General features: G+C 68.7%; 51 protein-coding genes and 1 pseudogene (2 of these 52 only partly in view). 21 read left to right on the top strand and 31 right to left on the bottom strand.

Annotated elements, in window-relative coordinates; all coding sequences use genetic code 11:
* Window positions 1-13, bottom strand: the beginning of a protein-coding gene (rpmB, locus tag G5V65_RS13265; RefSeq protein ID WP_165050889.1) for a 50S ribosomal protein L28. Its footprint begins 275 nt before the window's first position; 13 of the gene's 288 nt are visible here — the first part of the coding sequence; it begins with the start codon at window positions 11-13; its stop codon lies off the left edge, out of view.
* Between the two features lie 308 nt (window positions 14-321).
* Window positions 322-1,323: a methylmalonyl Co-A mutase-associated GTPase MeaB gene (meaB, locus tag G5V65_RS13260; RefSeq protein WP_165050887.1), complete on the bottom strand. Its 1,002-nt coding sequence runs from the start codon at window positions 1,321-1,323 to the stop codon at window positions 322-324.
* 129 nt (window positions 1,324-1,452) lie between these two features.
* On the opposite strand from meaB, the gene hrpB reads away from it, so the two are divergent.
* Window positions 1,453-3,909, top strand: a complete 2,457-nt coding sequence (hrpB, locus tag G5V65_RS13255; protein ID WP_165050885.1) for an ATP-dependent helicase HrpB — start codon at window positions 1,453-1,455, stop codon at window positions 3,907-3,909.
* A 178-nt stretch (window positions 3,910-4,087) separates the two neighbouring features.
* Entirely contained in the window at window positions 4,088-5,296 is a 1,209-nt protein-coding gene (locus G5V65_RS13250) for an MFS transporter (RefSeq protein ID WP_165050883.1), read from the top strand.
* Between the two features lie 45 nt (window positions 5,297-5,341).
* Here the strand turns inward: G5V65_RS13250 and G5V65_RS13245 are convergent, their stop codons facing one another.
* From G5V65_RS13245 to G5V65_RS13225, 5 genes are all read right to left on the bottom strand, one after another.
* Window positions 5,342-5,833 (bottom strand): DUF1993 domain-containing protein, encoded by a 492-nt coding sequence (locus G5V65_RS13245; RefSeq protein WP_165050881.1) that lies wholly within the window; start codon window positions 5,831-5,833, stop codon window positions 5,342-5,344.
* An 86-nt stretch (window positions 5,834-5,919) separates the two neighbouring features.
* Window positions 5,920-6,687, bottom strand: a complete 768-nt coding sequence (locus G5V65_RS13240) for a helix-turn-helix transcriptional regulator (protein ID WP_165050879.1) — start codon at window positions 6,685-6,687, stop codon at window positions 5,920-5,922.
* Window positions 6,688-6,751: 64 nt separating this feature from the next.
* Window positions 6,752-7,678 carry an ornithine carbamoyltransferase gene (argF, locus tag G5V65_RS13235; RefSeq protein WP_165050876.1) on the bottom strand — a complete coding sequence of 309 codons (927 nt, stop codon included), beginning with the start codon at window positions 7,676-7,678 and terminating at the stop codon, window positions 6,752-6,754.
* A 66-nt stretch (window positions 7,679-7,744) separates the two neighbouring features.
* On the bottom strand, window positions 7,745-8,266 hold the full coding sequence (locus tag G5V65_RS13230; protein WP_165050874.1) for a GNAT family N-acetyltransferase: 522 nt from the start codon (window positions 8,264-8,266) through the stop codon (window positions 7,745-7,747).
* Window positions 8,256-9,437, bottom strand: coding sequence for an aspartate aminotransferase family protein (locus tag G5V65_RS13225; protein ID WP_165050871.1), 1,182 nt, complete (start codon window positions 9,435-9,437; stop codon window positions 8,256-8,258). The genes G5V65_RS13230 and G5V65_RS13225 overlap by 11 nt, the downstream gene beginning before the upstream one ends.
* 295 nt (window positions 9,438-9,732) lie before the next feature.
* Here G5V65_RS13225 and G5V65_RS13220 point away from each other — a divergent pair, with 295 nt between their 5' ends.
* On the top strand, window positions 9,733-10,344 hold the full coding sequence (locus G5V65_RS13220; protein ID WP_165050869.1) for a GcrA family cell cycle regulator: 612 nt from the start codon (window positions 9,733-9,735) through the stop codon (window positions 10,342-10,344).
* Between the two features lie 109 nt (window positions 10,345-10,453).
* Here the strand turns inward: G5V65_RS13220 and speB are convergent, their stop codons facing one another.
* From speB to G5V65_RS13205, 3 genes are all read right to left on the bottom strand, one after another.
* Window positions 10,454-11,422 carry an agmatinase gene (gene speB, locus G5V65_RS13215; protein ID WP_165050867.1) on the bottom strand — a complete coding sequence of 323 codons (969 nt, stop codon included), beginning with the start codon at window positions 11,420-11,422 and terminating at the stop codon, window positions 10,454-10,456.
* Between the two features lie 131 nt (window positions 11,423-11,553).
* Complete coding sequence (locus tag G5V65_RS13210) at window positions 11,554-13,530, bottom strand: AsmA family protein (protein WP_165050865.1); 1,977 nt, start codon at window positions 13,528-13,530, stop codon at window positions 11,554-11,556.
* A gap of 76 nt (window positions 13,531-13,606) precedes the next feature.
* Window positions 13,607-14,635, bottom strand: a complete 1,029-nt coding sequence (locus G5V65_RS13205) for a hydroxyacid dehydrogenase (protein ID WP_165050863.1) — start codon at window positions 14,633-14,635, stop codon at window positions 13,607-13,609.
* Window positions 14,636-15,010: 375 nt separating this feature from the next.
* Here G5V65_RS13205 and rimO point away from each other — a divergent pair, with 375 nt between their 5' ends.
* From rimO to G5V65_RS13190, 3 genes are all read left to right on the top strand, one after another.
* Window positions 15,011-16,390, top strand: coding sequence for a 30S ribosomal protein S12 methylthiotransferase RimO (rimO, locus tag G5V65_RS13200; RefSeq protein ID WP_165050861.1), 1,380 nt, complete (start codon window positions 15,011-15,013; stop codon window positions 16,388-16,390).
* Between the two features lie 62 nt (window positions 16,391-16,452).
* Window positions 16,453-16,695 carry a CDGSH iron-sulfur domain-containing protein gene (locus tag G5V65_RS13195; RefSeq protein ID WP_165050859.1) on the top strand — a complete coding sequence of 81 codons (243 nt, stop codon included), beginning with the start codon at window positions 16,453-16,455 and terminating at the stop codon, window positions 16,693-16,695.
* 46 nt (window positions 16,696-16,741) lie between these two features.
* On the top strand, window positions 16,742-17,125 hold the full coding sequence (locus G5V65_RS13190) for a thiol-disulfide oxidoreductase DCC family protein (protein ID WP_165050857.1): 384 nt from the start codon (window positions 16,742-16,744) through the stop codon (window positions 17,123-17,125).
* 341 nt (window positions 17,126-17,466) lie between these two features.
* On the opposite strand, the gene G5V65_RS13185 is transcribed toward G5V65_RS13190, so the two are convergent.
* The 4 genes and pseudogenes from G5V65_RS13185 to G5V65_RS13170 all read right to left on the bottom strand — a co-directional run bounded on the left by G5V65_RS13185 (window position 17,467) and on the right by G5V65_RS13170 (window position 19,336).
* A complete protein-coding gene (locus G5V65_RS13185; protein ID WP_165050855.1) occupies window positions 17,467-17,829 on the bottom strand; it encodes a diacylglycerol kinase in 363 nt (120 codons plus the stop codon).
* 30 nt (window positions 17,830-17,859) lie between these two features.
* Window positions 17,860-18,222 (bottom strand): annotated as a pseudogene (locus tag G5V65_RS13180) (YigZ family protein).
* Between the two features lie 40 nt (window positions 18,223-18,262).
* Window positions 18,263-18,517, bottom strand: coding sequence for a DUF6455 family protein (locus tag G5V65_RS13175; protein WP_165050853.1), 255 nt, complete (start codon window positions 18,515-18,517; stop codon window positions 18,263-18,265).
* A 90-nt stretch (window positions 18,518-18,607) separates the two neighbouring features.
* Window positions 18,608-19,336, bottom strand: a complete 729-nt coding sequence (locus tag G5V65_RS13170) for a M48 family metallopeptidase (protein WP_165050851.1) — start codon at window positions 19,334-19,336, stop codon at window positions 18,608-18,610.
* 207 nt (window positions 19,337-19,543) lie between these two features.
* Between G5V65_RS13170 and G5V65_RS13165 the strand changes: the two genes are divergently transcribed.
* On the top strand, window positions 19,544-19,789 hold the full coding sequence (locus G5V65_RS13165) for a hypothetical protein (RefSeq protein WP_165050850.1): 246 nt from the start codon (window positions 19,544-19,546) through the stop codon (window positions 19,787-19,789).
* Between the two features lie 180 nt (window positions 19,790-19,969).
* Here the strand turns inward: G5V65_RS13165 and G5V65_RS13160 are convergent, their stop codons facing one another.
* Window positions 19,970-20,224: a DUF167 domain-containing protein gene (locus G5V65_RS13160; protein ID WP_165050848.1), complete on the bottom strand. Its 255-nt coding sequence runs from the start codon at window positions 20,222-20,224 to the stop codon at window positions 19,970-19,972.
* A 142-nt stretch (window positions 20,225-20,366) separates the two neighbouring features.
* On the opposite strand from G5V65_RS13160, the gene G5V65_RS13155 reads away from it, so the two are divergent.
* The 3 genes from G5V65_RS13155 to G5V65_RS13145 all read left to right on the top strand — a co-directional run bounded on the left by G5V65_RS13155 (window position 20,367) and on the right by G5V65_RS13145 (window position 22,926).
* Window positions 20,367-21,482, top strand: coding sequence for a class II histone deacetylase (locus tag G5V65_RS13155; protein WP_165050846.1), 1,116 nt, complete (start codon window positions 20,367-20,369; stop codon window positions 21,480-21,482).
* A gap of 167 nt (window positions 21,483-21,649) precedes the next feature.
* Window positions 21,650-22,213, top strand: coding sequence for a nitroreductase family protein (locus G5V65_RS13150; protein ID WP_165050844.1), 564 nt, complete (start codon window positions 21,650-21,652; stop codon window positions 22,211-22,213).
* 26 nt (window positions 22,214-22,239) lie between these two features.
* Window positions 22,240-22,926: an EI24 domain-containing protein gene (locus G5V65_RS13145; protein ID WP_343162848.1), complete on the top strand. Its 687-nt coding sequence runs from the start codon at window positions 22,240-22,242 to the stop codon at window positions 22,924-22,926.
* 292 nt (window positions 22,927-23,218) lie between these two features.
* Here G5V65_RS13145 and G5V65_RS13140 read toward each other — a convergent pair whose 3' ends face one another.
* The 5 genes from G5V65_RS13140 to aspS all read right to left on the bottom strand — a co-directional run bounded on the left by G5V65_RS13140 (window position 23,219) and on the right by aspS (window position 27,413).
* A complete protein-coding gene (locus tag G5V65_RS13140; RefSeq protein WP_165050839.1) occupies window positions 23,219-23,488 on the bottom strand; it encodes a DUF1467 family protein in 270 nt (89 codons plus the stop codon).
* Between the two features lie 4 nt (window positions 23,489-23,492).
* Window positions 23,493-23,897: a methylmalonyl-CoA epimerase gene (gene mce, locus G5V65_RS13135; protein ID WP_165050837.1), complete on the bottom strand. Its 405-nt coding sequence runs from the start codon at window positions 23,895-23,897 to the stop codon at window positions 23,493-23,495.
* 279 nt (window positions 23,898-24,176) lie between these two features.
* On the bottom strand, window positions 24,177-24,875 hold the full coding sequence (locus G5V65_RS13130; protein WP_165050835.1) for a GNAT family N-acetyltransferase: 699 nt from the start codon (window positions 24,873-24,875) through the stop codon (window positions 24,177-24,179).
* Window positions 24,876-24,931: 56 nt separating this feature from the next.
* Window positions 24,932-25,417 carry a DUF1993 family protein gene (locus G5V65_RS13125; protein ID WP_165050833.1) on the bottom strand — a complete coding sequence of 162 codons (486 nt, stop codon included), beginning with the start codon at window positions 25,415-25,417 and terminating at the stop codon, window positions 24,932-24,934.
* 214 nt (window positions 25,418-25,631) lie between these two features.
* Window positions 25,632-27,413, bottom strand: a complete 1,782-nt coding sequence (gene aspS / locus G5V65_RS13120; protein WP_165050985.1) for an aspartate--tRNA ligase — start codon at window positions 27,411-27,413, stop codon at window positions 25,632-25,634.
* Between the two features lie 208 nt (window positions 27,414-27,621).
* On the opposite strand from aspS, the gene G5V65_RS13115 reads away from it, so the two are divergent.
* Together G5V65_RS13115 and G5V65_RS13110 are read left to right on the top strand one after the other, a co-directional pair.
* On the top strand, window positions 27,622-28,533 hold the full coding sequence (locus tag G5V65_RS13115) for a ring-cleaving dioxygenase (RefSeq protein WP_165050831.1): 912 nt from the start codon (window positions 27,622-27,624) through the stop codon (window positions 28,531-28,533).
* A complete protein-coding gene (locus G5V65_RS13110) occupies window positions 28,530-29,168 on the top strand; it encodes an alpha/beta hydrolase (RefSeq protein ID WP_165050829.1) in 639 nt (212 codons plus the stop codon). Before G5V65_RS13115 ends, G5V65_RS13110 begins: the two co-directional genes overlap by 4 nt.
* A gap of 238 nt (window positions 29,169-29,406) precedes the next feature.
* Here G5V65_RS13110 and G5V65_RS13105 read toward each other — a convergent pair whose 3' ends face one another.
* Both G5V65_RS13105 and G5V65_RS13100 read right to left on the bottom strand, forming a co-directional pair.
* Complete coding sequence (locus G5V65_RS13105; RefSeq protein WP_394352243.1) at window positions 29,407-30,030, bottom strand: aminotransferase class IV; 624 nt, start codon at window positions 30,028-30,030, stop codon at window positions 29,407-29,409.
* On the bottom strand, window positions 29,988-31,127 hold the full coding sequence (locus tag G5V65_RS13100; RefSeq protein WP_165050825.1) for an aminodeoxychorismate synthase component I: 1,140 nt from the start codon (window positions 31,125-31,127) through the stop codon (window positions 29,988-29,990). The genes G5V65_RS13105 and G5V65_RS13100 overlap by 43 nt, the downstream gene beginning before the upstream one ends.
* Before the next feature lie 341 nt (window positions 31,128-31,468).
* On the opposite strand from G5V65_RS13100, the gene carB reads away from it, so the two are divergent.
* The gene (gene carB, locus G5V65_RS13095; protein ID WP_165050823.1) at window positions 31,469-34,798 is read left to right on the top strand and encodes a carbamoyl-phosphate synthase large subunit; all 3,330 of its coding nucleotides are present in this window, start codon (window positions 31,469-31,471) and stop codon (window positions 34,796-34,798) included.
* Between the two features lie 279 nt (window positions 34,799-35,077).
* Here carB and G5V65_RS13090 read toward each other — a convergent pair whose 3' ends face one another.
* Window positions 35,078-35,524 carry a BrnA antitoxin family protein gene (locus tag G5V65_RS13090; protein ID WP_241250564.1) on the bottom strand — a complete coding sequence of 149 codons (447 nt, stop codon included), beginning with the start codon at window positions 35,522-35,524 and terminating at the stop codon, window positions 35,078-35,080.
* Window positions 35,525-35,870: 346 nt separating this feature from the next.
* Here G5V65_RS13090 and G5V65_RS13085 point away from each other — a divergent pair, with 346 nt between their 5' ends.
* Both G5V65_RS13085 and G5V65_RS13080 read left to right on the top strand, forming a co-directional pair.
* On the top strand, window positions 35,871-37,277 hold the full coding sequence (locus G5V65_RS13085; protein ID WP_165050816.1) for a DEAD/DEAH box helicase: 1,407 nt from the start codon (window positions 35,871-35,873) through the stop codon (window positions 37,275-37,277).
* A gap of 110 nt (window positions 37,278-37,387) precedes the next feature.
* Complete coding sequence (locus G5V65_RS13080; protein WP_165050813.1) at window positions 37,388-37,969, top strand: thymidine kinase; 582 nt, start codon at window positions 37,388-37,390, stop codon at window positions 37,967-37,969.
* Window positions 37,970-38,092: 123 nt separating this feature from the next.
* On the opposite strand, the gene G5V65_RS13075 is transcribed toward G5V65_RS13080, so the two are convergent.
* Complete coding sequence (locus tag G5V65_RS13075) at window positions 38,093-39,010, bottom strand: DMT family transporter (protein WP_165050811.1); 918 nt, start codon at window positions 39,008-39,010, stop codon at window positions 38,093-38,095.
* 106 nt (window positions 39,011-39,116) lie between these two features.
* On the opposite strand from G5V65_RS13075, the gene G5V65_RS13070 reads away from it, so the two are divergent.
* Window positions 39,117-40,745, top strand: a complete 1,629-nt coding sequence (locus tag G5V65_RS13070; protein WP_165050809.1) for an AMP-binding protein — start codon at window positions 39,117-39,119, stop codon at window positions 40,743-40,745.
* 269 nt (window positions 40,746-41,014) lie between these two features.
* Window positions 41,015-42,031: a hypothetical protein gene (locus G5V65_RS13065; protein WP_165050807.1), complete on the top strand. Its 1,017-nt coding sequence runs from the start codon at window positions 41,015-41,017 to the stop codon at window positions 42,029-42,031.
* Window positions 42,032-42,056: 25 nt separating this feature from the next.
* Here the strand turns inward: G5V65_RS13065 and G5V65_RS22700 are convergent, their stop codons facing one another.
* The 7 genes from G5V65_RS22700 to G5V65_RS13030 all read right to left on the bottom strand — a co-directional run bounded on the left by G5V65_RS22700 (window position 42,057) and on the right by G5V65_RS13030 (window position 49,181).
* A complete protein-coding gene (locus G5V65_RS22700) occupies window positions 42,057-43,217 on the bottom strand; it encodes an SPOR domain-containing protein (RefSeq protein ID WP_165050805.1) in 1,161 nt (386 codons plus the stop codon).
* Between the two features lie 68 nt (window positions 43,218-43,285).
* Window positions 43,286-43,918, bottom strand: a complete 633-nt coding sequence (gene upp, locus G5V65_RS13055; RefSeq protein ID WP_165050803.1) for a uracil phosphoribosyltransferase — start codon at window positions 43,916-43,918, stop codon at window positions 43,286-43,288.
* Window positions 43,911-44,897, bottom strand: a complete 987-nt coding sequence (locus tag G5V65_RS13050) for an adenosine deaminase (RefSeq protein ID WP_165050981.1) — start codon at window positions 44,895-44,897, stop codon at window positions 43,911-43,913. Before G5V65_RS13050 ends, upp begins: the two co-directional genes overlap by 8 nt.
* Window positions 44,897-46,093 (bottom strand): phosphopentomutase, encoded by a 1,197-nt coding sequence (locus G5V65_RS13045; protein ID WP_165050802.1) that lies wholly within the window; start codon window positions 46,091-46,093, stop codon window positions 44,897-44,899. The genes G5V65_RS13050 and G5V65_RS13045 overlap by 1 nt, the downstream gene beginning before the upstream one ends.
* The gene (locus G5V65_RS13040) at window positions 46,093-47,400 is read right to left on the bottom strand and encodes a thymidine phosphorylase (protein WP_165050799.1); all 1,308 of its coding nucleotides are present in this window, start codon (window positions 47,398-47,400) and stop codon (window positions 46,093-46,095) included. The genes G5V65_RS13045 and G5V65_RS13040 overlap by 1 nt, the downstream gene beginning before the upstream one ends.
* Before the next feature lies 1 nt (window position 47,401).
* Window positions 47,402-47,794, bottom strand: a complete 393-nt coding sequence (locus G5V65_RS13035) for a cytidine deaminase (RefSeq protein ID WP_165050797.1) — start codon at window positions 47,792-47,794, stop codon at window positions 47,402-47,404.
* 292 nt (window positions 47,795-48,086) lie between these two features.
* Window positions 48,087-49,181, bottom strand: coding sequence for a cupin domain-containing protein (locus tag G5V65_RS13030; protein ID WP_165050795.1), 1,095 nt, complete (start codon window positions 49,179-49,181; stop codon window positions 48,087-48,089).
* Window positions 49,182-49,319: 138 nt separating this feature from the next.
* Between G5V65_RS13030 and G5V65_RS13025 the strand changes: the two genes are divergently transcribed.
* The 4 genes from G5V65_RS13025 to G5V65_RS13010 form a co-directional block, all read left to right on the top strand.
* Window positions 49,320-51,611: an NADP-dependent malic enzyme gene (locus tag G5V65_RS13025; protein WP_165050792.1), complete on the top strand. Its 2,292-nt coding sequence runs from the start codon at window positions 49,320-49,322 to the stop codon at window positions 51,609-51,611.
* Between the two features lie 403 nt (window positions 51,612-52,014).
* Window positions 52,015-53,907 (top strand): propionyl-CoA synthetase, encoded by a 1,893-nt coding sequence (locus tag G5V65_RS13020; RefSeq protein ID WP_165050790.1) that lies wholly within the window; start codon window positions 52,015-52,017, stop codon window positions 53,905-53,907.
* Between the two features lie 201 nt (window positions 53,908-54,108).
* Entirely contained in the window at window positions 54,109-54,489 is a 381-nt protein-coding gene (locus tag G5V65_RS13015; protein ID WP_165050787.1) for an Hpt domain-containing protein, read from the top strand.
* Window positions 54,486-55,858 carry the 5' portion of a sigma-54-dependent transcriptional regulator gene (locus G5V65_RS13010; RefSeq protein WP_165050785.1) on the top strand. The gene runs 109 nt beyond the window's last position, so the window shows 1,373 of its 1,482 coding nt (coding positions 1-1,373); its start codon is at window positions 54,486-54,488; the stop codon falls past the right edge of the window. Before G5V65_RS13015 ends, G5V65_RS13010 begins: the two co-directional genes overlap by 4 nt.

Below are 55,858 nucleotides of genomic sequence, written 5' to 3'. Positions count from 1 at the left end.
AGACGCGCGACATCGTCGTGTTCCTTCGTGTGTATACGGGGCTTGGCCCGAATAATTATGGCCCCCGAGTCACCCCGGGCGTCCGAATTCGATTGGGGGCGTATAGGCGGTCACCAGGCAGGCGTCAAGCGACCCTTGGGCGGAACAGCCCGGCCGGGACCCGATTTTTCGCAGAAAAATCGCCCACTCCCGATCCGATTTTTCTGCGAAAAATCGCGCTCCACCCGAAACGGATCGCCCCGCGCGGCCCGCGCCATCCCGCGCCTGGCACAGGCGCGCCACCGATTCCCCCCGCCCACCGGCCCGACCGGCAGGCGGGGATCAGGCCAGCCGGTCCAGCAGCCGCGCCGCCGCCGCTTCGGGGGTGAGGCTGCCTTCGGTGACCGCCTGCCCCAACCGCTCCAGCATCCCCCGCGCCGGTTCCTGCGCCAGCGCGGCCAGCAGGCCCTGGCGCACCTCTTCCTCGAACCAGTGCCGCGCCTGCGCCGCGCGCCGGGCCGCCCAATGCCCCCCGGCCTGCCGCCAGGCCGCCAGCGCCTGCATCTCGTCCCAGGCCGCGGCCAGCCCCTCCCGCTCTACCGCCGAGACGCAGATCGCCTTGGGAAACCCCTCCGGATCCTGCGGGCGGCGGCGCAGAAGGCGCAGCGCGCCCGCGTAATCCGCCATGGTGCGCAGCGCGGCGGGTTTCAGGTCGCCATCCGCCTTGTTCACCAGGATCAGGTCCGCCATCTCCATGATCCCGCGCTTGACGCCCTGCAACTCGTCGCCCCCGGCAGGGGCGAGCAGCAGCAGGAACAGGTCACAGAGTTCGGCCACCACCGTCTCGGACTGGCCCACGCCAACCGTCTCGATCAGCACCAGATCGAACCCCGCCGCCTCACACAGCGCCACCGCCTCGCGCGTGCGCCGCGCCACGCCGCCCATCTGCGCCTGGCTGGGCGAGGGCCGGATGAAGGCCAGCGGATCGCGCGAAAGCTGTTCCATCCGCGTCTTGTCACCCAGGATCGACCCGCCCGAACGGGCCGAGCTTGGGTCCACCGCCAGCACCGCCACCCGCTTGCCCTGCCCCGTCAGCATCAGGCCGAAGCTTTCGATGAAGGTGGATTTCCCCACCCCCGGCGTCCCCGACAGGCCAAGGCGCAGCGCCTGCCGCCCCCGCGCGGGGCTGCCCTCGGCGCGCAGCCGCGCCAGCAGGTCCAGCGCCTGCGCCCGATGGTCGGCCCGCCCGCTTTCCACCAGCGTGATCGCCCGCGCCAGCGCCCGCCGCTCGCCCGCCGCTACGCCCTCGGCCAGCGCCGCCACATCCGTTGCCCGTGCCGTCATGTCCGTCTCCGGTCGCTTTGTCCCTGTCTAGCGCGAGAGCGCTGCCGGATGCCAGTGCGGGCAGGCCGCGCGACGATCCCTGTCGCACCCGGCTTGCCCATCCCCCCACCTCCCCCCGATAAACACCGCATGACCGACTCGCTTCCCCCCGACGCCCTGCCCCCCGACGCCTTGCCCATCGACGAGGCCCTGCCCGACCTCCGCGCCGCCATCGCCGCGCGCGGCATGGCCGTGCTGCAGGCCCCCCCCGGCGCGGGCAAGACGACGCGCGTGCCGCTGGACCTGCTGGCCTCTGGCCTGATCACGGGCCGCATCGTGATGCTGGAACCCCGCCGCCTTGCCGCCCGCGCCGCCGCCGAACGCATGGCCGAAACGCTGGGCGAATCCGTGGGCGCCACCGTCGGCTACCGCATCCGGGGCGAGGCAAAGGTCAGCCGCTCCACCCGCATCGAAGTGGTGACCGAAGGCATCCTGACACGCATGATCCAGTCCGACCCCTCGCTCGACGGCGTGGGCGCGGTGATCTTCGACGAATTCCACGAACGCAGCCTCAACGGCGACCTCGGCCTTGCGCTCTGCCTCGAAATCCGCGCCGCGCTGCGCGAGGACCTGATCCTTCTGCCCATGTCCGCCACACTGGACGCTGCCCCCGTCGCCCGCCTTCTGGGCGACGCGCCCCTCATCACCTCGGAAGGCCGCGCCTTCCCGGTGGAAACCCGCTGGCTTCCCCGCCCGCCCGACGCGTCCCTGCGTTACGAGGCGGCGGTTGCCAACCTGATCCGTCAGGCGCTGGAGGAAACGACCGAAGGCGGCATCCTGGCCTTCCTGCCCGGCGAAGGCGAAATCCGGCGGGTGGAGGCGGCCCTGGGGACCCTGCCGCAGGGCGTGACCGTCAAGCCCCTCTTCGGCGCGATGGACTTCGCCGCCCAGCGCGCAGCACTTGCCCCCGTTCCCGGCAGGAAGATCGTCCTTGCCACCTCCATCGCCGAAACCTCGCTCACCATCCCCGACATCCGCGTGGTTGTGGATGGCGGCCGCGCCCGCCGCGCGCGCTTCGACGCGCCCTCCGGCATGTCGCGCCTGATCACCGAACGCGTCACCAGGGCCGAGGCCGAACAGCGCCGCGGCCGCGCGGGCCGCGTCGCCCCCGGCACCTGCTACCGCCTCTGGACGAGAGGAGAGGAAGGCGGCCTCTCCCCCTTCCCCCCGGCCGAGATCGAAGCGGCGGACCTCACCCCCCTCGCCCTCGAACTCGCCCTCTGGGGCAGCGCCAACCTGCCCTTCCTCACGCCCCCCCACGCGGGTGTGCTGGCCGAGGCGCGCGCGCTGCTCGCCGACCTCGGCGCGCTGGATGACGGGGGCCGCATCACCGATCACGGGCGCAGGCTGGCGGCCCTGCCCCTGCATCCCCGCCTCGGCCACATGCTGGCCGTTGCGGGGCCAGGGGCCGCCCCCCTCGCCGCCCTTCTGGCCGAACGCGACCCACTGCGCGGCGAACCGCCCGACCTGCTGCACCGCCTGAAGGCCATCGACCGCCCCCCGCCACAGGCCCACCGCCCCACCCTCGACCGCATCCGGGACGAGGCGAAGCGCCTTGCCCGTGCGATCCCTGAAGGCGCGCGTGACGACCTCTCCCCCGCGCAGATGGCCGCCCTCGCCTATCCCGACCGGATCGGCCTGCGCCGCAAGGGCGACGCGCCGCGCTGGGTGCTGTCGGGCGGCAAGGGCGCGGCGATGGCCGCAGGCCTGCCCCTCTCCGGCGCGCGCCTGATCGTCGCCACCGACCTCGACGGCGACCCGCGCGAGGCGACCATCCGGCAGGCCGTGGCGATCACGGAAGCCGAACTCCGCGCCCTCTTCGCCCCGCGCATCCGCTGGCACGATCTCTGCGAATGGTCCCGGCGCGAGGGGCGCGTGCTGGCCCGCCGTCAGGAACGGCTCGGCGCGCTGGTGCTGGACGACCGCACATGGCCCGACGCGCCGCAAGAGGCCGTCGCGCGTGCCGCGCTGGACGGCCTGCGCCAGATCGGCCTGCCCTGGACGCCCGCCGCCCGCCGCTTCCGCGCCCGCGTGGAACTGGCGCGCGGCACGGGTGACACCTTCCCCGACATGACCGATGCCGCGCTGATGAACAGCCTCGACGACTGGCTTCTCCCGCATATGGGCCGCGCACGCACCGAAGCCGACCTGCGCGCGCTGGACGTGACGGAGGCCCTGCGCGCCCTGCTGTCCTGGGATCAGACCCAGATGCTGGACCGCATCGCGCCGCCGCATTTCGAAACCCCGCTCGGCCGCCGCGTCCCGATCGATTACGAAGGCGAGGCCCCCTCGATCGAGATCCGCCTGCAGGAACTCTTCGGCGTGACGGTCCATCCCGTCGTGGGGGCAGACCGCAAGCCGCTCCGGATCACGCTCCTGTCGCCCGGCCAGCGCCCGGTGCAGGTGACGATGGACCTGCCGCGCTTCTGGGCCACCTCCTATGCCGATGTCCGCAAGGACATGCGCGGCCAGTATCCAAGGCATCCCTGGCCCGAAGACCCGACCGAGGCCGAACCCACCCTCCGCGCCAAGCCCCGCGGCACCTGAAAGAAACGATTTTTCTGCGAAAAATCTGAAGGGGCCCCGCGGGCGGGGCCTGAATTTTCGCAGAAAATTCGTTGGCCCCGGACCCCGCTGAAATGCGGCGAAACGAAACGTCAACGCCGCCCCCTTCCGCCGCGCGGGCGAAGGCTCTAATCCTGCGCCAAACCTCAAGGAGCGCCCGATGTCCGATCCCCGAACTGCATGGCGCGGCCGCTGGGCCGTGGCGGCGATGTTCCTTGCCAACGGCTTCACCATGGGGGCCTGGGCCCCGCAAATCCCGCTTTTGCTGCCGCGCCATGACATTTCCGAATTCACGCTCGGCCTCCTCATCCTCGCGCTGGGCCTCGGCGCAGTCAGCGCCATGCTGTTTGCCGGTCGCCTGATCGCGCGCTACGGCTCGCAAAAGGTGCTGCGCGCCTTCGCGCTCTCCATCGTGCCGGTCCTGCCTGCCGTGGTCTTCTCGCCCTCGCTCTGGCTGCTGACGCCCGCGATGATGCTTCTGGGCGCGCTGATCGGCTGCATGGATGTGGCGATGAACGCCTCGGCGGTGGCGGTCGAACGCAAGCTCGGCCGCGCCATCATGTCCTCGTCGCATGGATTCTGGAGCCTTGGCGGTTTCTTCGGCGGCGCGCTCGGCGGCTGGCTCATCGCCCATTGGGGGGCCGAGGGGCAGGCCCTCTGGGCCGCCACCGTGGCGGCGGTGATGGTGATCGCGGCCATGCCCTTTGTCCTGCCCGACCCGCCCCATATCCATCCCGAAGGATCTGAGGCGCCCAGGACCGCGCTGATCCCGCGCGATCCGGCGATCTGGCTGCTGGGCATCCTCGCGCTGTTCTCGATGGTGCCGGAAGGGGCCGTGCTGGATTGGGCCGCGCTCTACCTGCAACAGGAACTGGGCTCCGACGTGGCGCGGTCGGGTCTGGCCTTCGCCTTCTTCTCGGGCGCGATGGCGATCATGCGCTTTGCGGGCGACGGGGTGCGCAACCGCTTTGGCGCGGTGCGGACGCTGCGCTGGTCGGGGCTGATCGCGGCGGCGGGGATGCTGGGGGGCGCGCTGGCGCCCACCGATCTGATCGCCGTGGCAAGCTTCGCCGTCTCGGGCCTTGGCGTGGCGAACATGGTGCCCATCATGTTCTCGGCCGCCGGCAACCACCCCGGCCTCGCCCCCGGCGCGGGCATCGCCGCCGTTACCATGTTCGGCTATTCCGGCATCCTTGTCGCGCCCTCGACCATCGGCTTCGTCGCCGAATATGTGGGCTTCCGCTTCACCTATGGCGCCCTCGCGCTGCTGCTGATCTTCGTGGCGCTGATGGCGGGGCGGACGGCGGCGGCGGACGGGCTGCATCCGGTGGAAGCGGGGGGGACACCGGCGGCCAAAGCCGCGAAGTGACGGGGGCCGCGCGGCCCCCGCCCCCGCCCGATCAACCGCCCCCCCTCAACCACCCATGTAATCGCCCTTGCCCAATTCCACCCCGTTATGGCGCAGGATGTTGTAGGCGGTCGCGATGTGGAAATAGAACTGCGGCAGGGAATAGAGGTTCAGGAAGGCCTCGCCCTTCATCGTGACCTCGTTCCCCCGGATCCTGATGCGGATCTCCCGCCCCTCTGCCCCGTCATAGCGGGCAGGATCGAAGCCCGCGATATAGCCCCGCGCCGCCGCGATGCGGGCCTGCAATTCGGCAAAGCTCGTCTCGGTATCGGGGAATGACTTCGGCTCCTCTCCCGCCAGCCGCGCACAGGCCCGCGCCGCGAAATCGCAGGCAAGCTGCACCTGCCGCAGGAAGGGGAACATGTCGGGAAACAGCCGGAAGGTCAGCATCGCCTCGGGCTTGATGCCCCTGGCCTCGCAATGCGCCTCGGCCTTGGTGAGGATCTTCGACAGATTGGCAAGAAAGCGGTCATAGACCGCGACGGAACGGTGATGCATGAAAGTCCCCCTGCTGAACGGCCCGACCCTCGGCCCGACCCTCGGCCCGACCCTCGGCCCGACCCTCGGCCCGGCGCCCTGCCCTGTCAATCATCTTCCTCCCCGGTCAGGTGGCCATCCTCCGGGTTCCAGCGCCCGGCGGCTGCCGGATCGTGATGCCGCCAATCCGCCAGCAGGGCAGCACGCGGCCTGGGCAAGGCGGCGCCGACCTCGGGCGCGGCGATGGCGTCGATCCGGAAGGTGCGGAAATCCTGCCGCAGGGTGCAGAAGGCCAGCAGACAGCTTCCATGATGGGTCAGGCCCGCGGGCCAGACCACGCGCTCCGTCCGCGCGCCATCGGCGGCGGTATAGACAAAGCGCAGGGCCCGCTCTTCGTGCAGGGCCGTCAGCACGGCCGCGCGAACCGGGCTTCCCGGGCGGCCATCCGGGCCCATGACGGGCGGCAGAAGCGTCAAGTCCCCGCCGGCAAGGGCAGCGCGGCGGCCCCTCTCTGCAGGCGAAAGCGACTCCATCACCTGATGCAGGATCTCTGCCGCATCACCCGGCATGGAACGGCTGTGGCCATGCTGGCGGATCGCGCGCAGCGCGAAGATGAGCGTCGTCAGTTCTTCTGCCGAAAGATCGAGGACGATGCGTTCCGCCTTGCCCGTCCAGACCAGATGGTTGCGCCCGATGAACCCCATCGGCGTTCCCGCCGCGATCCAGCCGCGCATCTCGGCCCGCAGGTCCCGCCGCCTTGTCCCGAAGGCCCGGCAAAGCCGCCGGGTCAGGCGCAGGGTCCCCGCATGGGACAGAAGCCCGGTCAGGAGGTGACGCCGAAGGGCAACATCGGCGGGAAAGAGCGGCGATGACATGGCAACACTCGCAACACAAATGGGGCGCGCGCGGCGGCCCGCATGGCCGCCGCGCGCGACAGGATCATAGCCCCAGACACCAGCGCATGACGGCCTTCTGCGCGTGCAGGCGGTTCTCGGCCTCGTCGAAGATCACCGAATGCGGGCCGTCCATCACCGCGCTCGTCGCCTCGTCATTGCGGTGCGCGGGCAGGCAATGCATGAACAGGCTGTCGGGCTTTGCCCGGCTCATCAGCTGTTCGTTCACCTGATAGGGGCGCAGCTGGTTGTGCCGCCGCTCCTTGGCCGATTCCGGGTCATGCATCGACACCCATGTATCGGTCACGACAAGATCCGCTCCTTCCACCGCCGTGAAGGGATCGCGCTGGATCGTCACCTTCGACCCCTTCTCGCGGGCGAACTGAACGAACTTCTCCTCCGGGTCCAGCGTCTCCGGCCCGGTGAAGGTGAAGTCGAACCCGAACTGCCCCGCCGCATGCAGGAAGGAGGCGCAGACATTGTTGCCATCCCCGCACCAGACCACCTTCCTGCCCGCGATGGGGCCGCGATGTTCCTCATAGGTCATCACATCGGCCATGATCTGGCAGGGATGGGTGCGGTTGGTCAGCCCGTTGATCACCGGCACCGTGGCATGTTCCGCCATCTCCAGCAGCGTCGCCTCCTCGAAGGTGCGGATCATGATCAGGTCCACATAGCGCGACAGCACCCGCGCCGTGTCGGCGATCGTCTCGCCATGGCCCAGCTGCATCTCCTTGCCGGAAAGCACCATCGTCTCGCCGCCCATCTGGCGCACGCCCACGTCGAAGGAGACGCGCGTGCGGGTCGAGGGCTTTTCGAAGATCAGCGCGACCATGCGGCCTTTCAGCGGCGTGTCATCATCGGGTGATCCCTTGGGGCGGCCGTTGCGCGCTGTCTTCATCGCATGGGCAGAGTCGATCATGGACCGCAACTCGGCGGCGTCGGTCTTGTGGATATCAAGGAAGTGCTTCATGTCATTTCGCTTTTCTGGGGTGGAGGCCCCGGGGGCAGTCTGCCCCCGGACCCCCTGAGGGTATTTTCACCAAGACGAAGGGGCGGGTTCGAATTCCATCACCAGCACGGGATCGCCATCCTCGCAAGGCAGGATCCCGCGCGGGGCAAAGCCCGCTCGTCGGTAGGCGCGGACGGCGCGTTCGTTGTCGGGGCTGGGGTCGATGACCACCGCCGTCGCGCCTTCGGCCACAAGTTCGGCGCAGCGCTGCCGCAGATAGCGGCCGGCATGCCCCCGGCCCAGAAAGGCCGGATCGCCAAGGAACGTGTCCACCGCCCGCGCGCCTGCGGGGAAGGCCGCATATTGCGGCGCGCCCCAGTGATGCGCGGGATAATCCTGCACATAGGCGAAGGGCTGGCCCTCCAGCGCCACCAGCCGCATGTCGGTGGGGCCCCCGTGGCCATTGGTGTCGATATCCTCCTCGATCAGGGCGATCTCCTCCTCCGGGTCGCCCCACCATGCGCGCACATGGGGCTGGGCCAGCCAGCCCCGCATCAGGGGATAATCCGCGCGGGTCAGGCGCGGGAAAGTATAGGTCTCATGCCGCATCGGCCTTCACCCGGCTTGCCGCCCGGTCCAGCCGGGCCAGCGCCTCGGCGATATCTTCATCCGCGATGTTCAGCGCAGGCAGCAGCCGGATCACGTTATCCGCCGCGGGCACCGTCAGCAGATGTTCCGCATAGGCGGCCTTGACCACATCGGTATTCGTGGCCTTGCATTTCAGCCCCAGCATCAGCCCCTGCCCCCGCACGCCCTCGAACACCTCGGGGTGCGAGGCGACAAGCCCCTCCAGCCCCTGCCGGAACCGCGCGCCCTTCGCCCCCACAGCATCGAGGAAGCCGTCCTCCGCCACGATCTCCACCACCTTCGCGCCCACCGCGCAGCCCAGAGGGTTGCCGCCATAGGTAGACCCATGGCTGCCCGCCGTCATGCCCACCGCCGCGCCCTCGGTCGCCAGCACCGCGCCCAAGGGGAAGCCCCCGCCGATGCCCTTGGCCACCATCATGATGTCGGGCGTCACGCCTGCCCATTCATGCGCGAACAGCTTGCCCGTCCGGCCCATGCCGCATTGCACCTCGTCGAAGACCAGCAGCGCCCCGGTCGCGTCGCAAAGGTCGCGCAGGCCCTTCAGGCAGGCATCGGGCAGGGTGCGGATGCCGCCCTCGCCCTGGATCGGCTCGATCATCACCGCCGCCGTCCGGTCGGTGACAGCCGCCCGCAGCGCGTCATGGTCGCCGAATTTCAGATGGGTGAAGCCCGGCATCAGCGGGCCGAAGCCCTTGACCATCTTCTCCGCCCCCGCCGCCGCGATGGCCCCCGTCGACCGCCCGTGGAACGACCCCTCGAAGGTGACGATCTCCACCCGCTCCGGCTGGCCCTTCTCGTACCAGTATTTGCGCACCATCTTGATCGCCAGTTCCGCAGCCTCCGTCCCCGAATTGGTGAAGAAGACGGTGTCGGCGAAGGTGTTCTCGACCAGCAGCTCCGCCAGCCGCTCCTGTTCCGGAATGCGGTAGAGGTTCGACACATGCCACAGCCTGCCCGCCTGTTCCGTCAGCGTGGCCACCAAGGCCGGATGGGCATGGCCCAGCGCGTTCACCGCGATCCCGGCCCCCAGATCGAGGTATCGCGTCCCGTCCTCTGCCGTAAGCCAGGAGCCTTCGCCCTTGGTAAAGGCAAGGGGCGCGCGATTGTAGGTCGGCAGGACGGCAGGGATCATGGGATATGTCCTTGAAAGCGAAGCCCTAGCCGTAATGGCCGGGCGGGGGGGGTGTCAACTTGGGAAGGCGGCCCGCTGCGGCGCGGGCAAGGCAGAGCGTCCGGCGCGGGTCAGCGTCGGCGTCGGGGCAGCGCGAAGGGGCGGGTCCGATGGCTCATGCGGCTTCCCTAGCGCAGGTTGGCGCGAAAGGAAAGCCCGGGCTTGCCCCCTGCAGCGCTTGATCTTGCCGCGCGCCGCTTGTATCCCGTGCCGTCCCGTCTAGAATGGCGGGGAATGTTCCACCAAAGGGGTTGCCATGTCCTGGACCGATGAGCGCGTCGAGACGCTCAAGCGCATGTGGGCCGAAGGCCAGTCGGCCTCGCAGATCGCCAAGGAACTGGGCGGCGTCACGCGCAATGCCGTGATCGGCAAGGTGCATCGCCTCGGTCTGTCGAACCGCGTCGCGGGCGGCAAGGACGAGGATGAGGACAGCCCCGCCACCGCCGCGCCCGCCGCCACCGCCACGGCCAGCCCCCGGGCCGAGCCGCGCCCCGAACCCGCCGCAAGGGCCGAACCCGCCCCGAGCCGGGGCGCAGACCGCCCGGCCCCGGCCGCCGCGCCCTCGAACGTGACGCCGCTGCCGATCCGCAAGGCCATCGTCCCCGCAGGCCAGCCGCTGCCGCCGCAACCCTCGGCCAACGAGATCAGCCCCGAAGCCCTGGCCTCGGTGCGCGAGGTGGAAAAGCGCGCGCGTCGCCTGACGCTGATGGAACTGACCGAACGCACCTGCAAATGGCCCATCGGCGATCCGGCAACGGATGACTTCTGGTTCTGCGGCCTGCCCTCGCTGCCGGGCAAGCCCTATTGCGAGGCGCATGTCGGCGTGGCCTTCCAGCCGATGAGCGCGCGCCGCGACCGCCGCCGCTGATCCGCAGCCCAGCCCGGGCAATCCGGCCCGAAACTCCCGCGCCTTGGCGATCCTTCCCCGAAGGATCGCCTGATTTTTCGCGAGACAAAATCGCCCCCCCCGCGCCCGTTCACCCCGCCCCGCGCGCCCAGGCCTTCAGGCACAGCATCTCCACCGCGATGATCGCCGCGGCGGTCGATGTCATCTCGGCATGATCAAAGGGCGGCGAGACTTCCACCACATCCATGCCGGTGAAATCCAGCCCCTTCATCGCCCGCAGGATCGACAAGGCCTGATGCGAGGTCAGCCCCCCGGGCACCGGCGTCCCCGTCCCCGGCGCGGTGGAGGGGTCAAGGCAATCAATGTCGAAGGTCAGGTAGGACGGCCCGTCGCCCAGCACATCGCGGATCACCGCCGCCACCTCTTCCGCCGGCATGTCATGCACCCGGTCGGCATGCAGGATCGTCATGCCATGCGTCTCTTCGCCGTGGAAACAGGTCCGGATCCCCACCTGCACCACGCGTTCGGGATCCAGGATCCCGTCGCGCACCGCATAGTAGAACATCGACCCATGGTCGATGCGCCCGCCCGCATCCTGTTCCACGTCGCGATGGGCATCGAACTGCACCATCCCCATCGGCCCGAATTTTGCGGCATGGGCTTTCAGCGTCGGATAGGTGGTGAAATGGTCCCCGCCCAGGTTCAGCGTCGCCGCCCCCGCCGCCAGAATCCCCGCCACATGCGCCTCGATGGCGGCGGGCACCTCCATCGGCTCGCCCCAGTCGAAGGCGCAATCGCCATAGTCGATGCAGGCCAGCGTGTCGAAAGGATCAAAGCGCCAGGGCCAGATCGGCCCCCAGGCATGGGGCGCACTCGCCCGCCGTATCGCCTCCGGCCCCAGCCGCGCGCCCGGGCGGTTGCTGACCGAGGTGTCGAAGGGGATGCCGCTGATGGCCACATCCACCCCGGTCAGATCCTTGCTGTATTTCCGGCGGAAGAAACTCTGCGCGCCGGACCATGAATTCTCGATCAGCGACCCTTTCAACCGCGTCCGCGTGAAGGCCGCATCCGTCAGCGCCTCGCCCACATCCTTGCCCATGTCACCCTCTCCCTGATCTCAAGCCGCCCGCCCCACGAAATTTCTGCGAAATTTCGCCAAGGGATCCTTCCCCGGAAGGATCCCCGGATTTTTCGCGAGAAAAATCGCCCCCCCGCGCCAAGGTCAGAGGCTCAGTTGCCGCCCCCCAGCAGGTCCAGCAGCAGCCCGCCCGTGCCCTCGCCCAGTTCCTCGCGCAATTGCTCCTCCAGCTTGCGCTTCGCCGCATCCTCCAGGGATTCGCCCTCCTGCTGGTCGAACTCCGCCGCCGCCCTTTCCTTCAGGCTGTCCTCCAGCGCCGCCGCCTCTTCCTTCAGGTTCTCCTGCGCCAGCGCCTCCAGATCCAGCGCGAAGCTGGGCGCAGCCCAGGACCCCGTGATCCAGAGCGGCACCGAAATCCCCCCCGTTCCATCCGCCCCGCGCAGGGCCGTGGGGCGGATGCGGTATTCGATATCCCGCGCGCCCAGCCCGATCCGGCCCGATCCTTCCGCGCTGATCACCGGCCCGGCCATCAGCAGGTCGCGGTTGAACAGATCGCCCGCCTCGATGGTGAAACTGGCCGAAAGGCTGTCGAAGATCGTCTTCTGCCCCTCGCCCACGAAACCCGCATCCAGGCTGCGGATCATCCCCGCGATATCCAGCCCCACGATCTCGCCCGGGCCAAGGTTCAGCACCCCCGATCCCGACAGGCTGTTCATGATCGCCGCCACCGAATCCCCCGAGCCGAGGAAATCCAGCGTCAGATCCCCCGTCCCGATCAGCCGCGCAAAGCCCGTCAGGTCGGAAAGCATCGGCTGCAGGCTGATGCCGCGAAAGACCATGTCCCCCCCGACCGACAGGCCCCACCGCGCATTCACCACGAATTGCCCGGTGACCGATCCGCCATAGGCCCCCACCTCGTCCAGCCGGAACACCGCGCGCGCATTGTCGACCGATATCCCCGCCGCCACCGGGCCCAGCCGCACCGGCCCCAGCGCGACCGAATCCGCGCGCAGCCCGATCTCGGCATCCAGCGCCGAAAGCCCCCCCGCCTCGATCGCCCGGTCCGACCAGCCCGCCGTGGCCACCGCCCCGCCGCCCTCGCCCGCGCCCGTTCCTTCGGCCACATTGCCCGCCACCACCAGATCGCCCATGGCCAGCCGCGCCACCAGCTTCGGCCGCGCCGCGCCCTGCGTCAGGTCCAGATCGCCGGTGATCGCCGTGCCGTCCAGCGTGATCCTGCCGCCGCGCAGATGGGCCGATCCTTCCGCCGTCAGCGTCACATCGCCCGCCACCGCCACCCGTTCCGCCCCGAAACCCTGCGGCAGCGCGGGCCGGTCGATCCCGGCCAGCGCCGAGACGGCCGACAGATCGCCCAGATCCGCCTCCAGCCGCCCCTCGGCCACCATCGGGCGGAACCCGGCCCGCCCCGCGAAGGTGATCTCCGCCGCCCCCGCCCGCAGGGCCAGCGTGACCGGCGAGACGCCCCCCTCATAGGCGGTGCGAAAGGCCGCCAGCTGCGCCTCCATCTCCACCGCCTGCCCCGCCGATTCGGCGCTGAGGACAAGGTCCAGCGGCCCCTCATAATCGGCCAGCCGCGCCTCCAGATCGACCCCGGTCAATTGCACCCGCCGCCCCGTCGCATGATCGACATAGCCGATGCTGCCATCGCGGATCACCCCCAGATCCAGCGTGAAGGGCGTCTCCGCCGTGGCCATGTCGGGCGCAGCCGTGCCCCCGGCGGCACCGCCAAAGACCCAGTTGCCCATCCCCTCCTCGCCGCTTTCGATCAGGATCTCGGGCCGCGTCAGTTCCAGCCCGGTGATGCGCACCGCGCCCCCGAACAGCGCATTAGCATCAATCCGGATGGCCAGCGCATCGGCCACCAGCATCGGCCCCTCGTCGGACCAGTCGGCATTGGAAATCGTGATCCGCCCCGTCTCCACCCCCAGCACGGGCCAGAGCGTGGGCGTCACCCCGCCCTCGATCGTAAGCTGCCGCCCCGTCACCTTCTCGAACTGCCCCACGGCCAGCGCCGCCACCCTGTCCGACGGGATCAACAGCAGCGCCGCCGCGCCGATCACCACCAGCACCGCCAGCACCCCAAGGATCCGGAAAACCCAGCGCATCATTCCTCCTGCCCCTGCCCCCGTCAGGTTACGCGCCGCGCGGCCCCCGCCGCAAGCGCCCAACCCGCCGCCCGACGGATCAGTTCACCGCCACCGGGCGCGAGCGGAACCGCGCCACCGTCTCGCGCTCGGCCCGCTTGCAGACCATGGGCGGCAGGCCCCGGTCAAGCAGCGCCAGATCCTCCAGCACCATCTCGCCCATCCGCCGGAAGGCCACGTCCAGCGCCCCCGCCCGATGCGCCGACAGAAGGAAGCCGGGGATCGCGCGCACAGGATGATCCGCGGGCAGGGGCTCTTCGGGGAACACATCCGAGGCGGCCAGGATATGCCCGCCCCTGACCGCCGCCATCAGCGCGCCGAAATCCACCACATCGGCGCGGGACAGAAGCAGGAAGATCGCGCCCCGCCGCATGGCGGCGAATTCCGCCGCGCCAAGAAAGCCCCGGTTCTCGCTGGTGACGGCCGCCGTGCAGAAGACCACATCCGACTGCGCCATCACCGCCTCCAGAGAGGCGGGCTCCGCCCCGGCCTCGCGGATGCGCGAGGCGGGCAGCCAGGGGTCGAAGACCCGCAGGCGCGGCGCAAATCCCGCCAGCACCCGCGCCGAGGCCCGCCCCAGATCGCCGAAGCCCAGGATGCCGACCTCCGCCCCGGTCAGAAGCCGCGCCGCGCCGTTCCCCTCGCCCCCCCAAAGCTCGCGCCCGGCGCGGAAATCCGCATCCGCCCCATGGATATTGCGCAAGAGCGACAGCGCAAAACCCAGCCCGATCTCGGCCACCGGCTGGGCAAAGACCGCCCCGGTGGTGACGACATGGATGCCCCGGCGAAAGACCTCGTCATAGGGCATGTTGTTCAGCAGGTTCGATTCCACGTTGAAGATGCAGCGCAAGGAGGACAGCCGCGCCAGCGTGGCCGCGTCCAGCGGCGGCTGCCCGATGATGTAGCGCGCCTCGCCCAGCACCGCATCCGGCAGGCCGGGCAGGTCCGCATCGGTGGTCTCCACGATCCGGTAGCGCGCGCGCAACTCGGCCAGCCGATCCGGCGCAAGGATCAGCGGCAGGCTGCGCGGCAGGGGGCAGGACAGGATCAGCGGGCGGGGATCGGTCATCGGCAGGTCTCCTCTCGCCCGGCACGCTATGCCGCCCCCCGCCCCGGGGCAAGCCACCGCCGGCGATCCGATTGCGCGTGTTCCACGCAAGCCTTTCCTCTCGCCTCCGCATCCGCTCCGGCTCGGATGTTAGGGGGCGCTCGCGCCCCCTCTTGTCCCGCTTCGCGGGCCAATTCACCCCCGAGGGTATTTTCCCCAAGATGAAGACCATGCCGCTTCATCTTGGCCCAAATACCCAGGGGGTCCGGGGGGAACCCCCGGCGACCGAGCCGAAGCGCGCAGGCGCGCAGGCGAGAGGAAAACCTTGCGGCGGCACGCCGCTCCGCCAGATCACCGCCCTTCACGAAGCGCGGCCTTTGCGCTATGGGCGAGCGCATGACCCAGAACCCGCCGAACCTCCGCCCCGACCTTGCCCGCGCCTCCGTTCCCGACGAACGCCGCGCAGGCCAGCCCACCATCGGCATGGTCTCGCTCGGCTGCCCCAAGGCGCTCGTGGACAGCGAACGCATCCTCACCCGCCTGCGCGCCGAAGGTTACGCGATCTCCCCCGATTACGCAGGCGCGGATGCCGTCATCGTCAACACCTGTGGCTTCCTCGATTCCGCCCGCGCCGAAAGCCTCGACGCCATCGGCGAGGCGCTGAAGGAAAACGGCCGCGTCATCGTCACCGGCTGCCTTGGGGCAGAACCCGATTACATCACCGGCGCGCATCCCAAGGTTCTGGCGGTGACAGGACCGCATCAATACGAACAGGTGCTGGACGCCGTCCACGGCGCGGTGCCGCCGAAGCCCGACCCCTTCATCGACCTGCTGCCCGCCACCGGCGTCAGCCTCACCCCGCGCCATTACAGCTATCTGAAGATTTCCGAAGGCTGCAACCACAAGTGCAAGTTCTGCATCATCCCCGACATGCGCGGCAAACTGGTCAGCCGCCCCGCCAACGCCGTGCTGCGCGAGGCGGAGAAACTGGTCGAGGCAGGCGTTCGCGAACTCCTCGTCATCTCTCAGGACACCTCCGCCTATGGGCTGGACCGCAAGCATGACGAAAGTCCGTGGAAGGACCGCGCCGTCCGCGCCCACATCACCGACCTCGCGCGGGAAATGGGCAGCCTCGGCGCCTGGGTGCGCCTGCATTACGTCTACCCCTACCCCCATGTGCGCGACCTGATCCCGCTCATGGCCGAAGGCCTGATCCTGCCCTATCTCGACATCCCCTTCCAGCACGCCCATCCGGACGTCCTCAAACGCATGGCCCGCCCCGCCGCCGCCGCCCGCACGCTCGACGAAGTCGCCGCCTGGCGCGCCACCTGCCCCGACATCACCCTGCGCTCCACCTTCATCGTGGGCTATCCCGGCGAGACGGAGGCGGAATTCCAGACCCTGCTCGACTGGCTGGACGAGGCGCAGCTCGACCGCGTCGGCTGCTTCAAATACGAAAACGTCCCCGGCGCGCGCTCCAACGCCCTGCCCGACCATGTGCCCGAAGAGGTGAAGCAGGACCGCTGGGATCGCTTCATGGAAAAGGCGCAAGCCATCTCGGCCGCGAAGCTCGCCGCCAAGGTCGGCCACAGGCTGCAGGTCATCGTGGATGAGGTCGACGGCGAAGGCGCCACCTGCCGCACCAGGGCCGACGCGCCCGAAATCGACGGCAACCTCTTCATCGACGAGGGTTTCGAAACCCTCTCCCCCGGCGACATCGTCACGGTCGAGGTCGAGGAAGCCACCGAATACGACCTGTTCGGTCGTCGGGTCTGACGGCTTGACCGCCGCGCGCCGCGCTGCACATCCTCGGCCATAGCCATTCCGCAGGAGCAGCCATGACCGACGCCCCCAAGATCGCCCAGCGCGCCCCCTACCCGGTGGAGGTAGAGGCGGGAAAATCCTACTTCTGGTGCGCCTGCGGCCAGTCGAAGACCCAGCCCTTCTGCGATGGCAGCCACAAGGGCACCGCCTTCACACCGGTCAAGGTGACGGCGGAAGAGGGGAAGCGCATGTTCTTCTGCGGCTGCAAGGCCAGCGCGAAGGCCCCCTTCTGCGACGGGTCCCATTCCCGGCTCTGATGTCGCAGGGGCTTGGCGCGGGTCGCCCCGCGCCTAGCTTTGCGCCATGACCGAAGACACCCGCATTCTCTATAACGACACCTGCCCGCTCTGCCGCTTCGAGGTGGATCATTACCGCGCCGCCGCCACCCGCGACGGCGCGCCCCTGCGCTTTGACACCCTGCAGGAGGCCGCCCGCTGGGGCCTGACCGAAGATCAGGCCGCGCGCCGCCTGCATGTGCTGCAGGACGGCAATCTCCTGTCCGGGCTGGAAGCCTTCCGCGCGATCTGGGCCGCCCTGCCGCGCTGGCGCTGGCTGGCGCGGGTGACCGGCTGGCCCGTCATCCGCCCGGTCGTGACCCTGCTCTATGACAGGATCGCAGCCCCCCTCCTCTACCGCGCCCATCGGCGCAGGCAGGCCAAGGCCGCAACAACCCCACCCCGGGTCTGACCCGGGGCGCAGCGCGCCCCACGCGTTGCAAACCCGCCCCCCCTGGACTGGAACGCCCCTCTTCTGCCCGGCACCCGCGCGAGGGCGAAATCTGACGCAGATTTCGCGCCGTTTCCTGACGCAGGAAACGGTGCCCAAGCCGGAATTTGCGCCAAATTCCGACGCGATTTCTGCGTCAGAAATCGCCTGGCCGATCAGGATCACCAGCGAGGCCACGCGAACCACAAGCAGGGGCAGAAAGTGACAGCCGACGCAATCCTCCCCCGTCCCCGCAGGCCGCAACCGGCCTGCCACCCGGAATTTGCGCCAAATTCCGACGCGATTTCTGCGTCAGAAATCGCCTAGCCGATCAGCACCACCAGCCAGGCCACGCCCCCCGCGATGGCCGTCACCGCCACCACCGCCGATCCCGCATCCTTCGCCCGCTTCGCCCGCGGGTCGATCTCTTCCGAGATGTAATCCACCACCTCCTCGATGGCGGTGTTCATCAACTCTGCCGCCAGCAGCAGCAATCCCAGCGCCAGGATCAGCGCCCGCTCCCCCGGCGTCAGATCCAGCGCGAAGGCCAGCGCCGCCGAAAGCACATTCACCAGCACCCATTGCCGCAACGATTTCTCGCGCGCCCAGGCCGAAACCCAGCCCTCCCACGACCATTTGGTCGTGTTCCCGATCCGCCGCACCTCGGCCTTCAGCCAGTCGATCATTGCGCCCATCCCTTGCCGTGGCGTCAAGGATTACCCGCTCCGCCCCAGCGCGTCGAGATAGGCGCGCATGCAGGTCACCACATGGGCAAAGCGGTCGCCCCCCAGATGCACGCCGCCATACCAGCGCGTGACAACCACCACTTGATCGCGCAACCCGGCCCGCTCCAGCATCTTCAGCATCACCGCCCCCGCGCCGGATTCGCCGTCATCGCCCTTCTGCGCGCCGCCCTCGCTCAGCAGCACGGCCTAGCTGTTATGCGTGGCCTTGGCGTATTTCTTTTCCCGCTTCAGCTCCGCCAGGAACGCCTCCACCCCCGCGCGGCCCGCCACCGGCCCGCCCGAGACGGCATAGCGCGATCCGCGGTCGCGCAGCACTTCGCCCAGCTTTCTCATGCCCCCGCCATAGCCCGGCAGGGCGGCCTTGGCCATGGGCTCAGCGCGCCACCAGCGCCTCGATCCCCGCCTTGTTCGGGCAGAAGGCGGGCAGCGCCTCGGCCGTCACATTGCGCGCCAGCCAGCCCTGACACTCGGCCGATCTCTCGCAGGCCTGGCAGCGCTCCACCAGTTCGGCCAGTTCCGCCCGGCTCAGCCAGCCCTCGATCACCGCATCCGTCAGGTTCACGCCCACCGCGCGCCCCATGCCGCGCGTCAGGCCCCAGGCCCTCGGGGCTTCCACATAACCGATCATCGCCGTCATCCTCAGTCGTTCCCGCAGGCCAAGCATGCCCCGGCCGCCCCCGCGACGCATTGACGCAAATCAAGCGGGCGCGCCGGGCGATCAATAGCCGCGCAGCCGCGCCACCACGGCCTGAACCTGCGCCTTCCTCTGCGCATTGGGCGGATGACTGCCCAGGAACTGGTCGCCCGGATCGGGCAGCCGGTCAAAGAAACCCGTCCCCAGCACCGGATCATAGCCCGCCATCAGCGCGATCTCGGCCCCCAGCGCATCGGCCTCCAGCTCGAAGCCCCGCGAATAGCGCCGCGCCCCCACCGTGGCCCCCAGACGCTGCGCCGATTGCACCGCCGCGGCATCCGCGCCCGTCGCCTGCGCCAGGATCCCCGCCACCATCGCGCCGGCCATGGCCGTCTGCTGGCTTTGCGGGATATGGCCCAGGATGTGATGGCTTGCCTCATGGCCAAGGACGAAGGCGATCTCGTCCTCGTTGCGCGCATCGGCCACCAGCGCCAGCGTGAAGCCCAGCACCGGCCGCCCGCTTTCATCCAGCGTCTGAAAGGCATTGGGCCCCTGCCCCGGACGATCGTCGATGACGATGCGGAAATCGCAATTCACGCCGCGCGTGCGGGCGCGGCAGATCTCTTCCGTCATCGGCTCCACCCGGCCCACGACGCGGATGAAATTGTCCGCCGCCTGCCGCGGCGTCAGGGGCGCGCCGGGATCCACCGGCGCGGCCACCGGCACCGGCGCGGGATATCCCGCCTGCTGGGTCGGCACACAGGCCGAAACCCCCGTCACCGCCAGCGCGATTGCCGTCACGATTGCCCGCATCGACCCGACCTCATGCCTGCCGCCCGCTTGCCGCGCGGCCTTTCTCGTTTTTCCCAATCTAGCAAAGCCGCCCGCCAAGCACAGCCCCCCCGCGCCCCGCTCACATCCATGTCAGCAAGGCCCCGCCACCGGCCTCTCCTACGCCCCCCTCATTCCCCCCCGCATTTCCCATTGCACCGCCGCCCCCGCCCGGTCTAGCCTTGCCCCATGTTCACCATCGAGCACGATTTCGACGCCACCGTGATCACCCTCATCGACGAGGGGCATGAAGGCCTGATGGAAGACATCACCATCCTCGCCTTCGACGATTGCGTGACGCTGGAACAGATCGACCCGATGACCGAGGAACCCGCCCGCATCACCCTGTCCATGGCCCAGTTGCGCGATCTCGCCGCCGCGCTGGACCTGCCCGAAGGCAGCTACCGGATCGAGACACGCCCCCCCAAGGGCTGATCCCGAACCCCGTCCCGGGGCCTGCCCCGCGACCTCCCGCCCCAGCTCCCGCCCCCCGTCCCGATCCCAACCCGGCGCAGCCCCGCCCCCCCAAGGGCTGATCCCGCCCCCCGTCCCGGGCCTGACCCGGGACCTCCCGCCCCCCGTCCCGATCCCGACCCGGCGCAGCCCCGCGCCCCGTCACTCCAGCCGGAACCGCTTGTCGCGCGACGTGGCCCCCCGGATCAGCACCAGCCGCCCCTTCGCCACCCCCAGCGCATGGGCCAGCGCCTCGGCCACGGCGGCATTGGCCCGCCCGTCCTCGGCCGGGGCCGAGACGGCGATCCGCCAGACCCCGCCCTCCAGGCTCACCCCGGCCAGCCGCGCCCGCGGCACGGCCCGCACCGCGAATTCCGCCCCCGGCACCGCCAGATCCGCCCGCTCGCCCTTCCGCATCCCTCTGGCCTTCCCGCCCGCGCGCCCCTAACCTTGCCGCCGACAGTTGCGCCAATTCCCGCCCGCTGGAAAGCCCCCCGCCGCAAGACCCGCCGCAAGACCCGCCGCAAGCCCCACCCCAGACTGCCCACAGGATCCCTGCATGACCACCGCCTTCTACACCGACGAACGCACCTTCTGGCACCATGGCGGCAACTACGCCCTGACCCTGCCGGTGGGCGGCCCCCTCGGCCAGTTCGTCCAGCCCGGCGGCGGCCTGCCCGAAAGCCCCGAAACCAAGCGCCGCCTGAAGAACCTGATCGAGGCGACGGGCCTCCTGCGCCACCTCTCCCTGCGCGGGGCCGATCCCGCCACGCGCGACGATCTGCTGCGCGTCCATCCCGCCGCCTATCTCGACCGTTTCAAGGCGCTGTCCGATGCCGAAGGCGGCGAGCTTGGCCCCCGCGCCCCCTTCGGCCGCGGCGGGTTCGAGATCGCCGCCCTCTCCGCGGGCCTCGCGCTGCGCGCCCTCGGCGACATCCTGTCGGGCGAGGTGACCAATGCCTATGCCCTCACCCGGCCGCCCGGCCATCACTGCCTGCCCGATCATCCCAACGGCTTCTGCCTGCTGGCCAATATCGCCATCGCGATCGAGGCCGCCCGCGCCGCGGGCCAGGCCCGCCGCTTCGCCGTGATCGACTGGGACGTGCATCACGGCAACGGGACCGAGGCGATCTTCCTTGCCGATCCCGATGTGCTGACCATCTCGCTGCACCAGGACCGCAACTATCCCACCGATACCGGCGCGGCGACGGTCCGCGGCGCAGGCCCGGCGCGCGGCAGCAACCGCAACATCCCCCTGCCCCCCGGCACCGGCCATCGCGGCTATCTCGAGGCCTTCACGCGCCTCGTCCTGCCCGCCCTTCATGCCCACCGCCCCGATGTCATCATCGTGGCCTGCGGCTTCGATGCCGCGGCCCTCGATCCGCTGGGCCGCATGCTCGCCACTGCCGACACCTTCCGCCAGATGACCCGCCTCACCCGCGAGGCCGCCGAATCGCTCTGCGCGGGCCGCCTGCTCTGCGTCCATGAAGGCGGCTATTCCGAGGTCTATGTCCCCTTCTGCGGCCATGCCGTGATCGAGGATCTGGCCCAAAGCCCCGTCACCATCCCCGATCCGCTGGCCGCCACCCTCTCCGCGCGCCAGCCCGACGCCCGCTTCGATGCCTTCCTCTCGGCCTGGATCGACGATCTGGAAACCCTCTTCACAACCCCCTGATCCCCCAACACCCCCCTTGCCCCTTCATCCCGGCTCAAATACCCAAACCACCAGGCCGAAGCGCGCAGGCGCGCAGGCGAGACAAAAGCAATGCGGGCCAAGGCCCGCTCCGCCAGAAACCCCACCCCACCGCCCCGCGCCAAGGCCGGGGGACAAGGCACGAAAGCATGAACCAGGACGCGTTCACCTTCCTCTCCACCCGCCTCTCCTATCCCTCCAAGGCCATGACAGGCCCCGCCCCCGACCGCGCCGCGCTCCAGCCGATCCTGCAGGCCGCGCTGCGCGTGCCCGATCACGGCAAGCTCGAACCCTGGCGGCTCATCGTGGGCTATCGCCCGGCGCTGGCCCGCTGGGCCGATCTGGCCGAGGCGCGGGCGCGCGAAGAGGGCAGCGATCCGGAACGGATCGAGAAGGGCCGCGGCCAGTTCGACCGCTCGCATCTGGCCGTGGTGGTGATCGCCGCGCCCAAGGCCTCCGACAAGATCCCCGAAATCGAACAGACCCTCTCGGCAGGCGCGCTCTGCGCCGGGCTGGTCAATGCCGCCTCGGCCGCCGGATGGGGCGCGCAATGGCTGACCGGCTGGGTCAGCCATGACCGCCCCTTCATCACCCGCGCCTTCGATTGCGACGCGCGGGAATGGGTGGCGGGCATCATCCATATCGGCAGCAAGGCCGCCCCCGCCCCCGATCGCCCGCGCCCCGATCTCGCGCGGGTCGTCCACTGGGCCTGAACCGGAGGCGCCGCCGCATGGGCCTGATCCTGTCCTCCTTCCTTGCCGCGCTCGGCCAATGGGGCGATGCCCGCTTCCGCCGCGTCGTCCTTCTGGGCGTGGCGCTGACCCTGGCGCTTCTGGTCGCGCTCTATGCGCTGATGCTGGGGGCGATCCAGTGGCTGGTGCCCGAAACCACCGACCTGCCGCTGCTCGGCCCGGTCGGGGGGCTGGATACGCTGCTCTCCATCGGCTCGATCCTGCTGATGCTGCTCGCCTCGGTCTTCCTGATGGTGCCCGTCGCCTCGGCCTTCACCGGGCTCTTCCTCGAAACCGTGGCCGATGCGGTCGAGGATCGCCACTATCCCGGCCTTGCGCCCGCCCGCCCGCAGGGCGCGGCCGACGGGCTGATCGGCGCGGTCAACTTCTTCGGCGTGGCGCTGGTCGCGAACCTCGTGGCGCTCCTGCTCTGGCCCTTTGCCGGGCCACTGGTGCCGGTGCTGTTCTGGGGGCTGAACGGCTATCTGCTGGGGCGGGAATATTTCACCCTCGTCGCCCAGCGCCGCATGCCGCGGACCGAGGCGCGCGATCTCTGGCGCGCCAACAAGGCCCGCATCTGGGGCGCGGGCATCCTGATGGCGGCGCCGCTCTCGATCCCGCTCGTGAACCTCGTGATCCCGGTCCTCGGCGTGGCGACCTTCACCCATCTCTTCCACCGCCTGACCCGCCGCTGATCCGGCGGAGCGGCGTGCCGCCGCAAGCCTTTCCTCTCGCCTCCCGCGCGTGCCGCGCGTCCGGCTCGGTGTTCAGGGGGCGTTCCGCCCCCTCTTGTCCCGCTTCGCGGGCCAATTCACCCCCGAGGGTATTTTTCCCAAGATGAAGACCATGCCACTTCATCTTGGCCCAAATACCCCGGGGGTCCGGGGGGAACCCCCGGCAACCGAGCCGAAGCGCGCAGGCGCGCAGGCGAGAGGAAAACCTTGCGGCGGCACGCCGCTCCGCCGGATCACCGCGGGCAGGGGTTGATCACCCCGTCATCACCCCGCGCAGGTCGATATCGCGGATCGAGATCACCCCCGACAGGATGATCCCCGCCAGAACCGCCCAGACCAGCGTCGCGATCAGCGTCGTCAGCTTCGCCTTCCGCCCCACGATCTCGGTCGCCGGGGCGCTTTTCGGCGTGCCGGGCACCACATCGCCCGCATCGCCCTGGCTGACAAAGCGCAAGGGCAGCACGATGAAGAAGACCATGAACCAGGTCACGGCATAAAGCACCATGGCCGAGGTGATGCTCATCGCGTCACACCTGTTCCAGCTCGACAAGGCAGCCGTTGAAATCCTTGGGATGCAGGAACAGCACCGGCTTGCCATGCGCCCCGATCTTCGGCTCACCCGAGCCCAGCACCCGCGCGCCCGAGGCCTTCAGCCGGTCGCGCGCCGCAAGGATATCCTCCACCTCATAGCAGATGTGATGGATGCCCCCCGCCGGGTTCTTCTCCAGGAAGCCCGCGATGGGGGAAGTCTCGCCGAGGGGATAGAGGAGTTCGATCTTCGTGTTCGGCAATTCGATGAAGACCACCGTCACCCCATGATCGGGCTCGTCCTGCGGCGCGCCGACCTTCGCGCCCAGCGTGCCGCGATACTGCTCTGCCGCCGCCGCCAGATCCGGCACGGCAATGGCCACATGGTTCAGTCGTCCGATCATCGGTCACTCCCTCACAAGCTCTCGTCCCGGGTTATGGGTGCGCCCCGCCCCCCGCGCAAGGGGCCGGGCGGTCGCAGGGGCCTTTACCGGCGCTTAACGCCTCTCGCCGCAGGATTGGCGCAGGACTTGCCAAAGATTCGCCACAGCCGCCGCGCAGGATCGCCCCATGACCCAGGCCGCCCCCCAGATGCCGCCCGCCCCGCCCCCGCCGCTTCCCCCGGCGCTGCGCGATGCCGTCAACCTGCGGCTGGTGACGCTCTACCCGGATTGAGGCGCGGGTTACAGCGCCGGGTCCGATGCCGCGCGCACCAGTTGCGTCAGGTCCGACAGCCGCTCGCGCTGGCGCCCGCCTGCGTCGAAATTCGCGGGCGACAGCCAGGCCGCATAGGCCTCGCGCAGGGCAGGCCATTCGCTGTCGATGATCGAGAACCAGGCCGAATCCCGGTTCGCCCCCTTGATCACCATATGCTGGCGGAACACGCCCTCATAGGAAAAGCCCAACCGCTGCGCCGCCCGCCGCGACGGCAGGTTCAGCGCGTTGCATTTCCATTCATAGCGCCGATAGCCATGCGCAAAGGCCCAGTCCATCATCAGGAACATGGCCTCGGTCGCCGCCCGCCCCCGCTGCAGCGCGGGCGACAGGCAGATATGCCCCACCTCGATGCTGCCATGGTCGGGCGTGATCCGCAGGAAGGAGGCCACGCCCGAGGGATGCGCCGCCCCTTCGGCGTGGATGGCCCAGAACACCGGATCCTTGCCCGCCGTCGCCTCCTTCGCCCAGCGGTGATAGGCGGCGGCGGAATGGAAGGGGCCATAGGGCATGTAATCCCACAGCCCGTCATGCCCGGCAAAGGCCGCGAAAAGATCCGCCGCATGGGCATCGGCATCCAGCCGCACCAGCCGCGCATGGCGCCCCTCCAGGGGCGCCTCCCCCGGCCAGTCCGCCGCCTGCCATCCCTCGATCAATTTGCCCGCCATTGCCCGCCTCCCCAGCCTTTCCCCCTTCTGCCCCGCCCCGGGCCACAATCGCAAGATCAGAACGCAAATCCCGGGGGATAGGCATGGAACCCGTCGAAATCCGCCTTGCCCAGCGCCACCCCCGCCGCCCGCAGCGCGGCATAGCCCATGGTCAGGTGGAACAGGAAGTTCGGCATCCCGTAGAGATGCAGGAAGGCCGCCCCCTCCTGCTCCAGCCAGGCCTCGCCCGCCCGATGCCGGATCAGCCGCGCCTCCGCCCCTTCGAACTCCGCGGGCTTCATCGCCCCCAGCACCGCCCGCGCCACCGCCAGCCGCGGGCCCAGCGCGGCGGGCAGGTCCGGCACCTCGCGCCCGGCCAGCGGACAGGCCACCCGCAGCGCGAAGCCCGCCGCCGTGCCGAATTGCTGCTCGGCGGGAAAGGCATCCGCGATCCGCGCCCCCATCGCCGCTTGCCCCGCCCGCTCCACGATCAGCGATACCCGCTCCAGGTAATGCCGGAAGACGGGGACGGATGCGGAATAAAGCGGCGGATGCGGCAGCATGGATCACCTCGGGTCAGGGCGACAGACTGGCAGGGAATGCCCGGCTTGGCGAGGGGGGCCCAAAACCCCCTCCCCCAGCATGGGGGAGGGCTGGGGAGGGGGTGTTCGGCGGAGGGGGTGTTTGGCGGGAGGGGGTGTTCGGCGGGAGGGGGTGTTCGGCCCAACAAACCGCAGACCCCCAAAGCAGAAGGGGCGCCCCCGGCGCCCCTCCCCATTACTGATCCTTCGGCACGACCCGCAGCCGCAACTCGCGCAGCTGCTCGTTCAAGGGCTCGCTCGGCGCGCCCATCAGCAGGTCCTCGGCGCGCTGGTTCATCGGGAACATGATCACCTCGCGGATGTTCTGTTCATCCGCCAAGAGCATCACCGCCCGGTCGATCCCCATGGCGCAACCCCCGTGCGGCGGCGCGCCATATTTGAACGCCTTCACCATCCCCCCGAACCGCTTGTCCACTTCGCTGTTGGGGTATCCGGCCAATTCAAAGGCCTTGTACATGATCTCGGGCTTGTGGTTGCGGATGCCGCCCGAAATCAGCTCATAGCCGTTGCAGGCAAGGTCATACTGATAGGCATGCACCGCCAAGGGATCGCCCATCAGCGCCTCCATCCCCCCCTGCGGCATGGAGAAGGGGTTGTGGGAAAAGTCGATCTTCCCGTCATCGGTCTTCTCATACATCGGGAAGTCCACGATCCAGGCGAAACGGAACGTATCCGTCTCCGCCAGCCCCAACTCGCGCCCGATCTCGTTGCGCGCTTTGCCCGCAAAGGACACGAACTGCTCGGGCTTGCCGCCAAGGAAGAAGGCCGCATCGCCCAGCCCCAGCCCAAGCTGCTGCCGGATCGCCTCGGTCCGTTCGGGTCCGATATTCTTGGCCAGCGGCCCCGCCGCCTCCATCCCCGACCCATCCTCGGCCTCCCGCCAGAAGATATACCCCATCCCCGGCAGACCTTCCTTCTGGGCAAAGGCATTCATCCGGTCACAGAACTTCCGGCTGCCCCCCGTCGGCGCGGGGATCGCCCGCACCTCGGTCCCCTCGTTCTCCAGCAGCTTCGCGAACACTGCAAAGCCCGACCCCCGGAAATGCTCGCTCACCACCTGCATCCTGATCGGGTTGCGCAGGTCCGGCTTGTCGCTGCCATACCACAGCAGCGAATCCTTGTAGGCGATGCGCGGCCATTCCGACGGCACCTTGCAATCCGGCCGGAACTCCTCGAACAGCCCCTGAATGACGGGCTGCACGGCGGCAAAGACATCCTCCTGCTCGACGAAGCTCATCTCCACGTCCAGCTGGTAGAAATCGGTGGGCGACCGGTCCGCGCGCGGATCCTCGTCCCGGAAACAGGGCGCGATCTGGAAGTAACGGTCGAACCCCGCCACCATGATCAACTGCTTGAACTGCTGCGGCGCCTGCGGCAGCGCATAGAACTTGCCCGGATGCAGACGGCTGGGAACAAGGAAATCCCGCGCTCCTTCCGGCGAAGACGCCGTGATGATCGGCGTCTGGAATTCGTTGAACCCCTGCCCCCACATCCGGTTGCGCAAGCTGCGCACCACGTTCGAGCGCAGCATCATGTTCCGATGCAGCTTCTCCCGCCGCAGATCGAGGAAGCGATAGGTCAACCGCGTCTCTTCGGGATAATCCACCTCGCCGAAGACCGGCATCGGCAGCTCTTCCGCAGCCCCCAGCACCGTCATGCCGGTGGCATAGACCTCGACCTCCCCGGTCGGGATCTTGGGGTTCACCAGCGCCGCATCCCGCGCCTTCACGCGCCCGTCGATGCAGATGACCCACTCCGCCCGCACCTTCTCGATCTCGGCAAAGGCGGGGCTGTCACTGTCCGCCAGAACCTGCGTGATCCCGTAATGGTCGCGCAGGTCGATGAACAGCACGCCCCCGTGATCGCGCACGCGATGCACCCAGCCCGACAGGCGGACCGTCTGGCCCACATGGGCTTTGTTCAATTCGGCGCAGGTATGGCTGCGATAGGCGTGCATCATGCTCCCCCTTGCGAGGCATCTTCGGTCATCGCGCCGATACACCCCTTGGCGCAGACGAAGTCAAGGCCCGCACGGGGGCCGCACGGGACCGGCGGCCCATTCGTGCATCGCTGCACAACTCCCGCGCGCCCCTGCCCGCTTCCCACATCCGCGCACCGGCCCCATATGGGTGGCAACAGCAAACATCAGCCGAAAGGGCAAAGCCATGACCAGGATCCCCGGCCTTCACCACGTCACCGCCATCTCCGGCCCGCCGCAGGCCAATGTCGACTTCTACGCAGGCACGCTGAAACAGCGCCTCGTGAAGAAGACGGTGAACTTCGACGCCCCCGACACCTACCACCTCTATTACGGCGACCATACGGGCAGCGCGGGCACCATCCTCACCTTCTTCCCCTTCGCCGAAGCAGGCCCCGGCCGCGCCGGCCCCGGCATGGCCTCGGCCTATGCCTATGCCATCCCGAAGGGCGACTTCGACACGATGATCGACGAGATGTCGGAAGGCGACAACTTCCTCCCCGCGCCGACGCTGCGCTTCGGCCAGCGCGTCCTCACGCTGCGCGATCCCGACGGCGCCCCCGTGGAACTGATCGAAACCGAAGGCGCGGCTGACCGGCACGGCTTCCATTCCGTCACCCTCTGGGAACGCGACCCCGACCCCACCGCGCGCCTCCTGACCGAGGCCTTCGGCTATGAGGTGCAGGGCAGCGAACGCAGCCCCGGCGGCGAACGCCTCCGGCTCAAGGCGCCGGGCAATGACCGCGCCAACATCATCGACATCTGGCGCGCCGATGTCCCCACCGTCCCGCGCCCCGGCAAGGGAACGATCCATCACGTCGCCTTCCGCGCCAAGACGCAAGAGGATCAGCACCACTGGCAGGAGGCGCTGCTGAAATTCGGCCACCGCACCACGCCCGTCATCGACCGGCAGTATTTCAACGCGATCTACTTCCGCGAACCGGGCGGCGTGCTGTTCGAAATCGCCACCGACCCGCCGGGCTTCGCGGTGGACGAGCCCGTCGAAACCCTCGGCACCGCACTGAAACTCCCCCCGCAGCACGAACGCCTGCGCGACCGGATTGAGGCCACGCTGCCGAAACTCAAGGTCCCCGCATGAATCGCGCGGGCCCCTCAAGGAACGCCACCGCCGGGATCGTGCTGCTGCACGGTCGCGGCGGCTCGGCCGCCGACATCCTGTCGCTGATGTCCCACGCCGCCCTCCCCGATGTGGCGGCCATCGCGCCCGAGGCCCCCGGCAACAGCTGGTGGCCCACCTCCTTCCTCGCGCCATCAGCGCAGATGGAACCCTTCGTGACCCGCGCCTTGGCGCAAGTGACGGACGCCATCTCCACCCTGACATCCGAGGGCATCCCCCCGGGCCGCATCTGGCTCGCAGGCTTCTCCCAGGGCGCCTGCCTCGCGTCCGAGGCCTATGCCCGCATGGGCGAACCCCTCGCGGGCCTCCTCGCCTTCTCCGGCGGCCTCGTCGGCACGGGCGATGCCGAAGGCCCCCCGACCGAAGCGCTCTACGGCCACCGCCCCAAACGCTTCGACTATGGAGGGAATCGCAAGGGCCGCGTCTGGCTCTCCGTCCACGAACGCGACCCGCACATTCCCGTGCAACGCGTGCAGGACACGGCGGCCACCCTCAGCGCCCTCGGCGCGGCCATGGAAACGAAGGTCTACCCCGGCGCAGGCCATGGCGTGATGCGCGACGACATCAGCGCCCTGCGCCGCTGCCTCACCGCCTGACCCCACCGTCGCAGGGGGCTGTCCGCCCCCTCGTCGCTGCGCTCCTCACCCCCGAGGGTATTTTCGGCCAAGATGAAATGGCCCGGTCTTCATCTTGGGACAAATACCCTCGGGGGTGAATTGGCACGCCGCAGGCGGGACAAGAGGGGGCAGAAGGCCCCCTGACCCCGGAGGAGGCGCGCAGGCGCCGACGACAGGAAAGGCTTGCGCCGGACGCGGCACGCGGCCGGCGCTCCGCTCAATTCCCCGCCCAGACCGCCGGGATCAGGCCGCGCAGCGCATTGCCCACCCACAGCCGCACGCGCGGCAGATCCTCCGCCCGCAGCACCTCCTCCGGCACCGCCAGTTCCGCCCGCAGAACCCCCGGCAGCAGGCCGCAGGCCAAGGGCGGCGTCCGCATCCCCTGCCCCCGGTCGAAGAAGACCGTCGTGATCGTCCCGTCGCAGACCTCGCCGCGTTCATTCAGGAAGACCACCTCATCCAGCCCCGCAGGCAGCGCCGCCCGCGCCGCGTCATAGGCCGCGCGCCGCGTCGTCTTCACCCGCAACCACGGATCGCCCGAGGCCAGCCGCGCCGCCGCCAGCCCCACCCGCCATTCCGCCTTCCCTGCAGGCAAGGGCGCCACCGTCACCTCCATATCCCCCGCAGCCCCCAGCGTCAGCCGCACCCGCAGCGCCGCATCGCCCACCGCCGCGAACAGCGCCCGCTCCACCGCCGCCGGATCGCAGGGGAACCCCAGGGCCGCAGCCCCGCGCGCCAGCCGCGCCAGATGCAGCGCCAGCCGGGGGAAGGCCGCCCCGTCCCACAGAGCCGTCTCGATCAGCCGGACGTCGCCAGCCCCTCCGCGTAGCGCGCCTTCCACAGCGCCTCCTCCCATTCGCCATCGGCGGTGCTGTCCTGCACCACCCCCCCGCCCACGTTCAGCACCACGCGCCCGCCCGGAAACAGCGACAGCGTGCGGATCGCCACGTTCCACACTGCATCGCCCGAAGGCGCCATCCAACCCATCGCCCCGCAATAGACGCCCCGCGCGCGCCCCTCGACCTCACGGATGATCTCCATCGCGCGGATCTTCGGCGCCCCCGTGATCGACCCGCAGGGAAACAGCGCCGCCATCAGCCCCGCCAGATCGGCCCCAGCCACCAGCCGCCCCGTCACGGTCGAACTCATCTGATGCACCGTCGCGAAAGGCTCCACCGCATAAAGCTCCGGCACCTTCACCGACCCGACCTCGGAGATCCGCGCGATGTCGTTGCGCAGCAGATCCACGATCATCAGGTTCTCCGCCCGCGCCTTCTCGGATGCGAACAACTCCGCCGCCAGCGCAGCATCCCGCGCGGGGTCCGCATCGCGCGGCGCGGTCCCCTTCATGGGCCGGGCGGAAATCACGCCCCCCTCCACCCGGAAGAACAACTCGGGCGACCGCGACATGACCACCGGCCCCGCGCCCAGATCGCAGAAGACGCCGTATCCCACCGCCTGCCGCGCCCGCAGCGCGCCATAGAGACCCAGCGCCGTGCCACCCTCCAGCCGCGCCGAAAGCGGGAAGGTCAGGTTGATCTGATAGCAATCCCCGGCGGCGATATAGCCCATCACCCGCGCCATCGCCGCGCCATAGGCCGCGCGGCTGATCCCGCGCCGTAGGCGCGACAGCCGCGCCGCCCCCGCCTCTTCCGCCGCCCGCGCCAGCAGCGCGCCCGCGTCAACCGGCCCGTCGAACACCCCCAGCAGGACCAGCGGCGCAGGCCGCCGCGCGGGCATCAGCCGCGCCAGACGCGGCTCCAGCGCATAGCCCGCCTCATAGGCGACATAGCCCGCAACCCAGGCCCCCGCCGCCCGCGCCCGGTCGGCACGGGCCAAAGCGGCGCGCACCTGATCCGCCCGCCGCGCCACGATCACCTCGCGCGCGCCGTCGAAAAGCGCAGGCACCCCGCCCGGACCATGTTCGAAAAGGATCACGCAAGCCCACTCCGTTCCATCGCGGGCCGAGATAGCACCGCCCCCACCCCCCGACCAGCCCAGCCGCGACGCCTTGCCGCCCCGATCCGCCCGCGCAGGCATTTTCTGACGCAGAAAATGCGCCGAAATCTGACGCAGATTTCGCCCCCCAACCGCGCGACACCAGCCCCCAGCAAAATTCTGCGTCAGAATTTTGCGCGATTTCTGCGTCAGAAATCGCTGACCACCACAACCGCTTGCGCAGCAGCCCCCACTCCCCTAAACCCCCGTCAATTTGCGCGAAGCACGAATCCTCCACCCGCTGCACTCATGCTGCGGGATGGCACATGCGGGACAGGACCATGCCGAAAAGAACCGATATCTCCTCCATCATGATCATCGGCGCCGGTCCCATCGTCATCGGGCAGGCCTGCGAATTCGACTACTCCGGCGCACAGGCTTGCAAGGCCCTGCGGGAGGAAGGCTACCGCGTCATCCTCGTCAACTCGAACCCCGCGACGATCATGACGGATCCGGGCCTTGCCGATGCCACCTATATCGAACCCATCACCCCGGAAGTGGTGGCCAAGATCATCGAAAAGGAACGCCCCGACGCGCTCCTGCCCACCATGGGCGGGCAGACCGGGCTGAACACCGCGCTGGCGCTGGCCGATATGGGCGTGCTGGAACAGTTCGGCGTGCAACTGATCGGCGCCAACCGGCAGGCCATCGAGATGGCCGAAGACCGGAAACTGTTCCGCGAGGCGATGGATCGCATCGGCCTTGAAAACCCGAAAGCCACCATCGTCGCCGCCCCCAAGCTTCCTTCCGGCAAATACGACATCGCAGCCGGCCTCGCCGAGGCCATGGCCGCGCTGGAATATGTGGGCCTCCCCGCCATCATCCGCCCCGCCTTCACCCTTGGCGGCACCGGCGGCGGCGTCGCCTATAACCGCGATGATTACGAGGCCATCGTGAAATCCGGGCTCGAAGCCTCGCCCGTGGCCCAGGTCCTTGTCGATGAATCCCTCCTCGGCTGGAAGGAATACGAGATGGAGGTGGTGCGCGACCGCGCCGACAATGCCATCATCGTCTGCTCCATCGAAAACGTCGATCCGATGGGCGTGCATACGGGCGACAGCATCACCGTGGCCCCGGCGCTGACGCTGACGGACAAGGAATACCAGATCATGCGCAACGGCTCCATCGCCGTCCTGCGCGAGATCGGCGTGGAAACCGGCGGGTCCAACGTGCAATGGGCGATCAACCCGGCAGACGGCCGCATGGTGGTGATCGAGATGAACCCCCGCGTCTCCCGCTCCTCGGCGCTGGCGTCGAAGGCCACGGGCTTCCCCATCGCCAAGATCGCCGCGAAACTGGCCGTGGGCTACACGCTGGACGAGCTGGACAACGACATCACCAAGGTCACCCCCGCGTCGTTCGAACCCTCGATCGACTATGTCGTCACCAAGATCCCGCGCTTCGCCTTCGAGAAATTCCCCGGCTCCCAGCCCAACCTCACCACCGCCATGAAATCGGTGGGCGAAGCCATGGCCATCGGCCGCACCATCCACGAATCCCTGCAAAAGGCGCTGGCCAGCCTCGAAACCGGCCTTTCGGGCTTTGACGAAATCGCCATCCCCGGCGCGCCCGACCGCGCCGCCATCTCCAAGGCGCTGTCCGAGGCCACGCCCGACCGGCTCCGCGTCATCGCCCAGGCCATGCGCCACGGCCTGAGCAACGACGATATCCAGGCCATCACCGCCTTCGATCCCTGGTTCCTCGCCCGCATCCGCGAAATCATCGACGCCGAGGCGCAGATCCGCCGCGACGGCCTGCCGGTTACCGCCGACGGCCTGCGCCGCCTGAAGATGATGGGCTTCACCGATGCCCGCCTCGCCAAGCTGACGGGCCGCGACGAAGGCCAGGTCCGCCGCGCCCGCCGCAACCTTGGTGTCACGGCCGTCTTCAAACGCATCGACACCTGCGCGGCAGAGTTCGAGGCGCAGACCCCCTACATGTATTCCACCTATGAAACGCCCGTCATGGGCGACGTGGAATGCGAAGCCCGCCCCTCCACCGCCAAGAAAGTCGTCATCCTTGGCGGCGGCCCAAACCGCATCGGGCAGGGCATCGAATTCGACTATTGCTGCTGCCATGCCTGCTATGCGCTGACCGGCGCGGGCTATGAAACCATCATGGTCAACTGCAACCCCGAAACCGTGTCCACCGACTACGACACCTCGGATCGCCTGTATTTCGAACCCCTCACGCTGGAACACGTCCTCGAAATCCTGCGCGTGGAACAGGAAAACGGCACGCTGCACGGCGTCATCGTGCAATTCGGCGGCCAGACGCCCCTGAAACTCGCCAATGCGCTGCATGAAGAGGGGATCCCGATCCTCGGCACCACGCCCGACGCGATCGACCTGGCCGAAGACCGCGAACGCTTCCAGAAGCTGCTCCACGACCTCGGCCTGAAACAGCCCGTCAACGGCACCGCCCGCTCCCGCGACGAGGCCTTCGCCATCGCGGCCCAGGTCGGCTATCCCCTCGTCATCCGCCCCTCCTTCGTCCTCGGCGGCCGCGCGATGGAAATCGTCCGCTCCGACGACCAGCTCGAACGCTACATCTCCACTGCCGTGCAGGTGTCGGGCGACAGCCCGGTCCTGCTCGACAGCTATCTCTCCGGCGCGGTCGAGGTGGATGTCGATGCCCTCTCGGACGGGCAGAACGTCCATGTCGCGGGCATCATGGAACATATCGAAGAGGCGGGCGTCCATTCCGGCGACTCTGCCTGCTGCCTGCCGCCGCATCACCTCTCGCCCGAAACGGTGGAAGAGCTGAAGCGCCAGACCGTCATCATGGCCCGCGCCCTGCATGTGGTGGGGCTGATGAACGTGCAATTCGCCATCAAGGATGGCACGATCTACGTGCTTGAGGTGAACCCCCGCGCCAGCCGCACCGTGCCCTTCGTGGCCAAGGCGACCGATTCTGCCATCGCCTCCATCGCCGCGCGCCTCATGGCGGGCGAGCCGCTTTCGAACTTCCCCGAACGCGCGCCCTATCCGGCGGGCGTCGGCCCCGATACCGATCTTCCGCTGGCCGATCCGCTGACGCTGGCCAACCCGCAGACGCCCTGGTTCTCGGTCAAGGAGGCGGTGCTGCCCTTCGCCCGCTTCCCCGGCGTCGATCCCCTGCTCGGCCCCGAGATGCGCTCCACGGGTGAGGTGATGGGTTGGGACCGCACCTTCCCCTTGGCCTTCCTCAAGGCCCAGATGGGCGCAGGCACGATCCTGCCCGAGACGGGCCGCGTCTTCCTGTCGGTCAAGGACATGGACAAGACCGCAGCCCTGGCCGATGCCGCCCGCGACCTCGTGGCGATGGGCTTCGACATCGTGGCGACCAAGGGCACCGCCGACTGGCTGAAAGGCCAGGGCGTCAAGGCCGAGGCGGTGAACAAGGTCTATGAAGGCCGCCCCAACATCGTGGACCGGCTGAAGAACGGCGACATCGCGCTGGTGATGAACACGACCGAAGGCAGCCAGGCCGTCTCCGACAGCCGCGACATCCGCCGCGTGTCCCTGATGGACAAGATCCCCTATTTCACCACCGCCGCCGCCAGCATCGCCGCCGTGGCGGCGATGAAGGCCCGGGGCGAGGGCTATGGGGTGCGGACGCTCCAAGGGTAGGGCCAAGGCGGGGAGACCCCCGCCCTACCGCCGCGCGCCCCGTAGGGCGGGGTTCACCCCGCCACCGGGGCGGCGTAGGGCGGGGTTCACCCCGCCATCCCGGATGCCCCCGTCCCGGGCCTGACCCGGGACCTTCCCCCAGAAACAGAATTCCCCGGATCGTCGAACGCATGGCGGGGTGAACCCCGCCCTACCCTCCCTCCATCGGGGCAGACCGGGGTTCACGCCCCCAAGGCCCGACACAGCGAGCAGGTCCAATGGCCCAGCCTTCCGCCCCCCTCACCCCCCCAACCGCGCCGCCTTCGCCCGCTCCGCGGCCCGCGCCGCGGCCTCCATCCCCCGCTCCGCCTCGTCCGGCCCCGCGCCCAGCCCAAGCCCGGCCGCCGTCTCGCCCCAAAGCGGCCGCTCCGGCGGCGGCGCAAAGCGGAACTCCGGCGCCGTCTCGGCCCCCCGGATCACCCCCGCCAGCCGCGCATGCATATAGGTCCGCAGCACCAGGTTGATCCGCGGCCCATATCCCGGCCCGATGGAGCGGAAGAACCGCAGCACATCCCGGTCCAGCCGCAGCGCCACCCGGTCCGCCCCCGGCCTGACCGGGGTCTGCGCGATCTCGTGCCATTCCAGCGGAATGCGCCCCGTCGCCTCGATCCGGTGGTGCAGGTCCCATTCCAGCCGCCGCATCGCATCGGCCATGTAATGGTAATGCTCCGCCTGCTTGCCACGCATCTTCCCCGGCTCCATCCGCCAGCCTCCCTCGCCCAGACAAGGCCCCACCCTGCCAGAGAACCGTTAACCAACCCCTGCCCCAGCGCCCGCCCCGTGCATATGCCCGGCTGCACTGCCCGGCTGCACTGCGCGGCTGAACGGTTGACTTCCGGCCCGAAAACCCCCATCTGCCCCTCACGCCCGCCCTCCGCTGCCGCGTGAGCAGCCCCATAAGGGGAGCCGGATCGGGCCACAGGTTCCCACCTTCACGCAGGGGTTCCGCGCCGTGCAATCGGCGCATCCCTGCCACCGGCCGCCCTTGCTGCGGCCCCCTTGGCCCATGAAACGGGCCGGAAAGACATATCACATGACCAGCTTCGCCGATCTCGGCCTTTCGCCCAAGCTTTTGAAAGCCTTGGAAAAAACCACCCTCAAACAGCCCACGCCGATTCAGGTTCAGGCCATTCCCCATGTCATGCAGGGCCGTGACCTGATGGGTCTGGCGCAAACCGGCACCGGCAAGACGGCGGCCTTCGGCCTGCCGCTTCTGCACCGCCTGCTGGATATCGGCCACCCGCCGGGCCCGCGCAACGTGCGCGCCCTGATCCTTGCGCCCACGCGTGAGCTTGTCACGCAAATCTCTGATAACCTTACGATTTTCACCAAAGGCACGCCCGTCAAGGTCGTCACCGTCGTGGGCGGCGCCTCGCTCAACCGGCAGGCCATGGCGCTGGCGCGCGGCGCCGATGTGCTGGTCGCCACGCCGGGTCGCCTGATCGACCTGCTGGAACGCGGCGATGTCTCGCTGCAGAACACGGGCTATCTGGTGTTGGATGAGGCCGACCACATGCTCGACATGGGCTTCATCCATGCGCTGCGGAAGATCGCCAAGCATATCCCCCTGAAAAGACAGACACTTCTCTTCTCCGCCACGATGCCCAAGGATATCGAGGAGATCGCCGGAACCTATCTCCGCGACCCCGTCCGCGTGCAGGTGGCCCCCCCGGGCAAACCCGCCGAAAAGATCGTGCAGGGGGTGCATTTCATCCCCAATGGCGACAAGGCGAAACTGCTGGAGGAGTATCTCAAGAAACATCCCGGCGAACAGGCGCTGGTCTTCGGCCGCACCAAGCATGGCTCTGAAAAGCTTTGCAAATTGCTGGCGCAATGGGGCTTCAAGGTCGGCTCCATCCACGGCAACAAAAGCCAGAACCAGCGCGACCGCACGCTCACGGAATTCCGCAACAACGAACTCGATGTCCTCGTGGCCACCGATGTCGCCGCGCGGGGGATCGACATTCCCGGCGTGCGCCATGTCTACAACTACGACCTGCCCAATGTGCCGGAAAACTATGTCCACCGCATCGGCCGCACGGCGCGCGCGGGGGCCGAGGGGAATGCCGTCGCCTTCTGCGCCCCGGCCGAGATGGGGGAACTTCAGGCCATTGAAAAGGTTCTGAAAAAGCAGATCCCGGTGATCGGCGGCGCGCCCTGGGCGGCCGATATCGTGGCAGCCGCGCCCAAGCCCGGCCAGAACCGCGGCCAGCGCCCCGGCGGCGGCCGCCCCGGCCAGAAACCGCAGGGCCAGAAACCCCAGGGCGCGCGCCCGCAGGGCAAACCCCAGGGCCAGCGCCCCGAACACCAGTCGCAGGCCCCGAAACCCCAGCCAAAGCCGGGCGCCAAACCCGCCCGCCCGATGGGCGGCGGCGGCGCGCCCACCCGCTCCGGCAATGGTGGCAAACCGCGCCAGCAGGGCGCGGGACGCAGGGGCTAACCCCCTTCATCCGTTCACAAATCGTCCCCCATGGGGGGTCCGGGGGGCCGTTGCCCCCCCGGCGCTTGCCACCCCTAGCCTTGCCCGCGCCTTTGCGCTAATCCCGGCCCATGGCCAAGCTCTACTTCCACTACTCCACCATGAACGCGGGCAAATCGACCCTGCTCCTGCAGGCCTCGCACAACTACCGCGAAGGCGGCATGGCCACCTACCTGATCACCGCCCAATTCGACAACCGCGCGGGCGAAGGCCGCATCGCCTCGCGCATCGGCATCGGCGAGGAGGCCGATACCTTCGCCCCCGGCGAGGACATGTTCGAAAAGATCAGCCAGCGCCTCGGGAAAGGCCCCGTCGCCTGCGTCTTTGTCGACGAAGCGCAATTCCTGTCCAAGGATCAGGTCTGGCAACTCGCCCGCGCCGTGGACGATCTCAAGGTCCCCGTCATGTGCTACGGCCTGCGCGTGGATTTCCAGGGCAACCTCTTCCCCGGCTCCGCCGCCCTGCTCGCCTGGGCCGATGAAATGCGCGAGGTCCGCACGATCTGCCATTGCGGAAAGAAGGCCACCATGGTCATCCGCCGCGGCCCGGATGGCCGCGCGCTGACGGCAGGCGAACAGGTGGTGATCGGCGGCAACGAAACCTATGTCAGCCTCTGCCGCAAACACTGGCGCGAAGCGGTGGGCGATCCCTGACCCCCAAATTTCTTCGAAGAAATTTGCAAAAATCTTCGAAGATTTTTGTCCCCCCCCAACCGGCCAGAACCGCATCTCTCAAGGCGACCCTCGCCCCGCAGACACCCCCAGGGTGCCTGCCCCCTACCCCTCCACCGCCTTCGCCCGCAGCGCGATCATCGACCCTGCCGCCACGATCAGCACCATCCCCAAAGCGGCCAGCGGCGCCAGCCCCGTGCCCCACAGCACCCATGTCCAGAAGGCCGAGGCCGGCAGGATCACATATTCCAGCACGCTCGCCTTCGATGCCTCGGTGATCTGATAGGCCCGGATCATCATCCCCACCCCGATCAACGATCCCGCCGCCTGCACGAAGGTCCAGAAATAGAAGGTCGCCGAAGGCCAGACCGGCCCGCGCTGCAGGAACCCGTCCGCCCCCTCGGGCACGGCCAGCGGCAGCATCCACAGAACCGCCATCCCCACCGCGCCAATCACGCCCAGCGCCGCAAAGAACCCCGCCAGCAGTGTCTCGGCACTTTCCCCCGCGCACCATTCCCGCGTCGCGATATTGCCCATCGCATACATGGCCCCCGCCAGCACCGGCAGCACCGCGGGCAGCGACGCGCCCGCCAAGGCCTCGGGCCCCAGCACCAGCACCACGCCCAGGAAACCCAGGATCACCGCCACGATCCGCACCGGCCCGATGGCATGGCCATAGACGAACCGCGAAATCAGCAGCACCCAGATCGGCGCGGTGAACAGCCCCGCCGCCACCAGCGCCACATCCAGAAAGGCCAGTGCCCCGAAATAGATCACCATCGCCGCCCCATGGATCGACGATCGCGCCACCACCGCGCCCCAGCGCTGCGGGCGCAGGCGCAGCCCCAGCGGCACCATCGCCAGCCCCAGCAGCACCGCCGCCATCAGGCTGCGCGTCAGGTGGAACTGCCACAGCCCCGCCTCGGCGGCGATGACCCGCACGTAATTGTCGGTGAAGCCGATCACCATGGCATAGACAAGGATCAACCCTGCCGCCGCCAATGTCCTGTCGGAATTGCCCATGGAAATGCCCGTTCCTCCCTCTCGCTTCCTGTGTGAAGCCTGCTACCTTCCCCCTTGCGCGCCCGAAAGCGACATGAACGGGCGATAAACCGGGAAGGGGGACGGAATGGGCTGGCTGGCGGATGAAACGGGGCTGGAAAAATGCGCGGCGAACCATGTGCCGCTGACGCCGCTCTCCTTCCTGAAACGCGCGGCCGACATCCACGCGAACCGTCTGGCAGTGGTCTGGAAATCCACGCGCCTGACCTATGCCGCCTATGCCGAACAGGTCAGCCGCCTCGCCTCCTCCCTCGCCCGCCGAGGCATCGCGCCGGGCGATGTGGTCGCCACCCTCCTGCCCAATATCCCGCCGCAGGCCGTGGCGCATTTCGCCGTCCCCGCCGCGGGCGCGATCCTGAACACGATCAACACCCGCCTTGATGCCGATACCGTGGCCTATATCTTCGGCCATGCAGGCGCCAAGATCGTGCTGTGCGACACGGCCTTCCTGCCGCTGGCGGAAGAGGCCATCAAACGCATGGAAGGCCCCGCCCCCCAGATCATCGAGGTGGTGGACGAAGGCTTCACCCCCTCGGGCCATTACCTGACCTACGACGCCCTCCTCGCCGAAGGCGACCCGAGCGCCCCCTGGGTGATGCCCGAGGATGAATGGGAATCCATCGCCATCAACTACACCTCCGGCACCACCGGACGCCCCAAAGGCGTGGTCTACCACCACCGCGGCGCCTACCTGTCCGCCACCGCCAACATCCTGTCATGGCGCATGGTGCTGCACCCCGTCTACCTGACCATCGTGCCGCTCTTCCACTGCAACGGCTGGACGCATACCTGGATGACGCCCATCCTCGCCGGCACCCTCGTCTGCTGCCGCGACATCACGGCCAAGGCCATCTACGACGCCATCGCCGACGAAGGCGTCACCCATTTCGGCGGCGCGCCCATCGTGCTGAACACCATCATCAACGCCCCCGAAACCGACCGCCGCCCCTTCTCCCACATCGTCGAGGTCTTCACCGCCGGCGCTCCGCCCCCTGCCGCCACGCTCGCCGCCTTCGAACCCCTGGGCTTCAACGTCACCCAAGTCTACGGCCTGACCGAAACCTACGGCCCCGCCACCGAATGCACATGGCGCGACGAATGGGACGGCGCCACGAAAGACGACCGCGCCGCCTACAAGGCCCGCACCGGCGTCGCCATGCCCATGCTCGAAGGCGCGGAAGTCCATGACACGAACGGCAACCCCGTCCCCCGCGACGGCGCGCATCTGGGCGAGATTGCCATGCGCGGCAACATGGTGATGAAGGGCTATTACAAGAACCCGCAGGCCACGCGAGAGGCCTTCAAGGGCGGCTGGTTCCGCTCCGGCGACATCGCGTTCCAGCACCCCGACGGCTACATCAAGATCACCGACCGCGCCAAGGACATCATCATCTCCGGCGGCGAGAATGTGTCCTCGGTCGAGGTGGAGGGCGTCCTCATGCACCACCCCGCCGTCCTCCTCTGCGCGGTGGTCGCCAAACCGGACGAGAAATGGGGCGAAGTCCCCTGCGCCTTCGTCGAGTTGAAACCGGGGCAGAGCGTCACGGAAAAAGACCTCATCGCCTTCTGCCGCGAACGCCTTGCCGGGTTCAAGACCCCGAAACATGTGGTCTTTGCCGACCTGCCCAAAACCTCCACCGGCAAGATCCAGAAATTCGAACTCCGCGCCGTGGCGAAGCTGATGGAAAAGGCCTGACCGCGCGCTTGCGACCGGCCATGCAAAGGGGGCCAGCCCCCTCGCCCTGCGGGCTCACCCCCGGGGTATTTGAACCCGAAACGAAGAGACCTGCCTTCGTCTCGGCCCAAATACCCAGCTTCCACCGATCCCCCCGCGCAGGGGCGTGAAACGAAGCGGCGGCGACGGGGTCAAGCCGGGCAAATCGCCCCCCTTCGCTTGTGGCGGCACAGGCGCTGCGCTAACGTTCCGCCCAAGGAAACCAAGCCGAGCCGAGGCAGAACCCGCGCATGACAGCGCTGAAGAAATACCAGAGGCTGGAAAGCCCGGGCCTCTGGCGGGAAATGCCCGATGCCCAGCGGCGCGAAGTCGTCGTGGCCTTCCGCGAGGCGACGCTTGTCCTGAACGATCCCCGCACCGAACTTGCCCTCAGCCACTGGTCGCTGCCAGCGGTAGAGCGGCTGAACCCGGGCTCCCTGCCCGCCCTCTATGGCCCCGGGGCCGACAGCGATGAAACGCTGGAAATCGACGATCCCGACATGATCGCCGCGCTGGAAACCGTGCGCGGCGCGCTGGTCCGCGCCCGCCCCCGCCCGGGCCGCCTGCGCGGCAGCCTGCTGGGCGGCGCGACCCTGGCGATCCTGGCCGTCGGGGCCTTCTTCCTGCCCGATGCGCTGGTCCGCCATACCGCCTCGGTCCTGCCCACGGCCACGCGGGCGCAGATCGGGGCCGCCGCCCTGCAGGATCTGTCGCGCCTCACCGGGCCCGCCTGTCACACGCCCCTGGGTGACCGCGCGCTTGCGCTCCTGTCCGAAAGGCTGTTCGGCGGCAGTGGCGTGCAACTCGTCATCCTGCCCGAGGCCTTGCCCCAGGCCGCCAGCCTGCCGGGCAATATCCTGCTTCTCGGCCTGCCGATGCTGAAGGATGCGCCTGGCCCGGATGTGCCCGCGGGCTTTGCCCTGGCCGAAACCCTGCGCGCCGGGACGGATGATCCGCTCCTGCCGATCCTGCGCCATGCGGGCTTTGCCGCCACCGTGCGCCTGCTGACCACCGGCACCCTGCCCGAAGCGGCACTTGATCGCTACGGCGAAACTTTCCTCGCCGCAGCGCGCCCGCGCCCGGCGGATGACGCGCTTCTCGCCGCCTTCGACAGCGCGGCGCTGTCCTCTACCGCCTATGGCTATGCGCTGGATCCCACAGGCGAAACCACCCTCGGCCTGATCGAGGCCGATCCCTATCGCGGCGGCACGCCCCGCGAATTGCTCAATGCCGAGGATTGGGCCAGCCTGCAGGCCACCTGCGACTGACCCCCGCCGTCACCGCCGCCCGGCTTCAGCGCAGGAAGGCATCCCCGAAGCCCGCACCCCGCGCCGCGCGCAGGGCCGCCTGCGCATCGGCAGCCGATCCAAACGGCCCGGCCAGCACGACCTGCACCGCCTTGCCCCCGATCCGCCCCTTCGACAGCGCCACCGGCAGGCCCAGCGCAGCCAGCCGGGACGAAGCCCCCGCCGCATTGGCAGGCACGCCGAAACTGCCCACCTGCACGAAGATCCCACCCGCCGCCGCCCGCGGCGCGGCCTCTGCCGGGGCCGATTTCGTTGACCGCGTCACGGCAGGGGCCTGCACCGCCATCGGTGCCTCCACCTGCTGGCGCGCGGGCAATTCACGCGTCCAGACCTGGTCCTGCGCCGCCTGCCCTTCGGCCGTGCCGACCCCGCGCAGCGGGTTCAGCCGGTCATCCTCCCAGGCGGGCTTGTAGCCCTTGGGAACCGGGGCGGAATGCTGGGCCACCCGCGCCTCGCGGCTGCCCGATCCGATCGCGGCAGGCTGGCCCAGCGGCACCAGCCTCGCGCCCTCGGGCGGGGAAAGCGAGGCCCCCACCGCCGAACCCGGCGGATAGACAGGGGCGCGCAGCCCTTCCAGCGTGCCATCGCCCCGCGTGCAGACGACCACCGTCCCGCCATTCGTCAGCGGCAGGCGCTGCGCCACCGGCGCGGCCGTGCTGCAGGCGATCCGCCCCTGCCCGCCCGCCATGGCGCGCGGCACGGGCGCGGCAACGGGCGCGGCCGCCACCACCGGCGCTGCGGGCGCCATCGGGGCCGCCGCAGGCCGGGCCACCCGCACCGGCGCAGGCACATAGCTTGATTCGGGGGGCTCTGCCGCCGCCGCAACCCGACGCGGTGCAGGCGCAGGCGCAGGGGTCGGCGCAGGCGCAGGCGCGGCCTCCGCCGCCGCGACGGCCCGCCCGCCGGTCGACGGCGGATAGCCGCACATCGCCCGCCGGTCACGATCCACGCGCGGCACCCAGGTCACCCGCCCCGCCATCCCGGCGCGCAGAAAGACGCAGCCCCGGCTATCGACATATTGCTGTCCCGCAAAGCCGGGCGGCGGCAGCTCGCGCGGCCCCCCGATATCACCAGCGGATTGTGCAAGGGCGCCAAGCGCACCCAGAACAGAGGCCAGGATCGCCCCTGTCAGAACCTTCACGAACATGACTACCCCCCAGTAGCGTCAGGGCAGAATGCGCGATGATTGTTTCCGGGTAAAGGGGGGCCGTTACTTTATTTTGTGCCGAACATGCGGTCGCCCGCATCGCCTAGTCCGGGCACGATGTAACCGTGATCATTCAGATGACTGTCCAGCGCCGCCGTCACGATGGGCACATCCGGATGCGCCGCCTGCATCCGCGCCACGCCTTCGGGCGCGGCCAGAAGGCACAGGAACCGGATGTTCCGCCCGCCCTTCGACTTGATCAGATCCACCGCCGCCGCGCTGGAATTGCCCGTGGCCAGCATCGGATCGACGACAATCGTCACCCGATCCTCAAGCTGTTCGGGCAGCTTGCAGTAATATTGCACCGGCTGCAGCGTCTCGGGGTCGCGATAAAGGCCGACGAACCCCACCCGCGCCGCCGGGATCAGTTCCAGGATACCATCCAACAGCCCGTTCCCCGCCCGCAGGATCGACACCAGCGCCAGCTTCTTGCCCTCGATCGCCGGGGCATCCATCTCGCAAAGCGGCGTCTCGATCCGCTTGGTCGTCATCGGCAATTCGCGCGTCACCTCATAGGCCAGAAGCAGGCTGATCTCGCGCAACAACTGCCGGAAGGACGCGGTCGAGGTGTCCTTCTCGCGCATCAGCGTCAGCTTGTGCTGGACCAGCGGATGGGTCACGACGGTCAGATGGTCAAGCATTCCGGGCCTCCAGCTTCTTCCTGATGCGCTCCCGCGTATCGCCATCGCAGAAGGCCGCGTCAAGCGAGGTGCGCGCGATGCCGTCAAAAACCCCCTCGTCCCAGTCGAAGGCGGCATTCAGCCGATCATATTCCCGCGCCATGGTGGTGTGAAAGAAGGGCGGATCATCGGTCGAGATGGTCACCCTCACCCCGCGCCGGTGCAATTCGCCAATGGGATGCTGCCGCCAGCCGGGATAGATCCCCAGCGCGATGTTCGATCCCGGGCAGACCTCCAGCACGATGCCCTTTTCCGCCAGTTCATCCACCAGCGCCAGATCCTCGATGGCCCGCACGCCATGCCCGATCCGCTCCACCCCCAGATCGCGCACCGCATCGCGCACCGAGTCCGGCCCGCCCCATTCCCCCGCATGCGCCGTCAGCCGCAACCCTGCCTCGCGCGCACAGTCAAAGGACCAGAGGTAATCCCTGGGCTTGCCCACCTTCTCATCCCCGGCGATCCCGAAACCGACGATCCAATCCCCCGCCGTTTCCGCCGCGCAAAGCGCCGTCTCGCGCGCCTTGTCGGGGCCGAAATGCCGGATGCAGGTGATGATCCCGCGCAGGGTGATCCCCATGTCGCGCTCGGCCCTGTCCGCCGCCTCGCGCATCGCGTGCAGGTATTCCCGCCAGGCCCCGACATCCCGCCCGCCGCAGAAATCGGGCGACAGGAAGGTCTCGCTGTAAACCACCCCCGACGCAGCACTTTCCTCCAGCACCGCCAAGGTCAGCCGCGCATAATCCTCGGGGCTGGTCAGCACCGAGGTCGCCGCCTCATAGACCTTCAGGAAATCCCAGAAGTCCTTGTATTTGTAATTGCCCCGCTCGTCGAAGATGCCGCCGATATCGGCCTTCTTCTCCTTGGCCAGCCCCCGGATGAAGGCGGGCGGCGCCGCGCCTTCCAGATGCAGGTGCAATTCCACCTTCGGCAGGTCGGTGATCACAGGAAACTCCTCCCCGGCCCTTCCGCCGCCACGCCCAGATGCGCCGCGACCGATGCCCCCACATCGACAAAGCCGCGCAGGCCAAACGACCCCGACCCGACGCCATGACAGACGACCGGCACCCGCTCGCGCGTATGTTCGGTGCCGCGAAAGGTGGGATCATTGCCATGATCGGCGGTGAACACCGCCAGATCGCCGGGCCGCAACCGCGCCAGAAAGGCCCCCACCCGCGCATCGAACCATTCCAGCTGCCGCGCATATCCCGCCACGTCGCGGCGATGGCCGAAATTCGTGTCGAACTCCACGAAGTTGGCGAATGTCAAGGAACCCTCCTCCGCCTCGGCCCCCAGCCTGTCCAGATGATCGAAAAGGGCAATGTCATCCTTGCCTTTGTGCAGATGGGAAATCCCCCGATGGCTGAAGATATCGCCGATCTTGCCCACGGCATGGGTCACACGCCCCGCCCCCTGCACCCAATCCAGCAGCGTGGGCGCGGGCGGCGCAATGGCGAAATCCCGCCGGTTCCCCGTGCGCTTGAAACTCCCCGGCTCCCCCAGGAAAGGCCGCGCAATCGCCCGCCCCACCTTCATGGCGTGCAGGCGCGGCGCAAGGTCACGGCACAGGGCCACCAGCCGCTCCAGCCCGAACACCTCTTCATGCGCGGCGATCTGGAACACCGAATCCGCGCTGGTATAGCAGATGGGCCAGCCCGTCCGCAGATGCTCTGCCCCCAGCCGGTCGATGATCTCGGTCCCCGAGGCATGGCAATTGCCAAGGATGCCCGAAACCCCCGCCAGACGGCACACCTCCGCCACCAGATCCTCCGGGAAGGCCGGCACCGCATCGGGGAAATAGGTCCAGTCCCATGGCACCGGCACCCCCGCCAATTCCCAATGCCCCGACGGCGTATCCTTGCCCCGCGACACCTCCGTCGCCGCGCCCCAGTGGCCCAGAGGCACCGCCTCCAGCCCCGGCGCCTCGGCCCCCGAGGCCAGCCGTATCGCCGCCCCCAGCCCCAGCACATCCAGGTTCGGCAGGCGCAAGGGCCCGCTCCGCCCCTCTTCCGCCCGGCCCGCCGCACATTCCGCCGCGATATGGCCCAGCGTATTGGCCCCCGCATCGCCGAATTCCGCCGCATCCGGCGCCCCGCCGCAGCCCACGCTATCCATCACGATCAGAAAGGCCCGCGCCATCATCCCACCCGTTTCAGAACCAGCGGCGGCTCCTCCGGCGCGGAGGAGCCCACCCGATAGGCCGCCTCCACCGCCCGGACAGCCCGCTCCGCCGCCGCCTCATCCGCCGCATGGATCAGCGCCAGCGGCACCCCCCGCGCGACGCTTTCCCCCAGCCCCGCCAGATCGCTCAGCCCCACGGACGGGTTGATCCGGTCGCCCTCGCGCAAACGGCCCCCGCCCAGATGCACCACCGCCTCGCCCAGCGCCCGCCCGTCGATCGCCGCGATGAACCCGTCACTCCCGCAGGGCACCTCCACCACCACCGGCGCGGCGGGCAGCCGGTCCGGCCAGCGCTCCACGAAATCCGCAGGCCCCCCCTGCGCCGCGACCATGCGCCCGAACCATTCCGCCGCCTGCCCGTTCTCCAGCGCCTCGATGATGCGCCCCTCGCCATCCTCGGCATCCGCCGCCAACCCGCCCAGCGCCAGCGCCTCACCCCCCAGCGCCGCCGTCAGATCCCACAGCGCGGCATTGACCGAGGTTCCCGTCAGCGTCTCCATCACCTCGATCACCTCCAGCGCATTGCCCGCCGCCGTGGCAAGCGGCTGGCTCATGTCGGTGATCAGCGCCGCCGTCATGCAGCCCGCCCCCTGCGCGGTGGACACCAGCGCGCGGGCCAGTTCCTCGGCCTTCTCCAGCGTGTCCATGAAGGCGCCAGAGCCGCATTTCACATCCAGAACCAACGCCTCCAGCCCCGCCGACAGCTTCTTCGACAGGATCGAGGCGGTGATCAGATCCACGCTCTCCACCGTCGAGGTGACATCGCGGATCGCATAAAGCCGCCGGTCGGCAGGGGCGATCTCGGCGCTGGCCGCCACGATGGCACAGCGCACCTCGCCCAGCTGGCGGCGCAACTGATCCTCCGAAAGCCCCGTCCGGAACCCCGGAATGGCCTCCAGCTTGTCCAGCGTCCCCCCGGTATGGCCCAGCCCCCGGCCCGAGATCATCGGCACATAGGCCCCGCAGGCCGCCAGCGCCGGCGCCAGCAGCAAGGACACGCAATCCCCGATCCCGCCGGTGGAATGCTTGTCCACCACCGGCCCGTTCAGATCCCAGTGCAGCACATGCCCCGAATCCCGCATCGCCCGCGTCAGCGCCACGCGCCCCGCCTCGCCCAGCCCCTTCAGCAGCACGGCCATTGCAAAGGCCCCGGCCTGGGCATCGCTCACCGTGCCATCGGCCAGCCCGCGCGCGAACCACCCCAGTTCCTCGGACGAAGGCTTCCCCCCATCCCGCAGCTTCGCGATGATCCCCCGCGCGTCCACCTTACGCCCGGTCCATATGCGCGGCGGTGAACACGCCGGGCAGCAGTTCCGCCACCGTCATCACGCGGGATTTCCCATCCGTCGTGCAAAGCGTGACCTTCACATCCTGCGCCGCGAATTCCGCGATCTTCTGGCGGCAGCCCCCACAGGGCGGCACCGGATCGGGGCTGTCGGCAATCACGCAGAGCTCGGCAATCCGCGCGCCCCCCCCCGCCACCATGGCGGCAATCGCCCCCGCCTCGGCGCAGGTGCCTTCGGGGTAGGCGACATTCTCGACATTGCAGCCGACAAAGACCGCCCCCTCCACCGTGCGCAGGGCAGCCCCCACCTTGAAGCGGGAATAGGGCGCATAGGCCCTTTCACGAACCTCCGTCGCAGCAGCAAGCAGGGACATGGGCGCGGGCTCCTTCGGCAATCCTGACCATCCGGTCACAGGATGGAAGCCCCGCGCCGGAATGGCAAGAAGGGACGATTTTTCTGCGAAAAATCTGGGGGACTTTGCGTCCCCCTCGGCGCGTGCCGCGCCTCACCCCCTGCAGGATATTTGCCGAACAGATGAACAAAGAACCCTCGCCCCTGTTTCATCTGTTCCTGAAATATCCTCGGGGGTGAATTGGCCGCAGGCCAAGAGGGGGCAGACAGCCCCCTGATTTTTCGCAGAAAAATCGCAAACTCCGCCGGTTTGGTCAGAGCGGCACGGTCGCGGGCCGGCCCGGCAGCGTCACCTCCAGCAGTTCCAGATCCTTGGTCGGATCGCCGTAGCGCGTCGCCATCCCCGGCGGGATGACGAAGGCATCCCCGGGCGACAGGCGGAAGGGATCCTTCCCCTCGCCCTCCAGCGTGAAGCTGCCCGCCATCACGAAGGTGAAAAGGATATCCCCCCCATGTTTCGTCCAGACCGTTTCCCCGCCATCCGGCCGCGCCACCATGACCGAGGCCACGCCCTTCGTCGCGTCACAGATCCCCGTATCCCGCGCCACGAAGCCCGGCAGCCGGAAGGGCCGGAACACCCCCTCCGCCCCCTTGTCATAGACAAATCGCTGCCCCTGCCATTCGCGGTCAGGGCGCAGATGCGGCGTCGGCAATTCCATCTCGTGGTCGATCTCGGTGACATGTTCCGCCGGAACCCCGATCTCGATCACCTCGATCCCGTCGCTCGCATGCAGCACCCGATGCCGGATCTCCGGCGGCTGGATGAAGCAATCCCCGGCGGTCAGGCGGATCGGCGGGCCCTGATCCTCATAGACCACATCGACCCAGCCATTGATGCAGAAGATCAGCTGGAATCCCACCTTGTGGAAATGCACCATGTCCGGCACCGGCCCGCCATCGGGGATGCGGATATGGCTCGCGATCATCGCGCCGCCCAGCCGCGACGGCACCAGATCGCGATACTGCATCCCCGCCCGTCCGATGATCCATGGCGCCTGTTCCGCCAGCCTGCGCACCACGAAGGCATGTTCCGTGCGCGGCAGCACCAGCGGCGGATTCGCCCGGTCGATCTCCACCCGCGTGCCATTGGGCGCGATCAGCAGCCGCTCGCCCCCTGCGAATCCTTCCTCATCGGTCAGGATGCGCACCGTCCCGGGATGTTCCTGCGCGCCCTTCTCGATCCGCAGCCGCAACCCGTGCCCCGACAGCACCGCCACCTGCGGATCGTCGGCCGGATAGATCATGTCCAGCCGGAACCCCAGCCGCCTTGTCCAGAACGGCAGGTCCTCGCGCAATTCCTGCGTGGGCAGCCGCATCTCGGCCCGGGTTTCGCCTTTGACTTCAAACATCTCGCCCTCCGCTCTGCCGGGCCAGAATGGCCGCGCCCTTCCGGGATTTGCAAGACGTCCCGAAAACGCCTATTGGAAAGAACGGGAAATGGTTCGGCGGAAAGTAGTTTAACGTTGAACAAACGGGCGGAGGGCAGGATGGACGAACAGGCCAAGGGCGACGGTCGCGACAATGCGCGCCAGGCGGCGCTGGATTATCACGAATTTCCCAAGCCCGGAAAACTGGAAATCCGCGCGACAAAGCCGCTGGCCAACGGGCGCGACCTGTCCCGCGCCTATTCGCCGGGCGTGGCCGAGGCCTGCCTTGAAATCAAGGCCGACCCCGCCACCGCATCCCGCTACACCGCGCGCGGCAACCTTGTTGCCGTGGTGACGAACGGCACCGCCGTGCTGGGCCTTGGCAATATCGGCGCGCTGGCGTCAAAACCGGTGATGGAGGGCAAGGCCGTCCTCTTCAAGAAATTCGCCAATATCGACTGCTTCGACATCGAGTTGAACGAACCCGATCCGGTGAAACTGGCCGAGATCGTCTGCGCCCTCGAACCCACCTTCGGCGCGATCAACCTTGAAGACATCAAGGCCCCCGACTGCTTCATCGTGGAAAAACTCTGCCGCGAGCGGATGAACATCCCCGTCTTCCACGATGACCAGCACGGCACCGCCATCGTGGTGGGCGCGGCGGCCACCAACGCGCTCATCGTGGCGGGCAAGAAGTTCGAGGATATCAAGGTCGTCTCCACCGGGGGGGGGGCGGCAGGCATCGCCTGCCTGAACATGCTCCTCAACCTCGGCGTGAAGCGCGAGAATGTCTGGCTCTGCGATCTGGCGGGGCTGGTCTACGAGGGCCGCCACGACCAGATGACCGCCCAGAAAGAGGCCTTCGCCCAGGGCACCACCCCTGCCACGCTCGATGATGTCATCGCGGGGGCCGATCTCTTCCTCGGCCTTTCCGGCCCCGGCGTGCTGACGCCCGGGATGGTGGCGAAGATGGCCCCCCGCCCCATCGTCTTTGCGCTCGCCAACCCCACGCCCGAGATCCTGCCCGATCAGGTCCGCGCCGTGGCCCCCGATGCGATCATCGCCACGGGTCGGTCGGATTTCCCCAATCAGGTCAACAACGTCCTCTGCTTCCCCTTCATCTTCCGCGGCGCGCTGGATGTGGGCGCGACCGTGATCAACAAGAAGATGGAACTGGCCTGCATCGAAGGCATCGCGGCGCTGGCCCGCGCCACCACCAGCGCCGAGGCCGCCGCCGCCTATTCCGGCGAGAAACTCTCCTTCGGCGCGGATTACCTGATCCCCAAACCCTTCGACCCGCGCCTGATCGGCGTCGTCGCCACCGCCGTGGCGAAGGCTGCGATGGAGTCGGGCGTCGCCACCCGGCCCATCGCCGATCTTGATGCCTACAAGCGCGGGCTGGACGGTTCGGTCTTCAAATCCGCCCTGATCATGCGCCCGGTCTTCGAGGCGTCGAAGATCGCCGCCCGCACCATCGTCTTTGCCGAGGGCGAGGATGAACGCGTCCTGCGCGCGGCGCACGCGATGATGGAGGAAACCAACGACATCCCCATCCTGATCGGCCGCCCCGAAGTGGTGGAGATGCGCTGCGAACGCGCGGGCCTTCCCATCCGCCCGGGCCGCGACGTGCATCTGGTGAACCCGGAAAACGATCCCCGCTACCGCGATTACTGGGGCACCTATCACGATCTGATGGCAAGGCGCGGCGTCTCGCCCGATATCGCGCGGGCCGTCATGCGCACCAACACCACCGCCATCGCCGCCATCATGGTGCATCGTGGCGAAGCCGACAGCATGATCTGCGGCACCTTCGGGCAGTATCACTGGCATCTGAACTACATCCGCCAGGTGCTTGCCCGCGGCGGCCTGCATCCCGTCGGCGCGCTCTCGCTGATGATCCTGGAAGACGGCCCGCTCTTCATCGCCGACACCCAGGTCAATCCCGAACCCTCGCCCCAGCAGATCATGGAAAGCGTCATCGGCGCCGCCCGCCATGTCCGCCGCTTCGGCCTGACGCCCAAGATCGCGCTTTGTACGCAAAGCCAGTTCGGCAACATGGACAATTCCGCCGCCCAGCGGATGCGCGCCGCGCTGGAACTGCTCGATGCCCGCGAACCCGACTTCTGCTATGAAGGCGAGATGAACGTGGACTCCGCGCTCGACCAATCCCTGCGCGACAGGCTCCTGCCCAATTCCCGCATGGAAGGCGCGGCCAATGTCCTTGTCTTCGCCACCACCGATGCGGCGGCCGCCACGCGCAACATCCTGAAGATGAAGGCCAACGGCCTGGAAGTCGGGCCGATCCTGATGGGCATGGGCAACAAGGCCCATATCGTGACCCCCGCCATCACCGCGCGCGGCCTGCTGAACATCTCGGCGCTCGCCGGAACCCCCGTCGCGCATTACGGCTGAGGCCCCCCCTCTCCCCAACCCTCTCCCCCCAAGCGGGGGGAGAGGGAGCTTCCCCCGGCCTTCGACCCGCGCGCGGATTGCCCCTTCGTCCTGGCCCAAATACCCAATCCACCGCCCCCACGCGCCGCGGCCTGGAACAGCACCCCTCCCTCTCCCCCCGATCCGGGGGGAGAGGGCCGGGGAGAGGGGGGCATCAATGCAAAGTGAGTCGCCGGGAAGTTTGCAAACCGGCCCGCCTTTCGCGGCGCGCCGCGAAATCCCCCATGATTTGCAAAAATTTGCAGCCATCTACAGCAGATTCTGCAAAACAAATTGCCGCAGCCGCCTGATGTTCCCGGTAACAGCGTTGCGCGAACCGCCCCCCGTCGCGTAACAAACCCCAACTCGTGGAGGAGGGCATACAATGGCATACCGTGAACTCTATGCGAAATGGAAGGCCGATCCCGAAGGCTACTGGCTCGATGCCGCCGGGGCCATCGACTGGGTCGAACGCCCGACCACCGCGCTGAACGCCACCCGTGCGCCGCTTTACGAATGGTTCACCGACGCAAGCGTCAACACCTGCTGGAACGCGGTCGACCGCCATGTCCTCGCCGGCCGCGGCAAGCAGCCCGCCATCATCCATGACAGCCCCGTCACCGGCACCAAGCATGTCATCACCTATGCCGAATTGCAGGACCGCGTCGCCCGCCTCGCAGGCGCGCTGAAGGCCAGGGGCGTGGGCAAGGGCGACCGCGTCATCATCTACATGCCCATGGTCCCCGAGGCGCTGGAGGCCATGCTCGCCTGCGGCCGCATCGGCGCGATCCATTCCGTCGTCTTCGGCGGCTTTGCCGCCAATGAACTCGCCGTCCGCATCGACGACTGCACCCCCAAGGCCATCCTCGCCGCCTCCTGCGGGATCGAGCCGAACCGCGTCGTCCATTACAAACCCCTCCTCGACGCCGCCATCGACATGGCCGCGCACAAGCCCGATTTCTGCGTGATCCTGCAACGCGAACAGGAAGTGGCGAAACTCATCGAAGGCCGCGACGTCGCCTGGCATTCCTTCCAATATGGCGTAGACCCCGCTGAATGCGTACCCGTCGAAGGCAACCACCCGGCCTATATCCTCTACACCTCCGGCACCACCGGCGCGCCCAAGGGCGTGGTGCGCCCCACCGCGGGCCATCTGGTGGCGCTGGCCTGGACGATGCGCGCCATCTACAATTGCGGCGTGGGCGATGTCTTCTGGGCCGCCTCCGACGTGGGCTGGGTCGTGGGCCACAGCTATATCTGCTACGCCCCCCTCATCGCGGGCTGCACCACCATCGTCTATGAGGGCAAACCCGTCGGCACCCCCGATGCGGGCGCCTTCTGGCGCGTCATCAGCGAACACAAGGTCCGCGCCTTCTTCACCGCCCCCACCGCGCTGCGCGCCATCAAGCGCGACGATCCCGAAGGGCTGCTGGTCAAGGATTATGACCTGAAGAACCTCCAGGCCCTCTACCTTGCCGGCGAACGCGCCGATCCCGATACCGTCAACTGGGCCGGGCGCCACCTGAATGTGCCGGTGGTCGATCACTGGTGGCAGACCGAAACCGGCTATGCCATCGCGGCCAACCCCCTTGGCATCGAACAGCTTCCCATCAAGGTGGGCTCCCCCTCCGTCGCCATGCCGGGCTTTGACGTGCAGGTGCTGGATGAAGGCGGCCACCCCGTCGCCCCCGGCCAACTCGGCGCCATCGCGATCAAGCTGCCCTTGCCCCCCGGCACCCTGCCCACCCTCTGGAACGCCGAGGACCGGTTCCGCAAATCCTACCTCGCCCATTTCCCCGGCTATTACGAAACCGGCGACGCGGGCTATATCGACGAAGACGGCTATCTCTACATCATGGCCCGCACCGATGACGTGATCAACGTCGCGGGCCACCGCCTCTCCACCGGCGCGATGGAAGAGGTGCTGGGCTTCCACAAGGATGTCGCCGAATGCGCCGTCATCGGCATCTCGGACGATCTCAAGGGCCAGTCGCCCTTGGGCTTCCTCTGCCTGAACAAGGGCTGCACCCGCCCGGCCGAAGAAATCGTCAAGGAATGCGTCGCCCTGATGCGCGAAAAGATCGGCCCCGTCGCCGATTTCAAGCGCGCCGTGGTGGTGGACCGCCTGCCCAAGACGCGCTCGGGCAAGATCCTGCGCGGCACCATGGTCAAGATCGCCGACGGGGCAGAGTTCAAGATGCCCGCCACCATCGACGATCCGGCCATCCTCGATGAGATCCGCACCGCGCTGCAGGGGCTCGGCCTCGCCCGCGGCTGATCCCGCCTGAACCGGTCCGCGGGCGCGGGCCTACTGCGGGAAGGGTAGGGCATGCCGGACTGGACAAGCCGCCCCATGCGGATAGTCTTGGCGCATGGAACAGACGGCTTCGCCCCTTGCAGCGACCGGCCCCGCGCGGCGGGGCCCCTGCGCCTGCCCCTACCCCCGCCGGGGGGGCGGCCCTGCGGGCCGCGCGCCGCAATGACCGGCCACGATCCGACCGGCATCTTCGGCACCAGCACGGCCCTGCACGACATCCTCGTTCTGGCCGGGCCGGAAACCGCCCCGCGCCTGCTGCAGCAGATCCATGCCGATCTCGTCGCGGTCGCGTCCCTTCTCCTGCCCGCCCTCCCCCCGCCCCATGACTGGCCGCAGATCCGCCGCCAGACCCATGTGCTGATCTCGCTGGCAGGCACCATCGGCGCGATGCGCCTGCATGGCCTCGCCATCGAGATGAACACCGCCGCCCATGATCAGGACTGCAGCCGCGCCGCCGCCCTGCTGCCGCCGCTCGAGGCCGATCTCACCGGCCTGATCGCGCTTGTCGGCCTGCGCCTGCCAGGCCACGGGGTCGTCGCATGACCACCGCCGCCTCCCCGCCCCAGCCGCCCCTCCTGCTGATCGAGGATACGCCCTCGCTCCAGATGGTCTACCGCTCCGTCCTTACCCATGCAGGCCATGCCGTGCGCAGCGCGGGCAGCGCCGCCGAGGGGCTCTCCGCCTTTCGCGATACCGGCGCGACGGTGGTCCTGCTCGATCTGATGCTGCCCGATCGCGACGGGCTCGACCTCATGCAGGAGATGCTCGCCCTCCGCCCGGAAACCGCCGTCATCGTGATCACCGCCAACGGTTCCATCAACAAGGCGGTCGAGGCGATGCGCGCCGGGGCCTATGAATTCCTGGTCAAACCCTTCGACGAAACCCGTTTCCTCGGCGCGGTGGAAAATGCCCTCGCCGGCCGCGCGGCGGGCCGCCCCCGCCTCGCACGGCCCGCCACCCGCCGCCCCGGCACGCCCGAAGCGCCCAGGCCGATCCCGCGCAGCGAGGCCGCCCCCCCACCGCCTCCCGCCCCCATCAACGCCACCACCCCCGGCCCCGCCACCGCCTTCGTCGGCTCCTCCGAACGCATGGCGCGCCTGCAGGGCATGATCCGTTCCGTCGCGCGCTCCATGGCCACGGTCTTCATCACCGGCGAAAGCGGCACCGGCAAGGAACTCTGCGCCCTCGCCGTGCATGAATATTCCCCCCGCGCCTCCGGCCCCTTCATCGCGCTCAACTGCGGCGCCATCCCGCAGGACCTGCTGGAATCCGAGGTGTTCGGCCATGTGAAGGGCAGCTTCACCGGCGCCATCTCCGACAAGCCGGGCGCCGCCGCCGCCGCCGATGGCGGCACGCTCTTCCTGGATGAAATCTGCGAGATGGCCCCCGCCCTGCAGACCAAGCTGCTGCGCTTCCTGCAAACCTCCACCGTGCAGCCCGTCGGCGCCACCCGGCCGCGCAAGGTGAATGTCCGCATCGTCTGCGCCACCAACCAGGATCCGCTCGACGCCGTCCGCCGCGGCCATTTCCGCGAGGATCTCTACTACCGGCTCTATGTCGTGCCGATCCACATGCCGCCCCTGCGCGACCGGGGCGACGACGTGATCGAGATCGCCGAAACCGCCCTCGCCCGCTTTGCCGCCGAAGAGGGCCGTCGCTTCGACGGCCTCTCGCCCGAGGTAGAGGCCCTCTTCCGCCGCCTGCCCTGGCCCGGCAATGTGCGCCAGGTGCTGAACGTGATCCGCCATGTGGTGGTGATGAACGAAGGCGGCCTCGTCACGCCCGAGATGCTGCCCGATATCGTGGCCGATGAGCCCGGCCCCGCGCCGCCTCTGCCTGCCATCGACGGGCAGGACCGGGAACCCGCCCTCGATGCGCTGATCGGCAAGCCACTGGCCGAAATCGAACGCCT

It is taken from the genome of Paragemmobacter kunshanensis, from assembly GCF_011059185.1.
GTDB classification, from domain to species: domain Bacteria; phylum Pseudomonadota; class Alphaproteobacteria; order Rhodobacterales; family Rhodobacteraceae; genus Paragemmobacter; species Paragemmobacter kunshanensis.
The sequence above is the reverse complement of the archived record's forward strand: the minus strand, read 5'-3'. Positions and strand labels throughout refer to the sequence as shown.

What these genes read in the sequence shown, in the direction of transcription:
- G5V65_RS13015 (WP_165050787.1), top strand. Translation starts at nt 54,109, where the DNA reads ATGACCGGCCACGATCCGACCGGCATCTTCGGCACCAGCACGGCCCTG.
- G5V65_RS13240 (WP_165050879.1), bottom strand. Translation starts at nt 6,687, where the DNA reads ATGTCATCGCCGCTCTTTCCCGCCGATGTTGCCCTTCGGCGTCACCTC.
- G5V65_RS22700 (WP_165050805.1), bottom strand. Translation starts at nt 43,217, where the DNA reads ATGTTCGTGAAGGTTCTGACAGGGGCGATCCTGGCCTCTGTTCTGGGT.
- G5V65_RS13110 (WP_165050829.1), top strand. Translation starts at nt 28,530, where the DNA reads ATGAATCGCGCGGGCCCCTCAAGGAACGCCACCGCCGGGATCGTGCTG.
- aspS (WP_165050985.1), bottom strand. Translation starts at nt 27,413, where the DNA reads ATGCACGCCTATCGCAGCCATACCTGCGCCGAATTGAACAAAGCCCAT.
- G5V65_RS13230 (WP_165050874.1), bottom strand. Translation starts at nt 8,266, where the DNA reads ATGCGGCATGAGACCTATACTTTCCCGCGCCTGACCCGCGCGGATTAT.
- G5V65_RS13070 (WP_165050809.1), top strand. Translation starts at nt 39,117, where the DNA reads ATGGGCTGGCTGGCGGATGAAACGGGGCTGGAAAAATGCGCGGCGAAC.
- G5V65_RS13020 (WP_165050790.1), top strand. Translation starts at nt 52,015, where the DNA reads ATGGCATACCGTGAACTCTATGCGAAATGGAAGGCCGATCCCGAAGGC.
- G5V65_RS13140 (WP_165050839.1), bottom strand. Translation starts at nt 23,488, where the DNA reads ATGAGCATCACCTCGGCCATGGTGCTTTATGCCGTGACCTGGTTCATG.
- upp (WP_165050803.1), bottom strand. Translation starts at nt 43,918, where the DNA reads ATGCTTGACCATCTGACCGTCGTGACCCATCCGCTGGTCCAGCACAAG.
- G5V65_RS13190 (WP_165050857.1), top strand. Translation starts at nt 16,742, where the DNA reads ATGACCGAAGACACCCGCATTCTCTATAACGACACCTGCCCGCTCTGC.
- G5V65_RS13085 (WP_165050816.1), top strand. Translation starts at nt 35,871, where the DNA reads ATGACCAGCTTCGCCGATCTCGGCCTTTCGCCCAAGCTTTTGAAAGCC.
- argF (WP_165050876.1), bottom strand. Translation starts at nt 7,678, where the DNA reads ATGAAGCACTTCCTTGATATCCACAAGACCGACGCCGCCGAGTTGCGG.
- hrpB (WP_165050885.1), top strand. Translation starts at nt 1,453, where the DNA reads ATGACCGACTCGCTTCCCCCCGACGCCCTGCCCCCCGACGCCTTGCCC.
- speB (WP_165050867.1), bottom strand. Translation starts at nt 11,422, where the DNA reads ATGGGCAAGGATGTGGGCGAGGCGCTGACGGATGCGGCCTTCACGCGG.
- G5V65_RS13125 (WP_165050833.1), bottom strand. Translation starts at nt 25,417, where the DNA reads ATGCTGCCGCATCCGCCGCTTTATTCCGCATCCGTCCCCGTCTTCCGG.
- G5V65_RS13225 (WP_165050871.1), bottom strand. Translation starts at nt 9,437, where the DNA reads ATGATCCCTGCCGTCCTGCCGACCTACAATCGCGCGCCCCTTGCCTTT.
- G5V65_RS13155 (WP_165050846.1), top strand. Translation starts at nt 20,367, where the DNA reads ATGACCACCGCCTTCTACACCGACGAACGCACCTTCTGGCACCATGGC.
- G5V65_RS13250 (WP_165050883.1), top strand. Translation starts at nt 4,088, where the DNA reads ATGTCCGATCCCCGAACTGCATGGCGCGGCCGCTGGGCCGTGGCGGCG.
- G5V65_RS13195 (WP_165050859.1), top strand. Translation starts at nt 16,453, where the DNA reads ATGACCGACGCCCCCAAGATCGCCCAGCGCGCCCCCTACCCGGTGGAG.
- G5V65_RS13065 (WP_165050807.1), top strand. Translation starts at nt 41,015, where the DNA reads ATGACAGCGCTGAAGAAATACCAGAGGCTGGAAAGCCCGGGCCTCTGG.
- G5V65_RS13245 (WP_165050881.1), bottom strand. Translation starts at nt 5,833, where the DNA reads ATGCATCACCGTTCCGTCGCGGTCTATGACCGCTTTCTTGCCAATCTG.
- meaB (WP_165050887.1), bottom strand. Translation starts at nt 1,323, where the DNA reads ATGACGGCACGGGCAACGGATGTGGCGGCGCTGGCCGAGGGCGTAGCG.
- G5V65_RS13185 (WP_165050855.1), bottom strand. Translation starts at nt 17,829, where the DNA reads ATGATCGACTGGCTGAAGGCCGAGGTGCGGCGGATCGGGAACACGACC.
- G5V65_RS13205 (WP_165050863.1), bottom strand. Translation starts at nt 14,635, where the DNA reads ATGACCGATCCCCGCCCGCTGATCCTGTCCTGCCCCCTGCCGCGCAGC.
- carB (WP_165050823.1), top strand. Translation starts at nt 31,469, where the DNA reads ATGCCGAAAAGAACCGATATCTCCTCCATCATGATCATCGGCGCCGGT.
- G5V65_RS13075 (WP_165050811.1), bottom strand. Translation starts at nt 39,010, where the DNA reads ATGGGCAATTCCGACAGGACATTGGCGGCGGCAGGGTTGATCCTTGTC.
- G5V65_RS13220 (WP_165050869.1), top strand. Translation starts at nt 9,733, where the DNA reads ATGTCCTGGACCGATGAGCGCGTCGAGACGCTCAAGCGCATGTGGGCC.
- rimO (WP_165050861.1), top strand. Translation starts at nt 15,011, where the DNA reads ATGACCCAGAACCCGCCGAACCTCCGCCCCGACCTTGCCCGCGCCTCC.
- G5V65_RS13165 (WP_165050850.1), top strand. Translation starts at nt 19,544, where the DNA reads ATGTTCACCATCGAGCACGATTTCGACGCCACCGTGATCACCCTCATC.
- G5V65_RS13160 (WP_165050848.1), bottom strand. Translation starts at nt 20,224, where the DNA reads ATGCGGAAGGGCGAGCGGGCGGATCTGGCGGTGCCGGGGGCGGAATTC.
- G5V65_RS13025 (WP_165050792.1), top strand. Translation starts at nt 49,320, where the DNA reads ATGGACGAACAGGCCAAGGGCGACGGTCGCGACAATGCGCGCCAGGCG.
- G5V65_RS13150 (WP_165050844.1), top strand. Translation starts at nt 21,650, where the DNA reads ATGAACCAGGACGCGTTCACCTTCCTCTCCACCCGCCTCTCCTATCCC.
- G5V65_RS13090 (WP_241250564.1), bottom strand. Translation starts at nt 35,524, where the DNA reads ATGCGTGGCAAGCAGGCGGAGCATTACCATTACATGGCCGATGCGATG.
- G5V65_RS13170 (WP_165050851.1), bottom strand. Translation starts at nt 19,336, where the DNA reads ATGCGGGCAATCGTGACGGCAATCGCGCTGGCGGTGACGGGGGTTTCG.
- G5V65_RS13030 (WP_165050795.1), bottom strand. Translation starts at nt 49,181, where the DNA reads ATGTTTGAAGTCAAAGGCGAAACCCGGGCCGAGATGCGGCTGCCCACG.
- G5V65_RS13210 (WP_165050865.1), bottom strand. Translation starts at nt 13,530, where the DNA reads ATGATGCGCTGGGTTTTCCGGATCCTTGGGGTGCTGGCGGTGCTGGTG.
- G5V65_RS13130 (WP_165050835.1), bottom strand. Translation starts at nt 24,875, where the DNA reads ATGGCGGGCAAATTGATCGAGGGATGGCAGGCGGCGGACTGGCCGGGG.
- G5V65_RS13045 (WP_165050802.1), bottom strand. Translation starts at nt 46,093, where the DNA reads ATGGCGCGGGCCTTTCTGATCGTGATGGATAGCGTGGGCTGCGGCGGG.
- G5V65_RS13115 (WP_165050831.1), top strand. Translation starts at nt 27,622, where the DNA reads ATGACCAGGATCCCCGGCCTTCACCACGTCACCGCCATCTCCGGCCCG.
- mce (WP_165050837.1), bottom strand. Translation starts at nt 23,897, where the DNA reads ATGATCGGACGACTGAACCATGTGGCCATTGCCGTGCCGGATCTGGCG.
- G5V65_RS13035 (WP_165050797.1), bottom strand. Translation starts at nt 47,794, where the DNA reads ATGTCCCTGCTTGCTGCTGCGACGGAGGTTCGTGAAAGGGCCTATGCG.
- G5V65_RS13080 (WP_165050813.1), top strand. Translation starts at nt 37,388, where the DNA reads ATGGCCAAGCTCTACTTCCACTACTCCACCATGAACGCGGGCAAATCG.
- G5V65_RS13175 (WP_165050853.1), bottom strand. Translation starts at nt 18,517, where the DNA reads ATGATCGGTTATGTGGAAGCCCCGAGGGCCTGGGGCCTGACGCGCGGC.